Source organism: Pigmentiphaga litoralis, from assembly GCF_014651835.1.
Classification (GTDB): Bacteria; Pseudomonadota; Gammaproteobacteria; order Burkholderiales; family Burkholderiaceae_B; genus Pigmentiphaga; species Pigmentiphaga litoralis.
In genome coordinates this window covers 1,483,147-1,539,063 of record NZ_BMXQ01000001.1, presented here as the reverse complement: position 1 = coordinate 1,539,063, position 55,917 = coordinate 1,483,147, and the positions used below count along the sequence as shown (strand labels likewise).

Genomic DNA, 55,917 nt, shown 5'->3' with positions numbered 1-55,917 from the left:
ACGGTGGTCTGGTCGCCCTTTCTTTTGCGATTTCGGCGCTCGGTGCTTACGTCGCCTTGCTGGCCGCCAGCCGCATTCGGACGCCTGACAACCGCACGCACATCGGGTATGTGGTTGCGGCTGCAGTGGCGCTTGGCGGCGTCGGTATATGGGGAATGCACTTCATCGGCATGGCAGCGCAGATCATTCCGTCACGAGTGGCCTACGGTGCCGCCATGACAATGTTCAGTCTCATCGTCGCGATCGCCTTGTCGGGCGCCGCATTGTGGTTTGTCGGCCGGGCGCGTTTCACGCTGGCCCGTTGCGCGATCGCCGGCGTGGTCGCAGGACTGGGCGTGGTGGCCATGCATTACCTGGGCATGAACTCGATGCGCATGTCAGCAGTGTTTGACTGGAACGGCTGGCTGGTTGTCGCATCGATGGGGGTTGCCATTGTTGCCGCCACCGTGGCGCTGTGGCTTGCATTCAACCTTTACACCGAATGGCAGCGCATCGGCGCCGCGGTGTTGATGGCCCTGGCAGTGTGCGGCATGCACTACCTGGGTGTAGCGGCTGGCGCGATCGTCTGTGCCGCGCCGCGCGAGTTTGGCGGCCTGCAGTTTGATGGCGACGTCCTGCCTTACGCCGTCTTTCTGATCTCGCTGGTCAGCTTGATCGTGATGCGTGTCGAGATTTACCGCAGCAGCCGCGAGAGTCATCTGCAGATGGCGACAAAACTGGAAACAGTGCTGACGACGCGCCAGCAGATTTAATGGCGCAGTGTGCAAGCAGTTGTTTCAAGCGCATCTGTTAAGTCGTCTGCTGAATAGTTGATGAATCTGGAGAAGGTAATGCAAGCCGTTTCAAGGTTTCTAAATAATGAAGAGGGCGCGACCGCCATTGAATATGGATTGATCGCTGGTTTGGTGGCGTTGGGCATCATCCTTGCTTTAACGGCATTGGGTGGAAGCCTTGATGGATTATTCAGGCGCATATCAACCAACATTACGACGATTACTTGATTCAGTTAACGATTGGCACGTCACACGGTCCCCAAAACAGGCCCCGCTATGGTCAGCGCATTTCACCTTGGAAGTTTCGTTGTGCTTTGTACGTTGGTGCTGATTGGCGACCTCTCGGTTCGCAAGGTGTTCAACGTGCTGGTCGTCCTTGGCCTGGTCGTGCAGGGTAGTTTTTTGGCGTTGAGTGATGGCGGCATCGGTCGTCTTGCCACCGAGCTGGAACCGGCAGTCACCGGGCTTGTTGTCGGGTTCGTGTTGTTGTTGCCGTTGTACGCGTTCCGCGCGATGGGAGCGGGGGACGTCAAGTTTTTCGCGGTGGTGGGATGGTGGATGGGGCCCGCAGCGCTGTTGCCGGTATTTGTGATTGCCAGCCTGATGGCTGCGGGCCATGCGATGGCGCTGGGTTTTGCCAGCTCGATCTGGGGCGTCGCGGCGAAGGACGTCGGGGAACGACTCGCTGCTGTACTACCGATGCCGGCCGCTTGGCGTTTTGCGAGCGACACACCAAGACGCCGGCAACGGCGCGGAATTCCGTATGCCGCCTATATGGCGGTGGGGACGGTGGGGATGCTGGTCTGGCAATCGTGATTTGCCAGCAGCAATGAGTGGCACGTTCAAGGAGTGAACCATGCAAGAAATCATGAAGTTTCTGAAAGACGAAGAAGGCGCCACGGCCATCGAGTATGGCTTGATCGCCGGCCTGGTGGCAGTAGGGATCATCGTGGCTTTGACGGCCCTGGGTACTGACCTGTCGCTGCTCTTTGGTCGCATCTCGGCGAAGCTGACGGGTGCAACCGGCACCGCGCCGGCAACCGGGGGCGGGGCCACCGGCGGTTGAAGGTCCACAGGCGAGGAGCCGGCCTCGCCTGTGCCAACACGATTCATGCCGTGTGGGTGCCGAAACGTGGGTCGACAACATGAGGCTGCGACAGCCTGACCAGGCGTAGCAGGCACGTGGTGCTGTTTCGAATCCCTCGCAAGAGGCCGATTTTTGGATTGAGCAGGGGAAACAGGATGCGTGGTACCGGCAGAACCAGGCCTTGCAACGGCCGCCGTGTCGACGATGCACCACGGCGACAGTCCGGGGTTTATGCGATCGAATTCGCCATTGTTTTCCCGCTTTTCTTTTTGCTGTTTTACGGCGTGTTGACGTTCGGCCTGATCTTTACTGCCCAGCAGTCTTTGACACTGGCGGCCGAGGACGGCGCGCGCGCGACCCTGCGCTATCGCCTCGTGTCCGCACCAAGCACACCCTCGGTCATGATGTCCCAATTGAACGAGCGCCTGAAGCTCGCCTGTCAGGTTGCCGCCGATCGCGTGAGCTGGCTGCAGGGCGCCGGCGCTGTGCCGACGTGCGAAGCCGTCGTCAACGGCCGCTGCGCCAATGCCGACGGCACCGCTGGCGCGTCGCAGTGCGTCGCCCGCTTCACCGGCGGCGTCCCCAGCGCGAAGGTCTTCTGCGGCTATCAATCGACCGATCAATGTCAGGCCACCCTCACTGTGGCCTACAACTATCGCGCGAACCCGCTCGTCCCGACCGTGCCGGGACTGGGCCTTGTCGTGCCCGGCAACCTTCAAGGCGTCGCGACCGTGACGCTGGATCCGTCCGTCCTGCAACGCATGGGAACGGGAGCCTGATGATGCATGTCGACGCCACCCTGCACGCACCGGCCTGTCGCGCCGCCAGGTTCCGCCGCCAACGCGGCGTGGCCGCACTCGAGTTCTCGCTCGTCTGCCTGCTGTTCCTGTTCATATTCTTCGGCATTGCCAGTTACGGCGCCTTGCTCATGGTGCAGCAGACCCTGTCGCGCGCCGCCCAGGAAGGCGCACGAGCCATGTTGCAGGCATCGATCGCGCCCTCGCCGACCTCCACCGCGAGCGCAATGGGCTGTTCCGCGGCCAATGCATCGATGGTGTGGCTCAACCAGTTCCGCCAGACGCTCGGCCAGGGTCCGGTCGTATGCGCGCCCACCATCCAGCCGTGCACCTACAGCCCGGTGCTGACCTGCGGCACGGTCGAGGTCACCTATGCCAACTATCGCAACTTTCCGCTGATTCCTGAACTGGTCCCGCTGGGCGCATGGCTCGAAACACTCTTCGGGCCGGGCAGCAACTGGATTCCCCTGAACCTGTCGTCCCGCGGCACCGTGCAGATCGGCGCGACCGCGAGCTGAAACGTCTTCCTTAGCCATGCTGACCTATAAGGCCCTGAGTCGATGAACAATGTGACCAAGATCGTTGCGGCGCTGCTGGTCCTGGTGGCCCTGCTGCTGGGCGTCTACGCCCTGATGCTGGCCCGGACCCCTGACGCCCCGGCGCCGACAGAGGCCAGCAACCCGGTGTCGCAGACCCAGTTCCAGGTGGTGGTGGCCGACAAGCTGCTGCCCGCCGGCACGGTCATCGACCCTGCGTCGCTCAAGGTCGTGCCGCTGCCGATCAACCCGGCGGGCAGCTTCACGACTGTTGCCGCGCTGGCAGGCAAGATACCCAGGATCGATATCGGACCCGGCACGCCCGTGGTCGACGCGACGCTGGCCAAGGGCCTGACCCTGCAGCTGAAGGAAGGCGAACGCGCGGTGGCGGTGTCGGTCGACGAGGTCGTCGGCAGCGGCAATCGCGTTACCCCGGGCGACATGGTCGATGTGTTCTTCACGCTCAAGCAGGCGCAGGACATCAGCAAGACCCAGTCGCGGCTGCTGCTGTCCCGCTTGCGCGTGCTGACGTACGGCCAGGACTCGGTCGACGGTCCGCCCGCTTCCGAAGAAACGCTGCGCAACAGCGGCCCGGTCGTGCCGCGCACCGCCGTGCTGGCGGTGCCGACCGCCGATGTGAACCGCCTGTTGCTGGCGACGCAGAACGGCCGTCTGCAACTGGCCCTGCGTCATCCCACCGATCCCACCGTGCCCGATGTGGCCTTGTTCCCCGAAGTGCCGACGGTCCTGGCGGCCAAGGGAACGCTGACGCCCGAGCAGCGCGAGGCCCTCAGGAACGCCGACAACCTGGCCTACGCCGGCAACGAGTTGAGCGGCCTGGCAGGTGAAGGGCGTACCGCGCCCGCGCCGCGCGCCGTGCCGCAAGTGGCGGCGCCGCGTCCCGCCGCACCGCGTCCGGTGGCGGCGCCGACGCTGCCGCGCGTGCAGCCGAATACGGTGGAAGTGGTGCGCGGCACGCAGCGCGAAACGGTCGGTTTTTAAGTGGGCAGAGCATCGATGACGACAGGACCTTTCAGGATGGTGTTCCGTAAATGGCCGCTTGCGGCAGCGCTTGCCCTGTGTTTTATGGTGCCCGCCGGCGCGGCCGATGACGGCCCGCGGCAGGTGTCGGTCGCCGTGCGCGACCAGTACCAGCTCTCGATCCCGGGCGCCCTGGAACGCGTGGCCGTGGTCGATCCGGAAGTGGCCGATGTCATGCTGGAGCGGGCCACGGAAACGCGCCGCGGCAGCGTGGTCGTGGTCGGCAAGAAGCCGGGCACCACCATGGTGTCGGTCTGGCTGCGCGGTGTCGAAGCCCCGCAGGTCTATCTGGTTCGTGTGACCGGTGACCTGGCCACGCTGCTGCCCGATGAGGGCGTCAAAACGTCGATCTACGGTGACACGGCGGTCATGAGTGGCCGCGCCGATTCCTTGCTGTCGCATCGTCGCGCCGCCGCGGCGGCCGACAACGCCGTGGGCGCGCAGCAGGTCTTCGACAACTCGGTCGTTGATGCCGGCGGTGTCGTGCAGGTCGAGGTGAAAGTTGTCGAATTCAACAAACAGACCTTGAAGGAAGCGGGCTTCAATTTTTCGGCCAGCAACACGCGGGGTTCCTTCAACTTCGGATTGGCGAGCCAGATCGCGCCGACCGGGTCCATGTTCGACCTGGCGCTGGGACTGACACGCGGCAACTTCCTGCTCGATACCAATCTGCGCCTGCTCGAATCGAACGGCCTGGCGCGGGTGCTGGCCGAACCGACGCTGGTCGCGCTGTCGGGGCAGAGCGCCAAGTTCCTGGCCGGCGGCGAATTGCCGGTGCCGCAGGCAGGTGGCCTGGGCACGACGACGGTGGTCTACAAGCCTTTCGGTATCGGGCTGACCGTGACGCCGACGGTGCTGTCGAAGGACCGCATCGCGCTCAAGGTCGCGCCGGAAGCCAGCGATCTGGACTACACGAACGGCGTGAACATCAACGGCACGCAGATCCCCGCGATCATCACGCGGCGCGCCGATACGACGGTGGAATTGGGCGACGGTGAAAGCTATGTGATCGGCGGGCTGGTCTCGCGGACGACGTCGTCGAACCTGTCGAAGATGCCTTTGCTTGGCGACCTGCCGATCATTGGCGCCTTCTTCCGCAGCATGAACTATCAGCAGCGCGAAAAAGAGCTGCTGATCGTGGTTACGCCGCGCCTGGTGCGGCCGATCATGAAAGGCGTGGCGCTGCCCTTGCCGGGCGCGTCGCAGGACAAGCGCGACACCCCGGCAAACGCCTGGGGCAGTTATGTGTTGGGAATTGCCAGCGGCGACGAGCTGCCGGGCTTTTCCAAATAGGGCTACGAGGTCGCCCAGGAGCAAGAGTTATGAACGCGCGAACCAAGGAGTTGGCCAGTTTGCACGATGCCCGCCGTTTCCTGTTCTTCACGACGGATAACACCGCCGCCCAGCACCTGGCTGCCGCATTGGCCGATGACGGGATGATGGTGCAGGAAAACGCGGCATCGGATCGCCTGTCGGTCAGGCTGGCCGAACTCATTCCGCAGATGGTGTTCCTGGATTTCGGGATCGATGAATCGCAACCCGGCAAGATGGCGCAGGCCACCGAGCTGGCGCGCCAGCTCGCACGCGTCGCGCCGACGCTGCCGGTGGTCGCGGTCGGCTCGATCACCCGGCCCGAAGGCGCGATTGCCGCGCTGCGGGCCGGCGTCCGGGACTTCATCGACCTCGCCAACGAGAACGAAGTGCAGGATGTCGTGCGGCGGGTGCTGCAGTCCAACGGTGGAGGCCGCTCGCGCCGGCCGGGCCGCGGCCAGCTGATCGTCATTCTGGGTGTGCGGGCCGGCGTCGGGGCAAGCACCCTGGGTGCACATCTGTCGACGCTGGTGCAGATGCAGATGAGCGCCCCGCCGGCGGCGCCGGAAGCCGGCCGCAAGGCGGCCCCAGGCACCGGTTCCCAGAAAGCGGCGCTGCTGGATCTGGGCTGGCCGATTGCCGATGGCCAGCTGTACCTGAACGTGTCGGGCACCTTCCATTTTGCCGAAGCCGTGCGCAACCTGCGCCGTTTCGACGAGACGCTGGTGAACACGGCGCTGTCGCGCAGCCCGAGCGGTGTGACAGTGATTCCGCTGCCGCGCGACCTGGGCGAAATGCGCACCGTGTCGCATGCCGATTCGCTGGGCCTGCTCGAAAAATTGCGGGAGCACTTCGGGGTGCTGCTTGCCGATCTGGGCGGCTTTACCAATCCGGAGTTCGTTGCGAGCCTGGTACGCGCGGCCGATCAGACCTGGCTGGTGACCGATCAGGGCGTGGGGTCACTGGTGTCGCTGGCCGACACCCTGCGGGATCTGGACGGCCGCGATGTCGACCGCTCGCGGCTGCGCCTGGTGGTCAATCGCTACGACGAACGTTATGGCATGACCTCCGACCAGATCGCCGAGCGGTTCGGTGTCGACCTGCTGGCCTCCTTGCCCGACCGCACCCTCGCGCTGATGAGCAGCACCAACCAGGGCCGCCTGCTTCACGACGTGTCAGACCGCGACCCTTACGTGCGCGCGGTGCAGAACCTGGCGGACGCCTTGTCGGAACGGACGGAAAAAGCCGGGGCAAACAAGTGGTTGTCGCGCTGGCTGCCCGGCGTGCAAAAGCATCTGGCCTAGCCATGCGCATGCATCGGGTTTTAAGTTGACCGGGATAGAACAGAAATCATGGATATGACGGCTTCTATCGAATTTGCCGATGACGGCGTGGCGTTCGTCAACACGCAGCGCTTCCACGACGTGAAGGCCGCCGCCCACGAGCACCTTCTGAGCCGTATCGAAGAGCTGGGCGCGGAATTCGGCCGCTGGTCGCGCGCGGCCATCCAGCAGTTCGTCGACCTGGAGGTCGACAGCTTCGTGCGCCTGCGCCGCGTGCCGATCAATGAAAGCGAATTGCGCCAGGTGTCTGCTGCCCTGACCAAGGAACTTGCCGGTCTGGGCCCGCTGGAAGACCTGCTGGCTGACGCCGCCGTCGAAGACGTGTTGATCAACGGCTATGACAACGTGTTCGTGTCGCGGCGGGGCATCCTGGCCAAGGAAAGCCTGCGCTTCAGCGATAACAATCATCTGCTGCGCATCGTGCGCCGCATTCTTGCGCCGCTGGGTCGGCGGCTCGATGAGTCCAGCCCGATGGTCGATGCGCGCCTGCCCGACGGCGGCCGCCTGAATGTGGTCATCGAGCCGCTGGCGGTCGACGGCCCGATGGTGTCGATCCGGAAGTTCAGGAAGGACCCCCTCAAGCCCGCGGACCTGCTGACCCTGGGCACGTTCAACGAAGAGATCCATCGCCTGTTGAGTGTCGCGGTGCGCGAGCGGTGCAACATCCTGGTGTCCGGCGGCACCAGCTCGGGCAAGACGTCGCTGCTCAATGCACTGGCTTTTTTCGTGCCTGAAACGGAACGCGTCGTGACGGTGGAAGACACGGCCGAATTGTCCTTGAATCACCCGCATGTGGTGCGGCTGGAATCGCGCCAGGGCGGCTTCGAAGGCGCCGGCGCGGTGACGATTCGCGACCTGATCCGCAACAGCTTGCGGATGCGGCCCGATCGTGTGGTGGTCGGCGAAGTCCGGGGCCCGGAAGTCATGGACATGCTGCAGGCAATGAACACCGGCCACGAAGGATCGATGGCGACCATTCACGCCAATTCTCCGCGCGAGTGCCTGTACCGGATCGAGATGCTGGCGGGCTTTGCCGGCTTTCAGGGCAGCGAGGACAGCCTGCGCCGGCAGATCGCCAGCGCGCTCGACTTCGTGGTGCAGATCGGTCGCCTTTCCAACGGCCGCCGCCGGATCACCTCGATCTCGGAGGTGACAGGCATGGGCGATAACGTCATCGCCACCCAGGAACTGTTCCGCTACGAAAGCTTCGTGACGCCCGATGGCGAAGAGAAGGATCGGTGGATCTCGCTCGGCATCCATCCGCATACGCCCAAGCTGGCGAAATACCGGGATCAGTTACGGACGCCAACGCCGGAAGCACCACCGCCCGCTGCCGGGGGCAACGGCGGTTTCTGGTCGCGAGGTCGCTGATGAGCGTCGCGGTCCTGGGCATTCTGTGCATGGCGCTGCTGCTGATCGCGGCGGCGCTGTGGCTCTGGCAGTCGTCGTCGGCGCGCACGCGCCGCAACGCCGCCAGTGCGTTTGTTGAACAGCAGCTTGGCCGTTCGGTGGCATCGGTTGCGCCCACGCTGGCGCCCCCGCCCGAGATCCCCACGGGGCGTGCGCCCATGCGCGTGTCGGGGATAGGCGGCCATTGGGACAATCTGCTGCTGCGCGCCGGCATGACCGGCGACACCCGTTTCTATGCGCCCATGATCGCCTTGCTGGTGGTGCTGCCAGTGGTCGCACTGCTGTTCAGCGGCGTGCTGGGGGCTGTGATCACGGCTGGACTGGTTGTCGTTGGCACCTATTTCCGCCTGTGGTACGCCGCAAGCAAACGCAATGCGGCCATGGTGCGGCAACTGCCTGGACTGATCGACGGCCTGGTGCGCCTGATCACGATCGGCAACAGCCTGGGGTCGGCATTCCACACCGCGGTGCCTGGTGTCGATCGCCCCTTGTTCGATGTGCTGGAGCGCGCCAATCAGTTGAACCGCGCGGGCATGGAACTGGATGCATCGCTGTTCTATGTGGCGCGCCTGTATCGCTTTCGCGAGCTGGAACTGGTCGCGGCCGTGATCGGCGTCGCCTTGCGTTTCGGTGGCCGCAGCGACATGGTGCTGGAGCGGATGGCAGGCTTCATGCGCGACCTGCAGCAGGCCCGCGAGGAACTGCACGCCTTGTCGGCCGAGGTCAGGCTGTCGGCCTGGATCCTGGCGCTGTTGCCGATCTTCGTCGCCGGATTCATTGTGATTTTCAACAATGCGATGTTCATGGGCATGTGGGACGACTCGTCTGGCAAGAAGATGCTGCTCGGCGCGGTGTTCCTGCAGGTGGCCGGTTCGTTCTGGTTGTATCGCATGGCGAAGTCGGTATGAGGTTGAAACCATGACCAGGGACCCACGATGACCCCGCAACTTCTGACCGCAGCCGCGCTGATCGCCCTGGCTGCCGCATTGCTGCTGGCGGGCCTGTCGCTGCTGTCGCGCTCGTCCCGCCAGACGCGCAACCAGCGCACCGTCAACTCCGCGATTACCGCGCGCGAGCAACCCGAGCTGGCCGAGGCCATGGCGCGCGCCGCTGCGCCGGGCTCGCGTGATCGTATGCGCGCCATGTTCGACAGCACGGCGGAACTGGGCCGCAAGTGGGGCGAAGGGCGGATCGGCGCCCAACTGCTGGCGGCAGAGGATCGTTTGCTTGTCGACCGCTGCGGCTTCAAGGACCCCGTACGCGCGCGGTCGCAATTCATTTTTGCGCGCGCCGTGCTCGGCCTGGGTCTGCCGCTGGTGGTCTGGTTGTATCTGGAAGGCTCGCATTCCTTCCAGGTGATCGCGTTCGGTCTGTTCATCGGATTCGGTATTGGCTACATGTTGCCCAAGTGGGTGCTGCAAAAGGTGGCGGGTGCCCGCGTCAAGCGCGCGGCCGACGAATTGCCGCTGCTGATCGATCTGCTGCGGCTGCTGCAGGGCGTGGGCCTGTCCATCGACCAGAGCCTGCATGTGATCGTGACGGAATTCGGCAGGGTCATACCGGTGCTGGCCGGCGAGCTGGAGATCGCGACCAACCAACATGCCCGGGGACTGGGCCGCGAACAATCGCTGCAGCGCCTGGCCACCGGGTTCGACAACGAAGACCTGGCGGCCGTGGCGCGCTTGATCGTGCAGGTCGACAAGCACGGCGGCGCGGTGCAAGAGCCGCTCAAACAATTCAGCGAGCGGGTGCGAGAGCAGCGCCGCATGCTGCTGAAAGAACGGGTCGGCAAGCTGACGGTCAAGATGACCGGCGTGATGGTGCTGACCTTGTTGCCCGCGCTGATCATCGTCACCGCGGGCGCGGGATTCCTGGCCGTGTTTCGCGGCCTGGCTCGATTGGGAAGCTGATGACACACGACACCACATTGCGTTGCCGCAGGGGCCTGGCCACCTTGATCGCGGCGGGCGGCGCTCTGCTGATCGCCGGTTGCACGACGCCGAACGGCTTTGGCATGAGCCAGCGGCAGATCAATGAAGAAGCGGTCATGCGCCAGCAGGTCGCCAATCAGGATCCGGTGGCCGACAACCGGGGCATGTACTTGTCGATGATTCGCGAGATGCAGGGCAAGGGGCTGTACTTTGCCTCGCTCGCGCACGTGGATGCGTTCGAGCAGAAGTATGGCGTGGCGCCGGATGTCGAGCTGCTGCGCGCGCACGGCCTGCGCGAGTCCGGTCAGGCGGCGCAGGCAGAAGCGCTCTATCGCAAGCTGCAGGTCTCGTCGGTGGCTGCGGCCGCGTCGCAAGGACTGGGGCTGGTTGCCGGCGCGCGTGGCGATTTTGCCGGCGCGGTTGCCGCACTGCGCGATGCGGCGCGGCGCGATCCGACCAATGCGCTGATCGTCAGTGACCTCGGGTACGCACTGCTGCGCCAGGGCGACATGGCCTCGGCGCGCCTGTCGATCGCGCAAGCTGCCGAGCTTGCACCCACGAACCCGAAGATCGTTGGCAATCTGGCCTTGTACCTGCTGGTCGCAGGGGATGAGGGCAGGGCGGAGGCCGTCATGGACAAGGCGGAGATGCCCGTGGCCACACGTGCCGCCGTGCGCCGCCTGGCAACGAACCTGCGTGCGTCGGAGCCGGCGCGGGCCACGCCTGCGATGGCGATGGCGACTGCGGCGCCGTCGATGTCGCAGACGCCGGGTCCCGTCCGTGATGCGCGCATTCCGGCCGACGCCGGTACGAGCCCGACGCCGCGCGTCGCCGCCCCGGCATCCGTCGGGCCCGCGCCGTCGATGAACGGCGCCGATGCGGGGGGTACCCGCGCACCGGCACCAGCGCCCGACCGGTCATTGCCGCCTGAAGCACCGATGCAATCCCTGCTGGACCGTTTTTCCACGCCTTAGCCGACCGTGCCGACCCTGGACTGACGCACGCCTTATTTAGCCTTGATGACGAACGGAATGACGGCCATGACCTTGACCCGCAGCACACTGATGAACCGCCTGGCGCTCGCCCTGCCCGTGGCATTGACGCTTGCCGCGCCGCTGATGGCGCACGCGCAGAACGGGCCCGTCATGGGAACGATGATGCAGACCGACGGGCAGCAGGATGTCGATGCGGCGACCGCGCGCCAGCAGTCCGAAGCCGTCGCCGGCCGTGAACGCGCACTGCAGGAGCAGTCGGTGCAACGGCAAGCCGCGGAACAGGCCGCGCGGCAGCGCGCGCAGCAACTGGCACAGCAACAGGCACAGCAACCGGCGCCGACACCCTCCGCGGCGCCGACGGTCGTACGTCAGCTGCCAAACCCCGCTGCGCCGCAGGCGACCACGTCCGCTCCGCCGCAGCCCGCGGCGCCTGCGCAAGCGGCAGCCGCAGCGGCGCGGCCTGCCGCGGCCGTGGCGACAGCTGCGCCGGCTGCCCCTGCGCCTCAGCCCGCCATCACCGGCAAACCCAATGTGGGCGATGTCAGCCGCAGCGCCCTCGCCATGCAGGCCGAAGGCCGCTATGCCGGCCCGGCGCTCCCCACCCTGGGCGCCACCACGCGCGCCAGTTGGGATCGCTACGTCCAGAGCTTCCGGCAACCCATTCCCGAGTTCTACCCGACGAACTCGTCGCCCAAGAATTGAGATCGCCATGACCGCAACGCGCGCCTTCCTCAAGCTCCGTGCATCGCGCCCCCTTGCCAGGGGCGGCGACCGCCAGCGCGGCTCGGTGCTGGTGGCGACCGCGGGCGCGCTGCTGGTATCGGTGACCCTGCTGGCCTCGGCCGACCTGGGTTACCTGTTCTACATGAAGCGCGAGATGCAGAAGGTGGCGGACCTGTCTGCATTGGCCGGCGCGCAGCGCATCGACAAGCGCAATTGCGGACCGGCCATCGCCGCTGCGACCGGTAACGCAAACCTGAATATGAGTCGGTATTCGATGACGCTGCCGTCCAGCCAGAATCCGGTCATGTGCGGGCGTTGGGACCCCGCCGCGCCGGCCGCCAGCACCACGGTCGCCAGCGAGGCAACGCCCACCGAGCGCTACGACGGCAACTGGGTGCGCAGCTATTTCGGCACGCCCGTCACGGGCGCCGACTTCAATGCCGTGAAGGTCGCCTTCACGCAAGAAGTGCCCATGTTCTTTTCCTTCATGGGGACGCGTACCGTCAGCGTGCAGGCCATCGCGATCCGCGACGCGCCGCTTGCAACCTTCTCGGTCGGCTCAAAGATTTCCGCGATCAATCCGGCGCAGACGCCTCTGGGCGCCGTGCTCCGGCTCGTCGGCGCGAATGTCAGCGCGTCCGAACTGCTTGGCTACAACGGCCTGGCGCAGGTCAAGGTCACGCCCAGCGGCCTGCTGCAGGCATTGGGCATTCCGATCAGCGCCGACCTGGGCGTGGCGGAACTGAACACCTTGCTGGCCGGCCGCCAGGTGCAGCTCGGGACGCTGCTCAACGCCATCACCACCGTTGGGGGACAGAACGGCCTGGCAAGCGCCAACGTGGCGGTCACCAATGCCGTTCAGACGGCGTTGTCGGTGCCCTCGTTGATGGTCCAGCTTGGCTCGACCGATGCGGTGGGCGGCTTGTTTGCAAAGATCATTGCGCCGGGCGCCACTGTGGCGTCGGCCCTCAATGCGCAGGTCAGCGCGCTCGATCTGGTCACGGCGGCCGTCGGCGCCGCGTCGTCGCAACGCGGTGTCGCCACCACCATCAGTGTCGGCAGCATCGCCGGCATTACCGCGACCGCCAAGCTCGGCATCGTCGAGCCCCCGTCGATCGGTATTGGCGGGGTGGGCACCAAGGCCTATACGTCGCAGGTGCGCCTTTATACCCACGTCACCACCAACGGGAGCGGGCTGGCAAGCAGCCTGCTCAGCCTGCTGGGCACGACCATCGACCTTCCCATCGTGATCGATGTGGTGAGCGCCATGGGGACCCTGACCGACATGAACTGCGGCGCGTCGCCGCCCGCGGCCACGATCGCCGTGGATTCGTCGCTGCTCAAGGCCTGTGTGGGCAAGGTCAACGAATCCACGCTGTTCTCGACCAAGGATGTCTGTGACACCGGTCTGCAGGACCAGACGATCGCCAAGGTGCTAAACCTGAATCTGCTATCGGGTCAGGTGCACGTCAACCCGCTGACCACACCGACGACACCGGTCACGCTGTCGGTGGGTCAGACCCGATCCACCGGAGGCAACCCGCTGGCAATCGGCGACACGGTGTCGTCACTGATCAACCAGACCTTGGGTCTGATCCTTGCGCAACCTTCGTCGGCCGGCACCGGTGGATCGATCGCCGGAATGACGCCCGCCACGGCGGCCGACGTCGCCGACAGATACCTGACCCGATACGGCTACAACGCGACCACCATCGCGGCACGCATGATCGCCGACGGCGTGACCTGGGGCCGCCCGTGCCTGATCGGCGTGCTGACCTGCGCGATGCCGGACGTGTGGAAGGCGCAGGTCACGCCCCTGATCGGCAGCTGCGACAACACCTGCAAACGCAATGCCTTGATCGCCAGCCTGCAGACCACCGCGAGCAACGGCGTCATCCCCGGTCTGCTGACCGGCGTGGGTGACCTGGTGTCCGGACTGTTGGGCGGCACCGGCAGCACGACCCAGCAGAACTTGCTGCAGGCGCTGCTCAAACCCGCCATCGAACTGCTCAAGCCGACGCTCAACGCGGTGGGCAGTGCACTGTCAAATGTATTGCTCAACGTGCTCGGCATCGACCTTGGCGTGACCGACGTCAAGCTGATGTCGTTGAGCTGCAGCAACGCCCGGCTGGTCTATTGATGACCGCCGGTGCATGGACCAGGAGAACGCGCGCAGCATCATGAAAAACCACCGAGCGCAACAGGACGACCTGGACGTCTATGTATGGGAAGGCAGATCGGATATTGCCGAGCGGGTCGCGCGCGCCCTGGCTGCGTTGAATGTCGACGTGATCCGCGCGGACGCAATTGCCGTGTCGAGCGACATGTTGCAGGCCCGCACGTCGATCGCCGTGATTTCGGTCACCGTGATCGAGCGGCCGAGTTTCAATGCGCGCGACTGGCAGGCGCGCCATGGCATGCCCGTGATCTGGGTCGCGGCCGAGTCGCGGGGCAATGACCCGAGCGTCTATCCCCCGGAATATTCCAACATTCTGACGCCCGACTTCACGCCTGCGGAACTGCGTGCCCTGGTCTTCAAACTGGCCGGGGTCGTGCGGGAAAGCACGCGCCCGGCGCCCGCGGCCGACCCGCTGATCGCCTCATCTGCCTGCATGCAGTTGTTCCTGGCCGAGGTCGATGCGTTTGCCGACTGCGATTCAAACGTGCTGATTCGCGGCGAAACCGGTACCGGCAAGGAACGCGTCGCGCGGCTGCTGCACGAGCGCCACCGGCGCTATGGCCGCGGTCCTTTCGTTGCAGTCAACTGCGGCGCAATCCCCGATGGCCTGTTCGAGTCGCATTTCTTTGGCCATGCCAAGGGCGCCTTCACCGGCGCCGCGTTCGCGCACAAGGGCTATTTCGAGCAGGCCCACGAAGGCACCTTGTTCCTGGATGAAATCGGCGACCTGCCGCTGTACCAGCAGGTCAAGCTGCTGCGCGTGCTTGAACAGAACATGGTGACGCGCCTGGGGTCCACGAATGAGATCCCGGTCAATTTCCGCCTGGTGGCCGCCACCAACCGGCCCTTGCGCGACCTGGTGCGGCAGGAACTGTTCCGCGCCGACTTGTACTACCGGCTGGCCGTGATCGAACTGATGGTGCCAAGCCTGGAAGAGCGGGGCGCCATCGACAAGATCGCGATCTTCAAAGCCTTTCTGGGCCAGATTCTTCCGGACCAGGACGTGGACGTGCCGGACTGGCTGGCCACGATGATCGCGCAGACCCGGTTCACCGGAAACATCCGCGAATTGCGCAACATTGCCGAGCGCGTCGGCATTACCGTGCGGCAGTTCCGTGCCTGGGACCGGGCGCGCATCGGCCGCATTTTCTCGTCGCTGGAAGACCGCGCCGACCGCATGACGCCGGCCAGCGAGCGCAATCCGCAGGACATTGCCGAGCGCAACCGGATCGTCGTGGCCCTGGATGCCAATGGCTGGCGCCGGCAGGACACCGCTTCCTTCCTCGGCATCAGCCGCAAGGTGCTGTGGGAAAAGATGCGCAAGTATCAGATCGTCGGCCAGGAGGCCGAGGTCGCCGGAGAATTCGATTGAACCCAAACACTCGCGGCGCCTCGGGGCGCCGTCCATTACATGGTTAGTACGATGATCGCAAGCCTCAGACAATCACAAGCAAGGAAGGCTGGAATGACACTCAAAAGCCGCAGCATGATCCAACGCGTGGGCATCGCCGTGCTGATGTCGGGCATGTCGGCGGGAGCCGCGGCGCAGGGCATCATGTCCTCCGGGTCCACCGTCCGTCCCGTCGTCGCGCAAGGCGCGCCGGTATCGCAAAGCGCACCAACGCAACCCGACAACAGCCCGGCCGCCAACAGCACGATCGCCGAATTGCAGGGCCTGATCCAGGCCCGCGGCCTGAACGAGCTGCGCACCACCTACAACGGCAACTACGGCGCGAGCCTGTTGTTCCGCGCCGAAGACCTCGTGTACTACGTGGCCATGTTCCAGCAGAAGAACTTCTGGCGCGTGGTCAAGACGACGTCCGAGCAGCAGGCCGAGCAGCTGTATCGCAACTTCGTGGACCAGACCGTGCAGCTGGCCGATGTCGATATTCGCCGCATCAAGCTCGACGCCGAACGGGCCAGCACCGAAAAGCTGATATCGGTCAATGAAAGCCGCCTGACTGCGTTGCAGAATGACCTGAATGTGCAGCGTCAGCAGGAACAGCAGGTTGCCGCGCGCCAGGACCAGGCCCGTGCCGAAGCCGCCGCGCTGGCCAATGATCGCCAGCAGGCGCGCGAACAACTTACGACCCTGCAGCGGCAGATCCGCGCGCTGGAAGAGCAGCAAGCCAAGCTCGACGCCGTGGGCACGCAGGCGCCAGGCGATACGGCGCGCCGCGGCCGGTAGGGGCTTGCGCGCCCCTCGATGCGAAAAACGCACTGATTTGCGCGACAGCAGATTTTGTTGCTATACTTTCGTTTCTTTGCAGCGCCCGTAGCTCAGTTGGATAGAGTACTTGGCTACGAACCAAGGGGTCGTGGGTTCGAATCCTGCCGGGCGCACCAGAACAAAGTCGATGTGCAAACACCGGCTTGAAACGGTCTGAAAGCCAACGCTTTCAGGCCGTTTTGATTTAGCGTCCCGACCGAATCGGAACGCGTCAGTAAACGTATTAGCGTATGCGTTGGGCGGTTTGCAACCGGAAGCCCGGTCGACTAGGTGAATTTGAAGTCGCCGCAATATCCGTGTTATAAACACGCCTCGCTACACAGCGCCCGTAGCTCAGTTGGATAGAGTACTTGGCTACGAACCAAGGGGTCGTGGGTTCGAATCCTGCCGGGCGCACCAGAATTTGTTGTCAGCATTGTAGTTACTGCAATACCAAGCGTTGCGCCAGTCGCGGCAACGTTGACCGAGACGGGCGCCGATAAGGCGCCCGTTTTGTTTTCAGCCGCAAAGATGGGGCCCCATTTCTGCAATGGGGCTGCCCCCAGCCTGACATGAACCCAAGTCCGAGAACGCCATGAGCATCGATATCAAGACGAAAGCACAGATCGAAAAGATGCGCCTGGCCGGCCGGCTGGCGGCCGAGGTGCTGGACATGCTGCGTCCTTTGGTCGTGCCGGGGGTTTCGACCGCGGAGCTGGATGAGCGCGCCCACGACTACATCGTGACGCGGCTCAATGCCGTGCCCGGCAAGGCAGGGTATCGCGGCTTTGAGCGGACCTTGGGCACGTCCATCAACGGCGTCGTCTGGAACGGCGTGCCTAGCGAGACAGACGTACTGCGAGACGGTGATATCGTCGGCATCGAAGTCGCGCTGATCAAGAACAGCTGGTTCGGCGCCACGACGCGCACCTTCCTGGTTGGCAAGCCCGACGCGGCCGCCAAGCGGCTCGTGACGGCGACCGAGGCCGCCCTGGCGGCTGCGATTGCCATCGTGCGCGAAGGCGCGCGGCTGGGCGATATCGGTCACGCCATCGAACGCGTGGCCAAGGCGGCAGGCTTTTCGGTGGTGCGGGAGTATTGCGGCCACGGCATCGGCCGCGGATACCACGAAGAACCCGAGGTCGCCCATCATGGGCGGCTGGGCTCGGGCCTGTGGCTCAAAAAAGGCATGGTGTTCACGATCGAGCCGATGCTGAACGCAGGCGGGCCCGACGTCGAGAACGTGGGTGACGCGGTCGAAGTGGTGACGTCGGATGGCGAGCTGTCGGCGCAGGCCCAGCACACGGTGCTGGTGACCGAGACCGGCGCGGAAGTCCTGACGGCATGGGCCGATCGCGAGCGCGCTGCGGCGCGCACCGCCCGCTGATACGGTGTTGAGGGCTCAGTCATCCCTCCCTCATCCATCGCCGAGACGGGATGTCGGATGAATGACACACGAAGTCAAGTCAACGCTCGCGGGCATACGTAGAATATCTGTCGTACTGCCTTAGCCAGGAAGCGACGGTGCCCCCCGACAATCTCAAGACCCTGCTGGAACGCGCGGTGATCGATACCGACCTGCGCGAACGTGTGACCGTGATTCTGTCCGCCTCGTCGGCCCATGTGGCCGACCGGATGGCCATGCTTGCGACGGATCACGGACTGCCCCTGACGGCGGACGAATATCGCGTCGCCATTTCGTCCGTGTCGCGCGTAGTCATCGTGCCCGACGGCGGGCCGTGGATGCACTGACAGGTGTGACGGGCCGTCGTCCTGTGGTCGCCGTCCTGCGGTCATCGTCTTGCGGTCGGCGTCCTGCGGTCTTCGTCCGACTAGCGCGCAGGCACCAGCTCATAGCCGCGGTCGCGCATGCACGTCATGCTCTGGTCAGACCGGCGCATGGCCGCATCGACACCCGGCCCGACCTGGCCCCGGTTCGACGCCTCGAACGATCCGCGCGACATGTTCGATGCCTGCTGGCACGCAGCGCGATCAGCGTCGACGCGGCTAGCGCTCACGCCTTCCTTGCGCCACACGTAATCGTTCGACGCGCATCCCGCCGCGACGAGCAGCACGCCCGCCAGCACCATTCCTGACTTCATCATTCCAGCCTTGATCGTTTGGACGATTGCAGCGGCATGCCGCAATCTTTGCAGCCGCCATTATCGGCGGAACGGGCCCGTGCACGAAATGCCGGCGCGATGCGGCGCGCGCGCCGCGCTGGCTCGCGTGGGTCAGGGCGGTGCCGTCAGCTGGCCGCCTTGCGGTTCCTGGCGCGCGTTTCGGCCGCCTTCTTGGCCGCCGCGGAACGGCCCGCCGCACCCTTGGTCTCGGCGGCTTTTTTCGCCGCCGCCGACCGGTCGCCCGACGTGCGCTGGCTGGCCGCCTTCTTGGCCTGAGATGACAGCGCCTTGGTCGATGCGCCTTCCTTCGACTCGCGCTTCAATGCGGTCTTGGTCGCTTCGGATCGGGTCTTGGACGGCGCTTTCCTGGGCGCCTTGCCGGCTTCCAGATCCTTTTCGGCGTGCTTGCGCGTCGACGCCTTCGACGATTTCTCGGCAGGCGGATCCAGCTTCACACCGGCCCGACGCGCTTCCGACAGTCCGATCGCCACGGCCTGCCTGCTCGAGCGCACGCCATGACTGCCGGCACGTACCTTGTCGATCTGTTCCTTCACGAACTCACCGGCCTGGGTCGAGGCGGACTTCCCGGCGCGTTTGTCTTCCTTGGCTTTCTTGAGGGTGCGGGCTTCGGGCATGAGGGGCTCCAGTAAGAAGATGCGATCGGGTATCGATGCGCGTCGACATCCCAAAACAGCAACTTCTGTGCCCTTGCGCCCGGGTTCTATAATCGCGGCTTCCTTCTGCTGGAGCGCCCCATGGCCCTCTCTTTGCACACTGCGTCCGTTCCGGTTTTCGTCCAGATGCTGGACAGCCTTGCCGCCATCCTTGCCAAGGCCGACGCCTACGCAACCAGCCGGAATATCGAACCGGCGGCGCTGCTTCAGGCGCGCCTGTTCCCCGACATGCTGCCTCTGGTTCGCCAGGTGCAGATCGCGTGCGACTTCGCACGGGGCGTGTGCGCCCGGCTGGCGGGTGTCGAGGTGCCCTCGGTCCCGGATGCACATTCGTCATTTGCAGAACTGCGCGGCCTGCTGGCATCAACGCGCGACTTCATCCAGTCGCTGGACGCAGCGGCCATCGACGCGGGCACTGAGCGCGAGATCGTGCTGCGGCCCAACACGCCCAAGGCGCGCCAGTTCCTGGGGACGGCGTATCTGCTCAGCTATGGAATGCCGCAGTTCTTCTTCCATGTCACGACGGCCTATGACATCCTGCGGCACAACGGCCTGGATGTCGGCAAGCGCGACTTCATGGGCGCCTACTGAATGCCTGCCATCGACGAGTCCGCCGTCAACATGATCGTCCAGCGCACCATGGCGCTGGCCACGCGCATCCAGGCAGGCGCCATCCAGGGGACCGCGGTCGAACGTGACACCGACAAGGTGGTGCAGGATGCGCTCGCCCATTTCCGTAGCTGGAAACACGCGGATCCGGAAGATACCCGGGCGCTGCTGGTGGATATCCTTCGCACCATGAGCCATCGCGTGCCCGTGTCGCAACCGCAGTTTGCCGAAGTCATGGTGACAGTGGCGGATCGGATCGCGGTCGGGAAGGTTGCGCCCGACGACGACCCTGACACCGATCGCTAGGCGGGGGACTTGGTAGAATCGGCGGGCACGCGCCACCGGTTGGTGCGTGCGGTGCCTGCCACATGCCCATCCGTCGGGCTGTGCCTTTTCCCAGTCGCGCGGACGATTGTTGTCCGGAACGCGCGCCGGCTTCGGCCGGTCTTTGCGGTGTCACCAGCCATGCCCAGATTGTCATTCCGTTCATTTGCCGCCGCCGCGCTGGGCGCGAGCCTGTTCTGCGCGTCATCGCTGACGGCAGCTGCCGACGGCGAGCCGCAGGTCTATCCCCCCGACAGCATGGGCGCGCGGCTCGCGGCCTGTACCGCCTGTCACGGCGCCCAGGGCAAGGCCGGCCCGGATGGCTACTACCCACGCATCGCCGGCAAGCCCGCCGACTATCTCTATAACCAGCTGCGGCATTTTCGCGATGGACGGCGGCAGTATCCGCCCATGCAGGGCCTGCTGGAAAACCTGTCCGACGATTACCTGAAGTCGATCGCTGGCTGGTTTGCCGACCAGCATCCGCCCTACGAAGCCTCGGCACGCAGCCGGGCGTCGGCGGCTGCGCTGGAACGTGGCAAGACCCTGGCGATGACGGGTGACCCCTCGCGCAAGGTCCCTGCCTGCGCCGCCTGCCACGGCAGTGCGCTGACTGGTGTGCTGCCGGCGATACCCGGGTTGCTGGGCGTGCCGCACGATTACATCAGTTCCCAGTTCGGCGCATGGACCAACGGCCTGCGCAAGGCGTCGGCCCCGGACTGCATGGCCGACATCGCGCGCCGCATGACGCCGGACGACATCAGCGCCGTGGCCGCGTGGCTGTCGCAGCAGCCACCGGGCGAAGGACTTCCTGCGGCGTCCTTGCCAGCGCCGCTGCCATTGGAATGCGGAAGCCAGGCGACCACCGGAGGTGCGTCATGATCGGGCGTGGCGAAACCAAGGGCGCGTCTGCAGGGCGGACCGGGCGGGGCACTGGCCGTCGGCTGGCGTGGATCGGCGGCGGGGTGCTGATCGCCGTGGGGGTGGGCTTCGCGGCGCTGATGTTCATGGGACATCGCGAGGACGAGAGCCAGGCGACCCGCACGGTCGCGTCGACGGTGACCGATGCCGCGCGGATCGAGCAGGGTCGTTACCTGGCGCTGGTCGGCAATTGCATGGGTTGCCATACGGCTGTCGGGGGGACCCCGTACGCAGGCGGCCGGGCCTTGCCCACGCCTTTCGGTACCTTTTACGGTCCGAACCTGACGTCCGATGCCGACACCGGCTTGGGCAAATGGTCAGCCGACGATTTCTGGCGCGCGCTGCACAACGGCAAGGGCCCCGACGGGCAGTTGCTCTATCCGGCCTTTCCGTACGCCACCTATACGCAGGTCAGTCGCGACGATGCCGATGCGCTGTTCGCGTATTTGCGGTCGCTGGCCCCGGTCAGGCAGCCGAACCGCGACCATGAACTGGCTTTTCCGTACAACCAGCGCGAGCTGGTCGCCGTCTGGCGCGCCTTGTACTTCCGACCGGGCAGTGATGCGGCCAAGGCGGAACGGGGCGAGGGCGGGAACAAGGAGGTTGCAGGCGGGGCCGCCACGGATGCGCAACTGCTGCGCGGCCGGTATCTGGTCGATGGTATCGGCCACTGCGCCGAGTGCCATACGCCGCGCAACCGGCTTGGCGCCCTGCAACGGGATGCCAGCCTGTCCGGCGCCCTCATCCCGGGCCAGAGCTGGTATGCGCCGCCACTGTCGGGCGACGCCGTCACGGGGCTGGGCAAGTGGTCCGCCGAAGACATCGCCGAGTTGCTGCAGACGGGAATCTCGCGCCGCGGGTCAGCTGCGGGACCCATGGCGGAAGCTGTGCATGTCGGCCTTCAATACGTGCGCGATGATGATGCCAAGGCCATGGCGGCCTACCTGAAATCCTTGGCGGCCCAGGGCGTGGATGCACGCGCCGTGGGTACTGCACCGTCATCCACGGTCATGGAAACCGGCCGCGGCATCTATGAAGCCCAGTGCACGCAGTGTCACAAGGCGTCCGGCGAAGGCGTGTATCCGGCGTGGCCGCCTCTGGCAGGCAATCTGTCGGTCACGGCGCCGGATGCGGTCAATGCCATCAAGCTGGTGCTGCGCGGCGGGTTTTCACCCTCTACTGCTGGCCATCCGCAACCCCATGGCATGCCGCCCTTTGGCCAGGCGTTGAAGGACCAGGACGTCGCAGCGGTGGTGTCCTATATTCGGAACAGCTGGGGAAATGCCGCGGGGGGCGTGTCGCTGAGCGACGTGCGCCGGGTGCGCGAAGCACGCTGAAGCGCGACGGGAAAGGCTGGCAGAGCCTGCCGATAAGGGACGGCAGGCCGGTACGCCTGACAGCCAGCAGGCTGCGCGCCGGGCAGGGCCGGCGCGTCTGCCGTCTTACATTTGTGGAGCGGGGCCGTCCCAGTAGGGTTCGGCCTGTTCCAGCGCTTCGCTGGCGCTCAGGGGCTCGTAGACAAAGAATTCCAGCCGCTTGGCCTCGCCTGTTGCCTCGGTTTTCTCGAGTTCGCGACGCACATACACCGTGCCGTCGTTGATGGCGACGATGCGGTCTTCGTCCGAATCAGGAACCGGTTCGCCGTGCCGGGTACCACCGATAAAAGTCTTGCGCACAGGAAGCTCCTTTAAAGTCATTGCTGCAGTGTAGCAATCCTGGATTTCAGGTTTGCGGCATTGCGCATCCCCTGGTCCTCGAAATTGGTATTGAGCACCACGTGGGTGTCACGCATCGTCTTGGACAACCTGGCGATCCGGCGCGCAAGCTCGTCAAGTTCCTCGGGGCTGTACTCGTACATGAACCGGCCGGAAGAGGCCGAGGTCTGCGTGTTCCACGCCGCGGCGTTGCGTCCGTGCAGACGCACCACGGCCAGTTCCGGATGCGTCGTTTCCCACACAGCCGGAGCGGTATTCGGTACGCCGACGGGGCTGTCGACCACGACATGCGCCGCGCCAAGCTCCCGTTCCCAGGCCAGGGTCTGCGCTGCCGCTTCCCCCTCGAACCAGCTGGCGTCGCGAAATTCCACGGCCAGCGTGTGTTCCTGCGCCAGAAAGGCGCAGCGCTCGACATGGCGGATGCTGCGGGTGTTGCGGCGAACCCAGGGCGGGAACTGGAAGTGCAGGGCGCCCAGCTTGCCGGCCATGCGCAGGGGTTCGACCGCGATGGTGAACCGGCGCCACAGCTCGGCGCGGATTTCTTCCGGGACATCGCGGTAATACACAGCGGCAGTGTCGCCCTCTGGCAGCGCGCGCCGCAGATCGCTGGGAAAGGCATCACGCGGCGTCGGGTGCCCGGTGAACAGCCGGAAGGCTTTCACGTTGAACAAGAAATGGTCAGGCGTGCGCTGTGTCCACCGGTGCGTCGTGGCGGGGTCCGGCAGGCGGTAGTAACTTGCGTCGACCTCGACGAACGAAAAACGGGACGCGTAGTGGCGCAGCCGGCGTTCGGGCGTGGTGGCATCGGGCGGATAGAATCGACCGCACGCCAGCAGGGTCGGGTCGGTCCACGACGCGGTTCCTACGTGGATGTCACAGGGCATGGTGGGACGTTTCTGGCCAGTAAGACTGTATGAATATACAGTATCATGCCCTTCATGATCTGAAGATGAGTGCCATGGAAGCTTCTCCCATTCCCCCTTCTGCCTTGCCTGAACGCCGTGGACCGGACGCCTTGGCGTCCCCGTCCGCGCCGGACTACCTGGCCGACCTGAATGCGCAGCAGCGTGAAGCGGTCGAATATGGCGTCGGCACCGCGGTGCCGTCGCCTGCCTTGCTCGTCATCGCGGGGGCCGGGTCGGGCAAGACCAATACGCTGGCGCACCGGGTGGCGCATCTGGTGCTCAATGGCGCCGACCCCCATCGCATTCTGTTGCTCACGTTTTCGCGCCGGGCGGCGGTCGAAATGGAACGTCGGGTGGGGCGGGTATTGCAGAAGGTGCTCAAGCTGCGCAGTGGCGTCGCTCCAGCCTTGCCCTGGGCGGGCACCTTCCACGGCGTCGGCGCCCGCCTGCTGCGCGAATACGCCGGTCGCATCGGCCTGGCCGAATCCTTCACGATCCACGACCGGGGCGACTCCGAAGACATGATCGGGATCGTGCGTCATGAACTCGGCTTTTCGTCGGCGCAAACCCGGTTTCCGCTCAAGGGCACCTGCCTGGCCATCTATTCGCGGGTCGTCAACAGCCAGGCGCCGCTGACGCAGGTGCTGCAAAGCGCCTTTCCGTGGTGCTCGGCCTGGGAAGCGCAGCTCAGGCAGCTGTTTGGCGCCTATGTGCAGGCCAAGCAGGACCAGCACGTGCTCGACTACGACGACCTGCTGCTGTATTGGTCCGAAATGATGACCGACCCCGGGCTGGCCGCCGAGGTGGGTGGATCGTTCGACCATGTGCTGGTCGACGAATACCAGGACACCAACCGGCTGCAGGCAGCCATCCTGCTTGCCATGAAGCCGACGGGGCAGGGGCTCACGGTGGTCGGTGACGACGCGCAGTCCATCTATTCCTTTCGCGCGGCCACCATCCGCAACATCCTGGACTTCCCGGCCCAGTTTGCCGAACCGGCCCATGTCGTTACCCTCGAACGCAACTACCGGTCGACCCAGCCCATCCTGGATGCCTCCAACGCGGTGATCCAGCAGTCCACGGAACGTTACGCCAAACAGCTCTGGACGGATCGCGCCTCGTCGCAGCGGCCACTGCTGGTCACCGTCACCGACGATGCCGGCCAGGCCCGGTGGATCGCCGACAAGGTGCTCGAAAACCGCGAGGCAGGCATCAAGCTCACGGCCCAGGCAGTCCTGTTCCGGACGTCCAGCCACAGCGCCATGCTGGAACTGGAGCTGACGCGGCGGAACATCCCCTTCGTCAAGTTTGGCGGGCTCAAGTTTCTGGAAGCGTCCCACATCAAGGATGTGCTGTCGGTATTGCGGTGGGCGCAGAACCCCCGCGGCCGGCTGTCCGGCTTTCGGGTCGCGCAATTGATCCCGGGCATCGGGCCGGTGTCGGCGGGCAGGGTGCTCGACGCGATGGCAGGCGCACCGGACCCCCTCGCGGCCATGCAGGCGTTCCAGCCGGGGGCCGCGGCGCAGGAAGACTGGCGGGCGTTCAGCCAGACCTACGAAGCAATCGCCGGCGCAGGCGCCAGCTGGCCGGCGGATCTGGAACTGGCCATCCAGTGGTACACCCCCCACCTTGAACGGCTGCATGAAGACGCGGCGGTGCGCCGGGGCGACCTCGACCAGCTGGCACGCATCGCCGCCAGCTACCCATCGCGTGAAAAATTTCTGACGGAACTGACGCTGGACCCCCCGGACGCCACGAGCGCAGAATCCGGCGCGCCGCTGCAGGACGAGGACTACATGATCCTTTCCACCATTCATTCCGCCAAAGGGCAGGAATGGAAGGTCGTTTACGTGCTGAACGTGGTGGACGGCTGCATTCCGTCCGACATGAGCACCGGCACCAAGGAAGACATCGAAGAAGAACGCCGTCTGCTGTACGTGGCCATGACGCGGGCCAAGGAACAGTTGCAGCTGATCGTGCCCCAACGCTTCTATGTCACGCAGCAGACCGGCATGGGCGATCGGCACGTCTACGGGTCCCGCACCCGCTTCATACCGGATACGCTGCTCAAGCTGTTCGAACGGATGCCCAAGCCGCCGCAGCCGGCCGGCCTGGCCGAACGGGGACTGACGCCCGAAGCGGCCAAAATCGATATCGCAAGCCGGCTGCGGGGAGCCTGGAAATAGCCGCAAGGCCATCGGCTAAGGGGTGACGCCAGCGGGTCAACGCAAGGGGTTGACGGCAAATTACTTTAAGTGTCAAATAGTTTTGTCGACGAGCTTAGTCGACGTTCTGTCCAGGGTTAGGACGCAGCGCAGCGGCAGGTGGACCAATCCGGTCCCTGGCCAACGGAGGGGCGATGAATATCGTATGTATCGGTGGTGGCCCGGCAGGCTTGTACTTCGCCTTGCTGATGAAGCAGCGCAATCCCGGTCATCAGGTGGTCGTGATCGAACGCAATCGTCCCTATGACACCTTCGGGTGGGGCGTGGTGTTCTCCGACCAGACGCTGGGCAACCTCGTCAATGCCGATGAGACCACCGCGCGCAGCATCCTGCAGTCCTTCAATCACTGGGACGACATCGACGTCCACTTCAAGGGCCATACGATCACGTCGGGCGGCCACGGCTTCTGCGGCATTGGCCGCAAGCGGCTCCTGAACATCCTGCAGGCGCGCTGCGAAGCGCTTGGCGTGCAGTTGGTGTTCGAGACCGACGTGCTCGATGACCAGGAAATCGCGGCGCGCTATGACGCCGACCTGGTGGTCGCCAGCGACGGTCTGAACAGCCGCGTGCGCACCCGTTATCAGGATACCTTCCAGCCCGATATCGAAAGCCGCTACTGTCGCTTCGTGTGGCTGGGCACCAAGAAGCTGTTTCCCGCCTTCACGTTCGCGTTCGAAGAAACCGAGCATGGCTGGTTCCAGGCGCACGCCTATCAGTACGACGGCGACACCTCGACCTTCATCATCGAAACGCCTGACGACGTCTGGCAGCGTGCCGGGCTCGACACCATGAGCCAGGCCGACGCCATCGCGTTCTGCGAGAAGCTGTTTGCCAAGTATCTCGATGGCCAGCCGCTGCTCAGCAACTCGCCGCACTTGCGCGGTTCTGCCAACTGGATCCGCTTCCCGCGCATCGTGTGCGGGTCCTGGGTGCACTGGAACACCTTCGGTGACAAGAAGGTCCCGGTCGTCCTGATGGGCGACGCCGCGCACACCGCGCACTTCTCCATCGGCTCCGGCACCAAGCTCGCGCTTGAAGACGCCATCGAACTTGCTCAGTGTTTCGATCGGCAGGGCGACGGCAATCTCGAAAACATCCTGGCCAATTACGAAGCCAGCCGTTCCATCGAAGTGCTCAAGATCCAGAGCGCGGCGCGCAATTCCATGGAATGGTTCGAACACGTCGACCGGTACGTCGGCCTCGATCCCGAACAGTTTGCGTATTCGATGCTGACCCGCAGCCAGCGGCTGTCGCACGACAACCTGCGCGTGCGCGACCCGGCCTATGTGGCGCGCTACGAGCAGTGGATTGCCGACCGCGCCTATCGTCAGGCGGGTCTGCCCAAACCGGCGGGCGAGGTCGCTCCGCCGCCGATGCTTACGCCGTTCAAGCTGCGCGACACCGTGCTGCCGAACCGTATCGTCGTGTCGCCCATGGCGCAGTATTCCGCCAAGGACGGCGTGCCGGGCGACTACCACCTGGTGCACCTGGGCAGTCGCGCCATGGGCGGCGCGGGGCTGGTCTTTGCGGAAATGACCTGCGTATCGGCCGACGCGCGCATTACTCCTGGATGTCCGGGGTTGTACACGCCGGAACATACGGCGGCATGGAAGCGGATTGTCGACTTCGTGCATGCCAATACGCAGGCCAAGATGGCCGTGCAGCTGGGCCACGCTGGTGCGAAGGGATCGACGCGGGTTGCCTGGGAAGGGACCGACAAGCCGCTCGTGACGGGTAACTGGCCGCTTGTGTCGGCGTCCGAAACGCAGTACCTGGAAGGCGTGTCGCAGGTCGCGTTTGCGGCCAACCGCGGGGATCTCGCCCGGATCAAGGCTGACTTCGTCCGGTCCACCATCGCCGCCGCCGAAGCCGGGTTCGACTGGCTCGAATTGCACTGCGCGCACGGGTACCTGCTGTCCAGCTTCATTTCACCGCTGACCAATCAGCGCGATGACGAATACGGCGGCTCGCTGGAAAACCGCTGCCGCTATCCGCTGGAAGTGTTCGCCGCCATCCGCGACGTCTGGCCGGCCGACAAGCCGATCAGTGTGCGGATCTCGGCGCATGACTGGGCCGACGGCGGCATCACGCCCGACGACGCAGTCGCCATCGCCCGCCTGTTCAAGGAGGCCGGCGCCGACATGCTCGATTGCTCGTCGGGGCAGGTCACCAAGCTTGAAAAGCCGGTGTACGGCCGGATGTTCCAGACGCCGTTTTCTGACCGCATCCGCAATGAGGTCGGCATTCCGACCATCGCCGTGGGGGCCATCTTCGAAGCTGACCACGTCAACAGCATCATTGCCGCCGGCCGAGCCGATCTGTGCGCGTTGGCGCGTCCGCATCTGGCCGATCCGGCCTGGACGCAGCATGAAGCGGCCAAGCTCGGCCACTTCGACAACGTGGGCTGGCCCAAGCAGTACTACGCCGGCAAGCAACAGCTCGAGCGCAACCTGGAACGCGAAAAGCAGGTCGCCGCCCAGAGCGCCGGCCTGACCCCGCAGCAGATCGCTGCGCGGTTGCTGGCCGAGTGACCGCGCCGATGACGACGTCAACGGCTTCCGCGCCAGTGTCGGGTCAGGCCCCGGACTCGGCCCCGGCCCCGGCCGCGGCTGCAGGTTGGGCCCCCGCCCCGGGTACCCACACGGCCGCAAGGCTCCCGCTCGCCGGCCGGCATGCCGTCGTGACGGGCGGGGCGCGCGGGATCGGCGCTTCCATTGCGCGGACGCTTGTCGCGCAAGGCGCATCCGTCACGATCGCCGGCCGGCATGCCGATGCATTGCAGGCCGCCGTGGCAGAACTGGAAGCAAGTCGACCCGCGGCGCCTGCGAACGGCACCCAGCGCGCGGCCACCGTCGGCTACGTCGTGATGGATGTCGCGAATTCCGTATCCGTGCAGGCTGGCTTTGCCGACGCGCGCACCCGCGCCGGTGTCATCGACATCCTGGTGAATAACGCGGGGCAGGCCGAATCCGCCCCGTTGGCGCGCACCGACGATGCCTTGTGGCACCAGATGCTCAACGTCAACCTGTCGGGCTCGTTCTTCTGCATGCGGGCCGCCTTGCCCGGCATGGTCGACGCCGGGTGGGGTCGCATCGTCAACATCGCCAGCACGGCGGGTCTCACTGGTTATGGCTATACGTCGGCCTACTGCGCCTCGAAGCACGGCGTGATCGGGCTGACGCGGTCCGTGGCCCTCGAGGTCGCAACCAAGGGCGTGACAGTCAATGCGGTGTGCCCGGGCTTTACCGAGACCGACCTGCTGGCCGACGCGGTCGACAACATTGTCGCCAAGACGGGCCGTGACGCGGCGCAGGTGCAGCGCGAACTGGCGTCGCTCAATCCGCAGAAACGGCTGGTCAAGCCGGACGAAGTGGCCAACGCCGTGCTGTGGCTGTGCATGCCAGGCTCGGACGCCATCAATGGACAGTCGCTGGCCGTGGCCGGCGGCGAAGTGATGTAGGAACCCCTCCAGATGACGCGCAAGACCGACGAGCCCGCGCTCGCCACCTCCAGCCGTTCGACCGCCAACGCCTCGGGCAGAAGCGCGTCGGCGGCAAGCACGTCCGCAACGGCGGCTGCGCGCGGTCAAGCCACGGCGCCTGAAGCCGCCCCGGTGCTCGACCTTGAAACCCGGATCACCGGCGGGCACCATCAATCGCTGGTGCTGTGGTTGCGCATGCTTTCGTGCACCAACCGCGTCGAAAACGAAATCCGGTCGCGGTTGCGGGCCGAGTTCGGCATCACCTTGCCGCGTTTCGACCTGATGGCGCAGCTGGAGCGGCAGCCGGAAGGGCTGCGTATGGGCGAGCTGTCCAAACGCATGATGGTGACCGGCGGCAACGTCACCGGCATTACCGACCAGCTGGTGGCCGAGAACCTGGTGGTCCGCGAGCCTGCGCCCGATGATCGCCGCGCCTTCATCGTGAAGCTGACGCCCGCTGGACGCCGCGCGTTCGCGCGCATGGCGCAGGTGCACGAAGAGTGGATTGCCGAGCTGTTCTCGGGGCTGCCGCCCGACGCAAAAACGCAGTTGATCGACCTGCTGTCGACATTGAAGGGCAGCCTGACAGCGCCGCCGGCAGCATGAGCACCCCCGAAGACGGCTGTACCTGTTTCACGCAAGCCCGACCCACTATCTGATTCAACGACTTTTTTGCACGCCGCGAGCAGGCGAGCGTACGGAGCTGACCATGCGTTACCTACCGGGTGAAAACCGCCGGCTGCACGGCGCGCCAACGACCTTGGCCGACTATGCCGCGAAGCATGTGTTGTTCGAAGTGGCTGACGGTATCGCCACCCTGACGTTGAACCGTCCCGAACGCAAGAATCCGCTGACCTTCGACTCGTACGCCGAATTGCGCGACCTGTTCCTGGCGCTGGCCTACGCCGAAGACGTGCACGCGGTGGTGATCCACGGGGCAGGGGACAACTTCTGCTCGGGTGGTGACGTGCACGAGATCATCGGGCCGTTGACCAAGCTGGACATGCCGTCCTTGCTCGCCTTTACCCGGATGACCGGCGACGTGGTCAAGGCCATGCGCGCCTGCCCGCAACCGATCATTGCCGCCGTCGATGGCGTGTGTGCCGGGGCGGGTGCGATCCTGGCGCTGGCGTCCGACATGCGGCTGGCCACGGCGCGCAGCAAGACGGCCTTCCTGTTCACCCGTGTGGGCCTGGCAGGCTGCGACATGGGCGCGTGTGCCTTGTTGCCGCGCGTGATCGGGCAGGGCCGTGCCTCCGAGCTGCTGTATACGGGCCGGTCGTTCAGCGGCGACGAAGGCGAGCGCTGGGGCTTCTTCAACCGCCTGTGCGAGCCGGACGTGTTGCGCGGCGATGCGCTGCGGCTGGCCAAGGATCTTGTCGCCGGGCCCACGTTTGCGCACGGCATGACCAAACGCATGCTGCAACAGGAATGGAACATGGGCGTGTCGGAAGCCATCGAAGCCGAAGCCCAGGCCCAGGCCATCTGCATGGCGACCAACGACTTCCATCGGGCTTACCACGCGTTTGTGGGCAAGCAGCGCCCGGTTTTTGAGGGCGACTGACCCCATGGCCGACACCACCTACCTCGATTGGCCGTTCTTTGAAGACCGGCACCGCGCCCTTGCAACGCAGCTGGACGCGTGGGCGACCGAGCACATTGCCGAGGTCCATGGCCGCGATGTCGACGCGGCCTGCCGTGCGCTGGTGCGCCAGTTGGGCGAGGCGGGCTGGCTGGGCCACGCGGTGGGCGGCCAGGCCCACGGCGGTCACCAGGACGTGATCGACACCCGCGCCATCTGCCTGATCCGTGAAGTGCTGGCCCGTCATGCGGGGCTGGCGGACTTTGCCTTTGCCATGCAGGGCCTCGGGTCGGGGGCGATCAGCCTGTTCGGCACCGATGCCCAGAAGTCCGAGTGGCTGACCCGGGTGGCAAGCGGAAACGCGATTGCGGCCTTTGCCTTGTCGGAGCCGGACGCAGGATCGGACGTGGCGGCGATGTCTTGCGCGGCAACGCTCGATGGCGACCACTATGTGCTGAACGGCGAGAAAACCTGGATTTCGAATGGCGGAATCGCCGACTTCTACGTGGTGTTTGCGCGTACCGGCGACGCACCAGGTTCGCGGGGTCTGTCGGCCTTTCTGGTGCCTGCGGACACGCCCGGCCTGACCATTGCCGAGCGCATCGAGGTCATCGCGCCGCATCCGCTGGCTCGCCTGCGTTTCGACCGGTGCCGCGTTCCGGTGTCCCAGCGTATCGGTGCATCGGGGCAGGGCTTCAAGATCGCCATGTCGACGCTGGACGTATTCCGCACGTCGGTGGCGGCTGCGGCCCTGGGGTTTGCCCGCCGCGCGCTCGACGAAGGCCTGCAGCGCGCGACGCAGCGCCGCATGTTCAATCAGACCCTGGCGGACTTCCAGTTGACGCAGGCCAAGCTGGCCGACATGGCAACCGGGATCGACGCGGCCGCGTTGTTGACCTATCGCGCGGCCTGGATGCGTGATCGCGGGCAAAAAGTCACGAAGGAAGCCGCCATGGCCAAGATGACCGCCACCGAAACGGCGCAGCGCGTGATCGATGGCGCCGTGCAATTGTTCGGCGGGCTGGGCGTTGTCAGCGACCATCCGGTCGAGCGCCTGTATCGCGAGATCCGGGCCTTGCGCATCTACGAGGGCGCGACCGAAGTGCAGCAACTGATCATCGCGCGTGAATTGCTGCGCGCATTGCCTACGCCTGCGGCGTGAACGCAGCCGCGCCCGCAGCTTGAACGCAAGCGCGGCGGGACCGGATCGGGTCCCGCCGCAGACGCCACCTTTTCATCAGGATTCCCATGAGCACCCCTTCCAGCCACATCGAAGTTCTTCAGCCTGAAGGCTGGCCCCGTCCCAAAGGCTATGCCAACGGCATGGCCGCGTCAGGCCGCATGGTGTTCGTCAGCGGCATGATCGGCTGGGATGCCGATGGCGTGTTCCAGACGGACGACTTTGTTGGCCAGGTGGCGCAGGCGCTGCGCAACATCGTTGCCACGCTGGCCGAGGCCAAGGCTGGCCCCGAACATATTGTCCGGATGACCTGGTACGTCAAGGACAAGAAGACCTACGTCGCCGCCTACCCGGAGATCGGCAAGGCGTATCGCGAGATCATCGGCCGGCACTTTCCGACCATGACGGCCGTGCAGGTGGCCGACCTGATCGAAGACCGTGCGCAGGTCGAGATCGAAGTCACCGCCATGGTGCCCGAGCAAGCGTGAGCATCAAGGCGTAACGAGTCGCCGATGTGTTCGCAGTTGGATACAGCCTCGGCGTCGCCTGACGGAGTGCACGGCAGGGCAGCCGGTATAGTCGAGTGATCGCTAAGACTGGAGACTGCCATGACCCGGGACCGCATCGTGATGCACGGCGACTACGACCTTGCTCCCAGCGCCGAACTGCTGCCTGACAACACCTTTGGCGCGCAGTTGTTGCTGTCGCGGTACCGCGGCGTGGACGAGACGCGCACCCAGCGCTTCGCGTCGTTCGGCGCCTTCCCGACCGAACGTGAAGCGATAGACCACGCCATCGCGTATGGTGTCGATATGATCGACGGCCGCAAGGGCGGCCTGGAGATCTGACGGCGCATGCCGCGACAAGGAATGTGTCACTACAAGGAATGCTCATGACCACGCCCGCGCACGACCTCAAACCTGGTTATTACTGGTACTACATCGAATCCGATCCCCCATCGATCATTCACATCCGCGAGACGGGCGAAGCCAGCCTCATGGGTTCGGACTACGACGTGCCTGCCGAAGACGTTGCCAGCATGATCCAGCGCGGCGAACAGTTCATATGGATCGAACCGCCGCTGGGTCGATAGTCCCGGCAAGCGACGGCCAACGGGAGTCACACCCTGACCGGTTGTTCGTCGCGTTGCTCCACCACCGTTGCCCGCGCCATTTCTCGCAGCTTGACCTTCGAGATCTTGCCGACGCTGATGCGCGGAAAGTCGTCCACGAAATAGACGGCGCGTGGAACCTTGAACTTGGCCAGGTCCTTGCGGCACGTTTCGATAATGCGCGCCTCCAGGCCGGCGTGGACCGCAACGTGGGGCCGCGGAATCACATAGGCCACCGCAACTTCGCCCATCGACGCGTCCGGCCGGCTGACCACCGCCACCTGCGCCACGCCCTCGACGCCCGCAATGACGCGTTCCACCTCTGCCGCGGACACGCCTTCGCCGCCGACCTTGATCAGGTCCTTGTTGCGGTCGCTGAATTGGATGCTGCCGTCGTCGTGCAGGATCACGCTGTCGCCCGTGCGAAAGTAGCCTTCTTCGTCGAAGGCATCGCGCGTGGCTTGCGGGTTGCGGAAGTATTCCGCAAAGATCGACACGCCTGGCACACCGTTGACCAGCAGCGACCCGGTCTCGCCAGGCCGGCATGCATCGCCGCGGTCGTTTTCGATACGGATCCCGTAGCCGACCGACGGACGGCCGATGGACCCGGGCCGTTGCGGCGCCCACAGGTCGCCCACGATGCCCTGGGCCACCATTTCAGTCATGCCCCAGGCGCCTTGCACTTTCACGCCAAACGCCGCTTCATGTTGCGGCAAGGACAGCGCGTTGCACCACTGGCGAAAGGCATGGCCGGACGGCACCGGCTGCCCGGCCAGGACGTTGCCGCTGAAGATGACATGCGATCCCACGGTGGACCGGTAGTGCATGGCCGTCGGCCAATAGTGCGTTGCCGAGAATTTGGGTTGCAGCACGACGGTTGCACCGGCCCACAGTGTCGGCAGTACGGACCACGACAGGCCGACCACATGGAACAGCGGCAGGAAGACCTGCACGATGTCGTCGGCGCGAAAGCCTTGCTGCGTCGCGCCCAGCCGGGCCGCCCACAGCGCATTGGCATGCGTCCACAAGACGCCTTTGGGACGTGACGTGGTGCCGCTGGTGAACAGGATAGACAGTGCTTGTGACGCGTCCGGTGCGCGCAGGGGAGCCGGCTCGGCAACGCGCAGCGCGTCGAAGCTGTCGGCGGCCGCCGGCGCCGTCCCGGGTTCGCACGGCAGCCCCGCATCGCTGGACGTGACGGCCAGCCAGGCAAGGTTCGGGCAGTGAATGGCCAGCTTGGCGGCAAAGCGTGGTTGCGTCACCGCGCCCACCGCTTCGGTCAGCTCCGCCATATAGGTCAGTTCCGGGCCCGCCGCCATGGCATTGGTCGGCACGCAAATGGCGCCGATGTGCGCGCAGGCAAAGTAGGTAATCAACAGTTCCGGGCAGTTTTCCAGATGCATCAGCACCCGTTGCCCTGGCTGGACGCCGCGCGCGCGCAAGCCGGCGCCAACCCGTGCGACCTCGTCGGCAAACTGCGCATAGGTCCAGGTGCGGGCATCGGCGGCATCGAACGGCGCCCAGTGCAGGAACGGGTGCGCGCCGCGTTGCAGGGCGCGGTGTTGCAGCAGGGTCGCGGCATCAAGGCGGGCGAACTGCAGAAGGGTATCGGAAAGCGTCATCGTGTCATCCGTCCATGGAATCGGGTAATCCTGGGCAAGGCAGGGCATTCGCGGTCAAGCCAGACCGACGCGCTGCACCCGCCAGGGGCGGCGTCCAGGCGCCCGCCTCGAGCCAGTGCTCGAGCATCCACAGGCGGTCCACGCCCCAGATCAGCTGATCGTCGACCCGAAAGGTCGGTACGCCAAACACACCGAGCGCCACCGCATCATCCACCGCAGTCCGTAACGCGCCGTTGACGGCCTCGTCATGCAACGCGTCGTGGACCTCGGCCGCTGCCACGCCGACCGACTCGGCCACACGAAGCAGCACCCCGACATCGCCGATGTCCTGGCTTTCGGCCCAGTGCGCCGCGCAAAGCCGTCGCGCATACCGGGCTGCCAGAGCCGGATCGCGCGCCTTCAGGGCCATGAACAAACGCAGGGACTTGATAGGGGACACGGCGCCGCCCAGGCCATGCTCGACGAGGGGCACGCCAAGCAGCGACGCCAGGCGGTGTTTGTCGTCACGCGAGTACTCGCCCTTGAGCGGCGTCAGTGGCACGGGCTTGAGCCCCATGATCTGCAACACCGTCACGCTCAGCAGCACGGGCCGCCAGTCGACGGTCCGGCCATGCCGCGCGGCCAGCGCTTCGATCTGGGTGGACGCCAGATAGCCGTAAGGCGAAATGGGATCAAAGAAGAAGTCGATGGGGGAACCGGTCATGCCGTGCGTCACATTTCCAGCTTGACGTTGGCAGCCTTGGCAATGCCGCTCCAGCGGGCCAGGTCGTTGACGATCTGCTGCGAAAACTCGGCCGACGTATTGCTGACCGGCTCCAGCCCGAAAGACACGAACTTGGTGCGCACTTCGGGCATCGCGACCACGCGAGCGACTTCATCCTGCAGACGCTTGACGATGGCAGGCGGCGTGCCGGCGGGAAGCAGCAGCCCCTGCCACAGGCGCATATCCATGTTCTGCATGCCCAGTTGCTGGAAGGTGGGCACGCCCGGCAACGATGGGTCTTCCTTGGCCGACGTGACGGCCAGCGCGCGCAGCTTGCCGCTCTGCAGCCCGGCCGTGATCGCCACCGGATCCGCAAAGGTCGCGAGCACGTCGTTGCCCATGACCGCGTTGACGGCGTCGGTGCTGCCCTTGTACGAGATGTTCTGAAACGCCGTGCCGGCCTGCAGGTTCAGTTGCTCCGCGGCCAGCTGGAAGGGCGCGGCGGCGGAGGAATAGTTGGCTTTGCCGGGATTGGCCTTGGCGTAGTTGATGAGCTCGGGCACGGTGCGGGCCGGGCCGTTCGCATTGACAGCCAGCACCAGGGGCAGGGTGCCGATCAACGAGACCGGAACGAAATCCTTGACGGTGTCGTAGCGCATGTTGGAGTACACGGCCGGGTTGACGACCATCGACCCGGTCGCGCCCAGCAGCACCGTGTAGCCATCGGGCGCCGACCTGGCCACGTGTTCGCTGGCAATCATCGATAGCGCACCGGGACGGTTCTCGACCACGACGCGCTGGTTCAGGCCTTCGGACATCTTGGCGGCCACCAGGCGCGCGATGATGTCGCTGCCGCCGCCGGCCGTAAAGCCGACAACGAGACGGATGGGTTTGCTGGGATAGTCGTCCGCACGGGCGCCGAAGGCGGCGGTGGCCAGGGCAGCGGCGGCGAAAGCGGTGGCAATGCGCGTCAGGGTCATGCGGGTCTCCAATCGTGGTCATGTCATCGCATGACTTCGTCACGAATAGTAGGGGAGGCCCCGGCACAACTGAAGCGCGAAAAAACGATGGCTTCACAACGGGAATCGATCAATCACCGATTGCCGTTCATCTTTGAGCGCGCTCATAAAGCGGCGCAGAACGGATGCTACTCCGATCTGCGCCGCTTTGACATCACCGCGTCAAGCCGCTTCTTTCGCGGCCGGATGCGCCTGCTTGCGATACAGGAATTCGACCACCGCCGCCTTGCACGCGTGGTAGTCCGGCTCATTGGCCAGCGCCACCCGGTCACGCGGGCGGGCCAGTTTCACTTCCTGGATTTCGCCGATCGTGGCGGCCGGGCCGTTGGTCAGCATGACGATGCGGTCCGAGAGCAGCACCGCTTCATCGACATCGTGCGTCACCATGATCACCGTGCTCTGCGTCTTGGCGACAATCTTCAGCAGCTCATCCTGCAAATGGGCACGGGTCAGCGCATCCAGCGCGCCGAAGGGCTCGTCCATCAACAGCACCTTGGGTTCGATGGCCAGCGCCCGGGCGATGCCCACGCGCTGCTTCATGCCGCCAGAAATTTCATGCGGGTGCTTGTGTTCCGCATGCGTCAGGCCGACCAGCTCCAGCGCGGCCCGAACCCGATCGCGGATCTGGGTACGGTTTTCCTTGTCACCGAACACGCGTTCCACGCCCAGCTCCACGTTCTGCGCGCAGGTCAGCCATGGCAGCAGCGAATGGTTCTGGAACACCACGCCGCGATCGGGACCGGGGCCGTTGATCTCGCGTTCGGCGCACAGCAGCACGCCAGAGGTAGGCAGCGTCAGACCGGCGATCAGGTTCAGCAAGGTCGACTTGCCGCAACCCGAGTGCCCGATCAGGGTGATGAACTCGCCGCGCGCCACCGTCAGGTTGACCTCGCGCAACGCCACGAACGGACCTTTCCTGGTCTTGAAGACCTGGCCGACGTTTTCGATACGAACGAACTTTTCCATGTCGATTCCTTGCTCAGTCAGCCGAATAGGTGAAACGTTTGGCAAGCTGCATCAGTGCGACTTCAAGCAGCAGGCCGACGATGCCGATCACGAAGATCGCGATGATGATGTGTTCGACCTTCAGGTTGTTCCACTCGTCCCACACCCAGAAGCCGATCCCCGTGCCGCCGGTCAGCATTTCCGCGGCAACGATCACCAGCCACGCCGTGCTGATCGACAGGCGCACGCCAGTCAGCATGTAAGGCAGGACGGCGGGCAGCAGCACCTTCTTGATGATCTTCCATTCGGACAGGTTCAGCACGCGGGCCACGTTCATGTAGTCCTGCGGCACCCGCGACACGCCCACGGCCGTGTTGATGATCATGGGCCAGATCGAGCAGATGAAGATGGCCCAGATCGCCGCCAGATTGGCGGCCTTGAACAGCAGCAGACCCAGCGGCAGCCATGCCAGTGGCGAGACGGGACGCAGCAGGCTGATCACGGGCGAGAACATGGCGTTCAGGGTCTTGAAGCGGCCGATCGCAAAGCCGACCGGAATGCCGACCACGGCAGCCAGGCCAAAGCCGATCGCCACGCGTTGCAAGGACGCCAGCACGTTCCAGCCGATGCCCATGTCGTTCGGGCCGGCCACATAGAAGGGATCCGAAAACAGCACGACCGCCGCTTTCCAGGTCACGGCAGGGGTGGGAATCTCCGGCACGAAGGTCGTGATCACCTGCCAGACCAGGATGAACAGCACGAAGCCCGCAACCGGACCGGCCAGCGTCCTGACCAGCGACTGGAAGCGTTCCGCGAACACGCCGGGGCCGGCCGCCCTGGCAGGCGCCGCGGGAGAAGCCGCAGGAACAGGTGCCTTCGCGGCAGGCGCCTCGGCCGTGCGCGACGCGATCTCCGGATGCAGATCGATGACGGTGGCGGGGCCCGCCTTGGAGGTGGCCGGCGTGGCGGCGGGGGCAACCGGCAGGGGTTTGGCAATGGCTGTCATGGAATTCTCCTAGTGGCGCAGGGGCGGCGCTTACGCCTTGACTTTGAAGCTGTCCGCGTACGCGGCGGGATGGGTGCCATCCCAGGTCACACCATCGATCAGCTTGGTCGACCGCATGTCGCTCTTGGGCAGCGGCGTACCCGTGGCGGCAGCGGCCTGCTTGTAGATGTCGATGCGGTTGATCTGCTTGGCGACGGCCAGGTAATCCGGATGGTCCTTGAGCAGGCCCCAGCGCTTGTGCTGCGTCAGGAACCACATGCCGTCGGACAGGTAGGGATAGTTGGCGGCGCCGTCGGCAAAGAACGTCATGGCGTCGGGATCGTCCCAGGTCTTGCCCAGGCCGTTGGTGTAGCGGCCCAGCATGCGGTCCAGGATCACGTCGGTATCAGTGTTCACATACGACCGCGCGGCAATCGTCTCGGCCGTCTTGCGGCGGTTCGACACCGACGCATCGATGAACTTGCCGGCTTCCAGCACGGCCGCCGTCACGGCGCGGGCAGTGTTGGGATACTTGGCCACGAATTCCGCGGTGCAGCCCAGCACCTTTTCGGGGTGGCCCTTCCAGATGTTCTGCGTGGTCTCGGCGGTGTAGCCGATCTTGTCCATGATGGCGCGCGCGTTCCACGGCTCGCCGACACAGTAGCCATCCATCGCACCCACGCGCATGTTGGCGACCATCTGCGGCGGCGGCACGGTAATGACCTTGGCATCCTTCATCGGATTGATGCCGTAGGTGGCCAGCCAGTAGTACAGCCACATGGCGTGCGTGCCGGTAGGGAACGTCTGCGCAAAGGTGTATTCACGCTTTTCCGTCTGCATCAGCTTGGCTAGCGACGGGCCGTCTTTCGCGCCTTTTTCCAGCAGCTTGTTGGAAAGCGTGATGGCCTGTCCGTTCTGGTTCAGGTTCATCAGCACGGCCATTTCCTTCTTGGGACCGCCAGCGCCCAGGTGCATGCCGTACACCAGGCCATACAGGACGTGCGCCAGGTCCAGTTCATTGTTGACGAGCTTGTCGCGCACGCCGGGCCACGAGGCTTCTTTCGATGGCGTGATCTTGATGCCGTACTTCTTGTCGATGCCGAGCACCGACGCCATGACGACCGACGCGCAGTCCGTCAGCGGGATGAAGCCGATCTTGACCTCGGCCTTTTCAGCCGCGTCCGATCCGGCGGCCCAGGCGCCGGCACGTACCAGCGGATCGACGAGGCTCATGATGCCCACGCCCGCGGCGGCCTTGAAGGTCGTCGTGATCAGCTGGCGGCGCTGCGCGTTGGATACCGCGGGGCCTTCGGAAGAGGCAACGACAGGCATCGACGGCTTCGAGGTAAAGGGCTTCATCCATTGCTCCAGGCAAAAAAAAACGTCCCGCACGAAAGCGATGCAGTGCATCGTCTCGTTGCGGAACGTCATTGTTCCTACCGCCATGCCGCGGCAAGCAACGACCGTCATTGGCCGTCAATTACCGTTAAGCAAAGCCTGTGCCAACCATGAAACGCGGTTGTGGAGTCGTTGAAAAAGCTTGTCAGATCAAGGGCTTGCCTTCGCGCCTGCCGGTGGAGGGCAAGGTGCCTGCCGGCACGATCCAAGGGCACGCCGCCACCCCAATCTTGTGCGCTGCACTAGAACCGTGCGGCAAGGCGCGCGGAACCGTGGTGGCAGGTGCCTAGCCGCGCCCGTGCGGCGCCAAGAAATCGAGCAGCGGGCCGGCGGGCACCACCGCGCTGGGATTCACATTGGCGTGGCTCATGTAGTAGTGGCGCTTGATGTGGTCGAAGTTGACCGTGCCGGCCACGCCTGGCATCTGGTACAGCTCGCGGGCAAACCCCCATAGGTTGGGGTAGTCGATCAGCCGGCGCAGGTTGCACTTGAAGTGCCCCACGTAGACCGCATCGAAGCGCACCAGTGTCGTGAAAAGCCGCCAGTCTGCTTCCGTCAGGCGATCGCCCATCAGATAACGCCGCGTGCGCAATCGTTCTTCGAGCCAGTCCAGCGTCTCGAACAGCGGGAACACGGCGTCTTCGTAGGCAGATTGCGTGGTGGCAAAGCCGGTCTTGTAGACGCCATTGTTCAGGGTGTCGTACACCCGCGCGTTGACCGCGTCGATATCGGCGCGCAAATCGGCCGGGTAGTAATCGCCGGGCAGGGCGCCCAGTCCGTCGAACGCCGCGTTGAACATGCGGATGATGTCGGCCGACTCGTTGCTGACAATGCTCTTGGTGAACGTGTCCCACAGCACGGGCACCGTGGCGCGTGTCGTGACATCAGGATCCGCCAGGGCATACAGGTCATGCACGAAGCTCGCCTGGTTGACGTTGTCGGGCACCACGCCGGGCGCAGGCTCGAATGACCATCCCTGCTTGCCCATCAGCCAGTGCGTGACCGACACCGGAATCATCGGCTGCAGGCCTTTGAGCTCACGAAAGATCAGGGTGCGGTGCGCCCATGGGCAGGCCAGGCTGACATACAGGTGATACCGCCCGGCCTCGGCCGCAAAGCCGCCGTTGCCGCTCGGGCCGGGCGCGCCGTCGGCCGTGATCCAGTTGCGAAAGACCGCATCCTTGCGCAGAAAGCGCCCGCCCGCATCGGCGGGCGGCTCGTTTTCCTGCCAGACCCCATTGATCAGAAGACCCATTGTTTTTCCGCCTGTGCAGGTTCGTCGACCGGGCCGTGGACGAAGTGCCGCGGCAAGTGGATGGTAAAGACCGTGTGGCCCGTGGTGTCGCTGCACACGCTCATTTCGCCGTGGTGGCTGCGAACCAGTTCCTTGGCAATGTACAGACCCAGGCCCAGGCCCTTGCCGCCATCGCGCCGGAACTTGGTGAAGTTGAAGGGCTGGAAGATATTGGCCTGGACCTCGGCTGGAATCGTGCCGGCGTTGCGGATCGCGATCTTGACGACGCTGGTGTCGGTGCCGTCCACCTTGACCGAGACACCTTCGTCGGCCGCGCCATGCTGAAGCGCGTTGCCGACCAGGTTGGACACCACCTGCGAGAGGCGGTCGGCGTCCCACTCGCCAAACGTGTCGCCGGTGTAGGCCAGTTCCACCCGGCGTTCCCCTTCAGGCAATTCGAATTCTTCGACGATGTGTTCGAGCAGCACGGTCAGGTCGACGCGTTCCGGGCTCAATTCCAGCCGTCCGGAGCGCACCCGCGCAATGTCCAGCAACTGGTCCACCATGCGCGACATGCGCCCGCCGCTATTGCGGATGCGGGCCGCGGCGGTCTTGACGCGCGGCTCGGCCGACACCTGCAGCAGCACCTCGGCCGTGTTGACGATGGCCGACAGCGGATTGCGCAGGTCGTGGCCCAGCACCGCCACGAACATCTCGTTGGTGCGCAGCAGCTGCGTCATGGTGTCGAGCTGTTCGGCCAATTGAAGTTTCTGGTGCTGCAACTGGACGAACACTTCGATCTTGCTGCGCAGAATGTGCGGATCGAAGGGCTTGTACAGAAAGTCGACCGCGCCGGCTTCATAACCGCGGAAGGTGCGGTGCGTGTTCCGGTCGGTCGCGGTCAGGAAGATGATCGGGACGTGGCGGGTGCGCGGGCTGCCGCGCATGAATTCGGCCAGCTCGAAGCCGTCCATGCCAGGCATCTGCACATCGACCAGGGCCAGCGCGACATCGTTGTCGAGCAGCAGCTCAAGCGCTTCCGCGCCGGAATACGCGCGCAGCAGTTCCAGATCGGGGCGCGCAACAAGGGCTTCGAGCGCAACGATATTCTGTTCGATATCGTCGACGACGAGGATCTTGACGGTGCGGGACATCGTTTTCTCCATTAGCTCGCGGTCTGGTGTCCGACCGTTTCGGTCGAACGCCAGCCGCCCAGCCGGCGCGCCATGGCCGGCAACGTCAAGATTTCGTCAGCCGCGTCGCGCTCGATCGCGCTGCGCGGCATGGCTTCGGCAAATGCCGTTGCCGGATCCTGCACCCAGGTCAGCCCGCCGGCTGCGCGGATGGCAGCCAGACCGGCGGCGCCGTCCGCATTGGCGCCGGTCAGCAGCAACCCCAGCGCCCGGTCACCCACGCCCCAGGCGACCGACTCGAACAGCACATCGATGGACGGGCGCGAATAGTTGACAGGATCATCCATGGACAATGAAAACGCGCCATCGGTTTCCACCTGAAGATGATAATCCGGCGGCGCGAAATAAATGTGGCCGCCGCGGACCGGCTCCTTGTCGATCGCCTCGCTCACTGGCAGCGCGCAGCGCTCGCTGAAGATCTGCGTCAGCAGGCTTTCGCGGTCGGCGACGATGTGCAGCACCACGATCACCGCGGGCGCAAAGTCGGGGGGCAGGGCGGGCAGCAGCAGGCCCAGCGCTTCGACCCCGCCGGCGGACGCGCCGACCACCACGGTCGTGATTCGCGAAGGAATGCCGTCGTTGCCGGGGCCCGCGTCAGGGGCGCCCTTGCCGGGAATGCCGCGTTCGATAGGCGTCATGGTCATCTTTTCTGGAAAATCCGGTCGTGGGGCTCGAAGTCCTCGAAGTCTTGCGCGCAGGCGCCAAAGCGCAGGCTTTCCTTGCTGCCCAGCCCCAGGAATCCCCGGCGGATCAACGCGTCCTTGAACAGCGTCACGGCGCGATCCTGCAACTCGTGGTTGAAGTAGATCAACACATTGCGGCAAGACACCATGTGCACTTCCGAAAACACGCTGTCGGTGGCCAGGCTGTGGTTGGCAAAGACCATCTGCGACTTCAGGCTGCGCGCGAACGAGGCCGCTCCATACGCCGCGTGGTAGTAGTCCGACAGCGAACGCTTGCCGCCCGCCGCCAGGTAGTTCTTGCTGAAGCCCGCGATCCGGTCGGTCGGGTAGATGCCCGCCTCGGCAAGGCGCAGGGCTTCGGGATTGATGTCGGTGGCGTAGAACAAGGTGCGATTGGCCAGGCCTTCTTCTTCCATCAGGATCGCCAGCGACCACAATTCTTCCCCCGAACTGCAGCCCGCCACCCAGATCTTGACCGACGGATAGGTGTGCAGGATAGGCACGACCTTTTCGCGGATCGCCTTGAAATAGCTCGGATCGCGAAACATCTCGCTGACCTGCACGGTCAGGAACTGCAGCATCTGCGGGAAGACGTCGGGGTCGTGCAGCACCCGATCCTGCAGTTGCGACAGCGATCGGCAGCGGAAATATGTCAGGGCCTGCGCCATGCGCCGTCGCAGCGACGATGCCGAATAGTTCCGGAAGTCGTGCTGGTACTTGTGATAGATCGCCTCGAGCAGCAGCCTGAGCTCGAGGTCGAAATCGGCGTGGTTCATCGGCATGGCATCGACGGCCCCGGGCGCTTATTGCGGAAGCCAGACGCGGCACAGCGACAGCAACTTGTCGACGTCCAGCGGCTTCGAGATGTAGTCGTTGGCGCCCGCGTCCAGGCATCGCTGGCGGTCTGCCGGCATCGCCTTCGCAGTCAGCGCAATGATGGGCAGCTTCTTGAATTCGCTGCGCTTGCGGATTTCCTGCATGGCCGCGATACCGTCCATCTCGGGCATCATGATGTCCATCAGCACCAGGTCGATGTGCGGATGGCGGGCCAGCACATTCAGCGCCTCGCGGCCGTTGCGGGCGATCTCCAGATGCGCGCCCAGCGGCTCGATCACCTGCGACAGCGCAAAGATATTGCGCACATCATCTTCGGCCAGCAGGATACGGCGGCCTTCAAAGGCGGAATCGCGCTTGCGCGCCTCCTTCAGCATGCGCTGCTGCTCGACCGGCAGGTCGGATTCGACGCTGTGCAGGAACAGGGTGACTTCGTCCAGCAGCCGCTCGGGCGACCGCGCGCCCTTGATGATGATGGACTTTGAATATCGGCGCAGGCGCTGCTCTTCGTCCGAAGTAAGCGATCGCCCGGTGTAGACGATGACCGGCGGGAAGCTGTGCTCCGGGTTGTCGCCCACCTTCTCGAGCAGGTCGTAACCCGAGCCGTCGGGCAGCACCAGGTCCATCACCATGCAGTCATAGGTCCTGGTGCGCAGGCGTTCCAGCGCGTCGGCCACCGTGCCCACTCCTTCCAGTTCGACGTCCTGCGTCTGCAGCAGCAACTGGATGTTCTCGCGCAGCGCCGGGTCGTCTTCCACGACCAGGATGCGGCGCATGCGCTGGCGCAGCTTGGCTTCGAGCGACAGGATGGCCTGCGCCAGTTCATCGCGTGCCGACGGCTTGAAGGTGTAGCCGATGGCGCCCAGGAGCAGGGCGGTCTCGGTATGGTCGGCCACCGACACGACGTGGATGGGCAGATGACGCGTTGCGGGATCGCGCTTGAGGCGTTCCAGCACCAGCAGACCGGAGTTATCCGGCAGGCCCATGTCGAGCAGGATGCCGCTGGGGCGCAGCGTCTGCGCCAGGCGAATGCCTTCGGCCGCCGTATTGGCATGCACGCAATCGAAGTCCAGTTCATGCGCCAGGTCATACAGAATGCGCGCAAAGTCCGGATCGTCTTCGATCACCAGGATCAGGCGCGACCCGCGCGTCAGGTTGTTGCGGTCGTCGGCAATGTCTTCCGGCGCCATGACCACGGGCAGCGGTTCCGACGCCTTCGTGATGGGGCGGGGCTGCGACGCGGGCGTGTGCACACCCACCGATGATGTGGTGGTCGTGCGGGCGCGGGCGGACGGCGCCGGCGAACTGGCAGGCGCCGAGGGGGCGGACGACGCCGCCTTGGGCTCGGCCGGGTTCGACGCTTCGGCGCGTATCGCGACCGTAAGCGAGAATGTGCTGCCTTCGCCCGGTGTGCTGGTGACCGTGATCTCGCCGCCCAGCAGGTGCGCAAATTCCCGCGAGATCGACAGGCCCAGGCCGCTGCCGCCATACTTGCGGCTGGTGGTGCCGTCGGCCTGGCGGAAGGCTTCGAAGATGACTTCCTGCTGCGCTGTCGGAATGCCGATGCCCGTATCGATCACTTCGAAGCGCACGTTGTCGGCATCGACCGCTGATGCGCGCAGCACCACTTCACCCGCATCCGTGAACTTGAAGGCGTTGGACAGCAGGTTCTTCAGGATCTGCTGCAGGCGCTGGTTGTCGGTGACCAGGACTTCCGGCGCATTCTCGGCTTGCTCGATCCGCAGGCCGACCTTCTTTTGCGTGGCGACCGGCTGGAAGGATTGCTGCAGCGACGACAGCACCGTGCGCAGGGCAATCGGTTCCGGCGTGATCTCGATGTGGCCCGCCTCGACCTTCGACAGATCCAGAATGTCGTTGATCAATACCAGCAGATCGGTGTTGGACGAATAGATCGTGCTGGCATAACGCACCTGCTCGCTGGTCAGGTTGCCGTCCTTGTTATCGGCCAGCAGCTTGGACAAAATCAGCGAACTGTTCAGCGGCGTGCGCAGCTCGTGCGACATGTTGGCCAGGAATTCGGACTTGTACTGGTTGGCGCGTTCCAGCGTTTCGGCATTTTCGGCCAGGCGCTTTTGCGCTTCGATCAGGTGCCGCTTCTGGCGCTCCAGGCTCTGCGTGTGTTCTTCCAGTTGCACATTGGTCTGTTCCAGCTCGGCCTGTTGCGTTTCCAGGCGTGCCTGCGAATCCATCAGCGCGCGGCTGCGTTCTTCCAGTTCCTCGTTCGACACGCGCAGTTCTTCTTGCTGGACCTGCAGTTCCTCGCTCTGGCGCTGCGTTTCTTCCAGCAGTTCTTCCTGCCGCGTGCGGTACACCGCCGATCGCAGCGCCGCGCCGATGCTCTCCGCCGACGACTCCACCACTTCCAGTTCGTCGTTCAGATCAAGCTTGGCGGACATGAAGCCCAGTTCGACGGCGCCCACCACGCGGCCATCGGCCGTCAGCGGTGCAATCAGTACTCGCGACGGGGTGGCTTCGCCCAGGGCGCTGCCCACCTTCAGGTAGCCGGCCGGCAGGTTGTCCACGACGGCCGCCTTGCGGTCGGCCACGACCTGGCCCAGCAGGCCTTCGCCGACCCGCACCGTGGCCGGCGCGGCATTGTCCTCGGGCAGCGCCCATGCACCGGCGCGGCGCAGCACCTGTCCTTCCAGCACGTACAGCGCGCCCACCTTGGCATCCAGATACTTGGACATGGTGCCGAGCACCTTGCCGGCGATGTCCCGGGCGGTCAGTTCCCCCTGCATGTCCTGGCTGAACAGCATGCGCCCCTGCTGGATCCACGCCAGACGGCGCAGCGTGGCGCTCGACGTGATGTACAGGTGGGCGACAAACGCCAGCGACCACGCCGTCAGCGCGCCCATGACCCGATTGATGGCCGGGTTCCAGCCATTGGTCAGCGTCACGTTCGGCGAAATGAAGTACCCGATCAACAGCAGCACCGAGGCCGACGCCGCAACGTAGAAGGGCGTGTAGCGGTCGCTAGACAGCAGGCACACGATCACCGGCGCCAGATAGAAGATCCAGACCGCGATCCCCAACGGCGTCGCCGCGTCGGCGGCGAACACCGCGCCCAGCATGGCCAGGATGATGAAATACAGATGCAGCGGCTTCAGGTGACGCGTGGGATTCATTGGCAGTAATGACGCAGCGGAAATGACAGCAGCAGTGGATATGCCGCACACGCGTCAACCCTGAAGCAACTCTAGACAGTTGCCCAAGCCGGCGGCGCGGTTACGGGACGCTACGCATTGTATCGGTCCAATCCTCAGCCGGGGCGACCCTGGCCCAGGAGCACGTAACCGAACGCAATTACTGTTTCCGCCGCAGCTACATCTGCAGGTTACGTATTAATGCGCTTCGCCGGCTTCGGTGAATATGCGGCGGCTTGCGGCCAGGAGTTCGGCGCGCGGCGCGCCAAGCTGGATGGCCAGGCTGACTTGCAACGGCACATATTTGGTCGCTGACACCAGAACGGGGTGATCGCCTGTCTGGCCGGGCCAGACAATGGCCAGACAATGCGCATGATGCGGCGCGCTGCCGTTGTATTTGCTGACGACGGCGCCAGTTCGCATTTCCACGGCTGTGCCTGCGCGATGATCGATTTCAAACTGCGGCAGCCCGCCGAGAAACTGGATATACGGATGCAGCTCGGCCATGATGTCTCCCTGTGATTTCGATAATCCATGCTACTACTGCCTAGCCATTGATATCTATTGCATGCCCGTACGATGTGTGTCGGAATACCCTGCAGTCGCCATCCCTTGTCGCGCAGCGGCATTAACGTCATCCGCAGGAATGTGTTGGCATGAATTTGCGCCAGATGGAAGTGTTCAGAGCCGTGATGCTGACCGGCGCGGTCGGCCGCGCGGCAGAGTTCCTGCACGTCTCGCAACCGGCCGTGAGCAAGGTGCTTGCCAGTGCCGAAGAGCGCACCGGCCTGCGGCTGTTCGATCGCGTGAAAGGCCGGCTGATTCCAACGGAAGACGCCAAGCGCCTGTACGCCGAAGTCGCGCACCTGTGGGAAAAGGTCGAGAAGATACGCATGCTGTCGCACGATCTGGCCAATCCGGTCAGCCGGCGCCTGTCGGTCGTGACGTCGCCCAGCCTGGGGGTCAGTCTGCTGCCGCGCCTGATCGCGGACCTGCAGGCGCAGGAACCCGACCTCATGACCCGCGTCGATTTCCATGTGGGCGGCGACCTCGACCAAAGCGTGCTGGACCAGAACGCCGACCTGGCCGTGACCTCCTTGCCGATCGATCATCCCAACGTCTCGACGCTGGCGCGCTACGAATGCGCGCTGGTGTGCGTCATGCACCCGGATCATCCGCTGGCGGCCAGGCGGGTGATCGTGCCTGCCGATCTTATCGGCCACAAGCTGATCGAATTCCCGCACACCTTGTTCTATGGCCTGAGCCAGGCCCAGGTGTATGAGAAAGCACTGGACCGGCTGGATGTCAGCGTGGAAGTGCATGCCAGCCATAGCGCCTGTTGGTTCGCTTCCGCAGGCACCGGCGTGGCGGTGGTGGACGCCCTGACAGTGGCCGGAAATGCGTTTCCGGGCCTCGTCATCAAACCCTACAAGGTCGGCGCCAAGGTCAGGGTGCAGATCGTCCACAGCATGTTCTGTCCCCCCTCACGCGCTGGCATGAGCTTTGTCGCCGCGTTCGACAAGCGCTGGAAGACCATGGTCAAGGGCAACAAGGCAGGCTGACCGGCGCGCTACGACGCAGCGTGCTGCCCGGGGGCGGTGCGCTGGTCTGGCGGATGCTCCGGCGCCTCGTGCTGTTTGCTGCCGAAGGTCAGCGCATATTGGCGGGTAAATGCCGCGCCGAAAAAGAAGATCTGCGCCGAATAATAAATCCATAGAATCAGCGCGATCACCGACCCGGCCGCGCCATACGACGACGCAATCGACCCCTGCCCCAGATAAATGCCGATCAGCACTTTGCCCACGGTAAACAGCGCCGCCGTCACCAAAGCGCCGGAAATCACGTCCGACCAGGCGATGCGAGTGCTGGGCAGCATTTTGAATACCACCGAAAACAGCGTCACCACGACGCCGAATGCAAACACATTCGATATCACGCGAGCCGTCACGGCATAAGCCGACCCCTGCCACATATCGCCCCAATAATTCTGCAGCGCCGCCAGGCCTGCATCCACCACCAGCGACATCAGCAGGAACAGCGCCAGCACCAGCACCAGGCCGAAGGACAGCACCCGCGTGCGCATCAGGCCCCATGCGCCGGATTTCTTGCCGGGTTCCACATCCCACAATTCATCCAGGCTTTCCTTCAATTCATTGAAGGCGGTGGTGGACGAGAATATCAACAGGCCCGCCGAAATCATCGCGGCAATCAGGCCATTGTCGGAATGCTTGGCGCTGGCCAATACCGTCTGGATGACTTCGGCCCCTTGCGTTCCCAGCAGTCCCCGCATTTCGTTGACCAGTTGCGAGCGCACCGCCTCGTCACCAAAAAAGAAACCGGCCACCGCGATGACCAGCAGCAGCGTCGGCGCCAACGAGAACACCATATAGAGCGCCAGCGCCGCGCCCTTGCTGGACGCGCGATGCGTGGACCACCGTTCCGCGGAATCCAGGAACAGTTTGACGGCGACGTTCTGGCGGATCGTCTCGATCCAGGGGGGCAGTTTCATGGGGCAGTCAGAGCGTGGGGGTGTTGTTATTTTCGGCGGTGCGGGGTGATGCGTCAGCAGCAAAAACAATCCGACGCAATTGGCGATTGCCAGCAGCAGGGCTTTTTGATTCAATCGATTCACCAGTCCTTACCCCGGATTGGGTGGACCGTCCTACCCGGACTGCGCGCCACATCCCCCGACGCCCCACCCCTGGAGTCCCCGCCATGACCTTCCCACCTTCGGCCGCGCCGTCCGCGCCGCAGCCCGCGCTGCAGCCGGTCACGCTGCTCGTGACCCGCACCATCCTTCCCGAACGGTATGAACAGTTCCGCATCTGGATGCAGGAAGGCGAGGACCTGGCCGCGTCGTTTCCGGGATACCTGGGCTCCGGCGTGCTGGCGCCGCCGCCGGGCGGCAATGAATTCCAGATGGTCTATCGGTTTGCGGACGATCGCCAGCTGGCGGCGTGGGCCAATTCGCCCGAACGCCAGGCCTGGCTGCGGCGCGGGGAAGGGCTGGTGCGTACCAGCCGCGTGCGCCGCGCCATGGGGCTCGAAACCTGGTTTGGCGCCGGCCAGCGTCCGCCGCGCTGGAAGCAGGCCATCACGATCTGGATCGGGTACTTTCCCGTGTCCCTGATCTTTGCCGTCTTCCTTGCCGAACCGCTTGGCGCATTGCCGCTCTTCTGGCGGGTGCTGGTGAGCACGGCGCTGCTGACGCCTGTCATGGTCTTTGGCCTGATTCCTCTGGTGTCCAAAGTGCTGCGTAACTGGCTCGACCCCGACACGTCAAGAGCCGATTCCTCGGAAAACAACGGCATACGCGCCAGCTGAGCCCAGTAAGGGATCGCACTAGTCCTTGTTTAGGCCATTTGGAGTAAAACGGTCCTACGAGCTTCGTGGTACGACCTTATCCTGGCGTACCCGTAGTCGCCATCTTCATGATCAAGGACCACCATGAAAGTACTGACTGGGATAGTGGGCGCGGCAATGGTGCTGGCGGGGGCGTCGGCGCAGGCAGATCAGGCCGGATCCATTGTCGTGGGAGCAGGTTGGTATAGGCTGAGCCCGCAAGAAAAAAGCGAGCCGCTGCGCATCACATCGCCTTCGGCGATCGCGGGCGAGGTGCCCAATACCGGATCCAGCGTCGGCAACGCCAACACGCTGGGGCTGACGGTCGAATACTTCATCACTAACCAGATCGCCGTCGAAGCCGTGTTCGGCATTCCGCCGCGCTACCACTTGCAGGGCGCCAAGGCGCTCGAACCGGTGGGCGAGCTCGGTTCGGCCAAACAGTACAGTCCGTCGGTGCTGCTGCGGTATCACTTCGGTGAACCGTCGCAACGGCTTCGTCCGTTCGTGGGCGTCGGCGTGAGCCGCGTCTGGTATGGCAACGTGACGCTGACCGACCGGTTCCAGGGCGTGCTGTCCAGCCGCTACACGGGCGGCGCCACGTCGGCTGGCCGCACCGAAGCCGACATCGACAGCAAGTTCGTGCCGGTCTTCAACATCGGCGCGGGCTACAAGATCACCGAGCGCTGGGGCGTGGGCGTGTCGATGTCCTACCTGCCGCTGCGGACCACGATCAACCTCAAGACCACCTTGCCGACCGGCGCGGTGATCGAGAGCGAAACCAAGACCAAGCTGAACCCGATCGTGACCGTGGTCGGCGTCACCTACTCGTTCTGAGGCGGGCAAGCGCGTCGTCGGCCCGGATTTTGCTATTCTTCCCCTCAGCTCACACGGGGAGAGGGTCGATGCGCTTGACGCGCGCTTGTGGTGCAACAACGAACGTCCGTGGGGCGTGGTCCGGCATACGACGCCTTGTCCTGGTGGCCAGCCTGGCCGCTGTCGCTGTCGCCGGGGTGGCCTGTTCGTCGGGCGACCCCGATCACCGCACGCCGCTCAATAGCCCCCACACCGCAGACGCGCAGCGCGCCAATGCGATGTACACCGCATTCACGCAGCGCTCTCCCAAGTATCTCGATCCCACCAGCTCGTACTCGGTGGACGAGACGCCCTACACCTACAACATCTACGAAACGCTGTACGGCTACCACTATCTGAAGCGGCCGTATCAGCTGGTGCCGCGCGCCGCCCGTGACGTGGTGGAACCCACCTATCTGGATGCCCAGGGCAAGCCCTTGCCGGCCGACGTGCCCGGTGACCAGGTGGCGCAGAGTGTCTATGACATTCCGATCAAGCCGGGCATCCGCTTCCAGCCGCATCCGGCTTTTGCCGTCGACGCGCAGGGCAAGGATGTCTACCGGCACCTGACCGCGGCCGACCTGGAAGACAAATACGGCGTGCCGGACTTTCCGCAGACCGGCACGCGTGAGATGACGGCAGACGATTATGTCTATGGCATCCGCCGGCTTGCCACCACCCGCGTCACCTCGCCCATCTACGCACACATGACCGACTATATCGTCGGCCTGAAAGAATATGGCGACCGGCTGCGCGCGATCGACAAGGACCTGCGCAAGGGCCTGGACCCCACCAACCGCGACCTGCCGTGGCTGGACCTGCGCAAGTACGCATTCGAAGGCGCCGAGGCGCTCGATCCGCATACGCTGCGGATCCGCGTGAAGGGCAAGTATCCGCAGTTCAAGTACTGGCTTGCGATGACCTTCTTTTCGCCCATTCCGTGGGAGGCGGACCAGTTCTACAACCAGCCCGGCATGGCGGCCAAGAACCTGACCCTGAATTACTGGCCGGTCGGCACCGGCCCGTACATGCTGACGGAATACAAGGAAAACCGCCGGCACGTGCTGTCGCGCAACCCCAACTACCGGGGCGAGCCGTATCCGTGCGAAGGGTCGGAGGACGACCGCGCGCAGGGCCTGCTGGCCGATTGCGGCAAGCCCACGCCGTTCATCGATCGCATCGTGTTCAACATCGAGAAGGAAGGCGTGCCGCTGCAGGGCAAGTTCATGCAGGGCTATTACGACGTGCCGCAGGCAGATCGCGGTGAATACGGCGTGGCCTATCTGGTGGCGATTGGCGATTCGAAAGAGAAGGCGGCGCTGTTTGCCGACCGCGCCATCCGGCTGCCGACCACGGTCGAAACCCAGAACTGGTACATGGGCTTCAACTGGAAAGACCCGGTGGTCGGCAAGGGCGAAACGCCCGAGCAGCAGGCACGCAACCGCAAGCTGCGCCAGGCCATCAGCATTGCCGTGGATTGGGAAGAATACGTCACCATCTTCGAGAACAGCCAGGCGCAGGTGGCGCATGGCCCCTTGCCGCCCGGGCTGCTCGGGTACCGCGAGGCGCCCGAAGGGGCCAACCCCGTCGTGTATGACATCGACGGCAAGAGCGTCAAGCGCAAGTCGCTGGACGTGGCCAAACAGCTGCTGGCGGAAGCGGGCTACCCGGCCGGCCGCAACGCGGTCACCGGCCAGCCGCTGGTCCTGAATTACGACGCCATGGGCGGGGTATCGCCGGCTGCCCGGTCGCAGTTCGACTGGATGGTGCGCCAGTACGCCAAGCTGGGCATCCAGCTCGAGATCCGGACCACCGACTACAACCGCTTCCAGGACAAGATGCTGCGCGGCGTGGCCCAGATCTACCTGTGGGGCTGGAACGCCGACTATCCCGATGCCGAAAACTTCCTGTTCCTGCTGTACGGACCCAATGGCAAGGCGACGTCGGGCGGCGAAAACGCGTCCAACTACGCCAATCCCGAGTTCGACAAGCTGTTCGAGCAGATGAAGTTTCTGGACGACGGCCCCGAGAAGGAGAAGATCATCGAACGCATGACCGCCATCGTGCAGCAGGACGCACCCTGGATGTTCGGCTACTTCCCGAAGTCGGGCGGCGCCTACCACCAGTGGGTGGGCAACGGGAAGCCGACGCAGATGATCCGCAACAACCTTCAATACATCAAGCTCGACCCCGAGTTGCGCGCGCGCAAGATCGATGAATGGAACCGGCCGGTCTGGTGGCCGCTGATTTTGGTCGTGGCCGTCCTGGCGCTGATGATCGTGCCGGCCGTGCGCATGCTGCGCCGCCGGGAAGGCGCCACCGCCTTGCACACGGGCGAGGAGGGCCAGCCATGACCGCATACATTATTCGCCGCGTGCTGTACGGCGCGCTGATCCTGGTCGGCGTCAATCTGTTCACGTTTCTGTTGTTCTTTGCGGTCAATACGCCCGACGACATGGCGCGATTGTCGATCGGCGGCCGGCGCGTCAGCGCCGACGCCATCGAAAAGTGGAAGGTCGAGCGCGGCTACGACAAGCCGATGCTGATCAACCGCCAGGCCGAAGGCGTCAAGAAGGTGACCGACACCATCTTCTTTGAACGGTCGGTCAAGCTGTTCGCGCTGGACTTCGGCGCGTCCGATGCGGGACGCGATATCGGCTACGAGGTGCGGCAGCGGGCCGGGCCCAGCCTGGCGCTGGCCTTGCCGACCTTCATATTGGGCCTGATCGCCAGCGTCGCGTTCTCGTTGATGCTGGTGTTCTTCAGAGGTACCTACCTGGACTTCTGGGGGGTGGTGCTGTGCGTGGCGATGCTGTCGATATCGTCGCTGTTCTACATCATCGCGGGGCAGTTCCTGTTTTCCAAGACGCTGCGACTGGTGCCGCTGTCGGGGTACGCAGCGGGGCTGGACGCGCTGCGTTTCCTGGCCTTGCCAGTGCTGGTGGCGCTGATTGCCCGGCTGGGCCCGGAAGCCCGGTTCTATCGCGCGTTGTTCCTTGAAGAAGTCGGCAAGGACTACGTGCGTACCGCCCGCGCCAAGGGCCTGTCGGAACGGCTGGTGCTGTTCCGCCACGTGCTGCGCAACGCCATGCTGCCTATCCTGACGAGCACCATTGCCACCATTCCGCTGCTGTTCATGGGCAGCCTGATCGCCGAGTCGTTCTTTGGCATTCCTGGCCTGGGCAGCTTCACGATGGATGCGATCAACGCGCAGGACTTTGCCATCGTCCGGGCCATGGTGTTCATCGGTTCGGTTCTGTACATCATCGGCCTGATCCTTGCCGATATTTCCTACACGCTCGCGGACCCCCGCGTGCGGTTCGAGTAAACGGCATGCCCAAGATCGTTCTGCTGTGGACCGACATCGCCCTGTTCCTGCTGTTGCTGGCAGTGGCCTTTTACGCGTGGCGGGCCTATCGCTCGCCCAATTTGCGCGCCACGTGGGGCAAGGTGGCGCAGGATACGCCCGCCATGTGTGCGGCGGTGGTGCTCGGCGCATTCGTCCTAATCGGCGTGCTGGATTCCCTGCATTACCGCCCGCTGCTGCAGGCCGTCAAGGTCGAGGGCGCGAAAGGCGGCACGTCAGCGCGTGCCTACGCCCCGGTCACCAAGTCGGTGCTCGACGTGTTGCTCGAAAAGCCGGTGGCCGGGCGCGAAAAAACCTATTCGGCGCCGCTGGCCGTGCGCCAGTTCAACAAGGAATCGGTGCTGGTCGACGGCCAGCCGGTGCGCGACTTTCCGCGTTTGCGATTTGGCGGCGCGCACCTGAAAGACCCTGATTCGCAGTGGCTGGGCGATGTGCTGCGGCGCGGGCTGACCGGCCTGGTCAGCGGCGCGTTGGTGGCCTTCGTGGCGTGCCTGCTGGTGGGCGCCGCCATTTCCCATGTGCGCGGCCTGACGCCGCGCGCCACGTGGGACGCCATTGCCGAGCGCCGCACGCCCGTGCCCTGGCGAGCCATGATGATCACCTTCGGCATGCTGTGTCTGCTGACTGGCGTGGCCGCCTCGCTGTCGACCGGCTATCACGTCATGGGCACCGACAGCACGGGCAACGACGTGCTGGTGCAGACCATCAAGAGCTTCCGGACAGCGCTCATCATCGGCAGCCTGACCACGCTGGCGACCCTGCCGCTGGCCTTGTCGCTGGGCATCATGGCGGGCTACTTCAAGGGCTGGGTCGACGACCTGATCCAGTACGTCTACACCACGCTCACGTCGATTCCTGGCGTGCTGCTGATCGCGGCCTGCGTGTTGATGGTGCAAGTCTTCATCGACAACAATCCGGAAATGTTCGCGACCGGGGCCGAACGCGCCGACCTGCGCCTGTTCCTGCTGTGCATCATCCTGGGCGTCACGGGCTGGGCCGGGCTGTGCCGCCTGCTGCGGGCCGAGACGCTCAAGCTGCGCGAACTGGATTATGTCCAGGCCGCGCGGGCTTTCGGCGTGTCCAACACGCGTATCATGATCCGGCACCTGCTGCCCAACGTGATGCACATCGTGCTGATTACCGTGGTGCTCGAATTCTCGACCCTGGTCCTGTATGAGGCTGTGTTGTCCTACCTTGGCGTGGGCGTCGATCCATCGATGAATTCCTTCGGGTCGATGATCAACCTGGCGCGGCTCGAGATGTCACGCGACCCCATGATCTGGTGGAACCTGCTGTCCGCCTTCGTCTTCATGCTGGCGCTTGTGCTGTCGGCCAACCTGTTTGCGGATGCCGTCCGCGAAGCCTTCGATCCCCGCGCGCGCGCC

At 64.7% G+C, this 55,917-nt stretch carries 55 protein-coding genes and 2 tRNA genes (2 of these 57 cut by a window edge); 40 read left to right on the top strand and 17 right to left on the bottom strand.

Annotation, left to right across the window (positions count from 1 at the left end; all coding sequences use genetic code 11):
* The 21 genes from IE116_RS06840 to IE116_RS06740 form a co-directional block, all read left to right on the top strand.
* On the top strand, positions 1-752 hold the 3' portion of the coding sequence (locus IE116_RS06840; RefSeq protein WP_189614482.1) for an MHYT domain-containing protein. 34 nt of this gene lie to the left of the window's left edge; only the last 752 of its 786 coding nucleotides appear in the window; its start codon lies off the left edge, out of view; it ends in the stop codon at positions 750-752.
* Positions 753-812: 60 nt separating this feature from the next.
* Positions 813-1,001, top strand: a complete 189-nt coding sequence (locus tag IE116_RS06835) for a Flp family type IVb pilin (RefSeq protein WP_229828027.1) — start codon at positions 813-815, stop codon at positions 999-1,001.
* Between the two features lie 48 nt (positions 1,002-1,049).
* Positions 1,050-1,589 carry an A24 family peptidase gene (locus IE116_RS06830; protein ID WP_189610943.1) on the top strand — a complete coding sequence of 180 codons (540 nt, stop codon included), beginning with the start codon at positions 1,050-1,052 and terminating at the stop codon, positions 1,587-1,589.
* 40 nt (positions 1,590-1,629) lie between these two features.
* Entirely contained in the window at positions 1,630-1,839 is a 210-nt protein-coding gene (locus IE116_RS06825; RefSeq protein ID WP_189610941.1) for a Flp family type IVb pilin, read from the top strand.
* A gap of 176 nt (positions 1,840-2,015) precedes the next feature.
* On the top strand, positions 2,016-2,639 hold the full coding sequence (locus IE116_RS06820; protein ID WP_189610940.1) for a TadE/TadG family type IV pilus assembly protein: 624 nt from the start codon (positions 2,016-2,018) through the stop codon (positions 2,637-2,639).
* Positions 2,639-3,175 (top strand): TadE/TadG family type IV pilus assembly protein, encoded by a 537-nt coding sequence (locus tag IE116_RS06815; RefSeq protein ID WP_189610939.1) that lies wholly within the window; start codon positions 2,639-2,641, stop codon positions 3,173-3,175. Before IE116_RS06820 ends, IE116_RS06815 begins: the two co-directional genes overlap by 1 nt.
* Before the next feature lie 42 nt (positions 3,176-3,217).
* The gene (gene cpaB / locus IE116_RS06810) at positions 3,218-4,195 is read left to right on the top strand and encodes a Flp pilus assembly protein CpaB (protein ID WP_189610937.1); all 978 of its coding nucleotides are present in this window, start codon (positions 3,218-3,220) and stop codon (positions 4,193-4,195) included.
* A gap of 15 nt (positions 4,196-4,210) precedes the next feature.
* Positions 4,211-5,527: a type II and III secretion system protein family protein gene (locus tag IE116_RS06805; RefSeq protein WP_189610935.1), complete on the top strand. Its 1,317-nt coding sequence runs from the start codon at positions 4,211-4,213 to the stop codon at positions 5,525-5,527.
* Positions 5,528-5,556: 29 nt separating this feature from the next.
* A complete protein-coding gene (locus IE116_RS06800) occupies positions 5,557-6,849 on the top strand; it encodes a P-loop NTPase family protein (RefSeq protein ID WP_189610933.1) in 1,293 nt (430 codons plus the stop codon).
* Between the two features lie 48 nt (positions 6,850-6,897).
* Entirely contained in the window at positions 6,898-8,259 is a 1,362-nt protein-coding gene (locus IE116_RS06795) for a TadA family conjugal transfer-associated ATPase (RefSeq protein WP_189610932.1), read from the top strand.
* Positions 8,259-9,206, top strand: a complete 948-nt coding sequence (locus IE116_RS06790; RefSeq protein ID WP_189610930.1) for a type II secretion system F family protein — start codon at positions 8,259-8,261, stop codon at positions 9,204-9,206. The genes IE116_RS06795 and IE116_RS06790 overlap by 1 nt, the downstream gene beginning before the upstream one ends.
* A 27-nt stretch (positions 9,207-9,233) precedes the next feature.
* Entirely contained in the window at positions 9,234-10,208 is a 975-nt protein-coding gene (locus tag IE116_RS06785; protein WP_189610927.1) for a type II secretion system F family protein, read from the top strand.
* Entirely contained in the window at positions 10,208-11,203 is a 996-nt protein-coding gene (locus IE116_RS06780; RefSeq protein WP_189610925.1) for a tetratricopeptide repeat protein, read from the top strand. Before IE116_RS06785 ends, IE116_RS06780 begins: the two co-directional genes overlap by 1 nt.
* Positions 11,204-11,269: 66 nt before the next feature.
* Positions 11,270-11,926, top strand: a complete 657-nt coding sequence (locus tag IE116_RS06775; RefSeq protein ID WP_189610924.1) for a DUF3613 domain-containing protein — start codon at positions 11,270-11,272, stop codon at positions 11,924-11,926.
* Between the two features lie 7 nt (positions 11,927-11,933).
* Positions 11,934-14,087, top strand: coding sequence for a TadG family pilus assembly protein (locus IE116_RS06770; protein WP_189610922.1), 2,154 nt, complete (start codon positions 11,934-11,936; stop codon positions 14,085-14,087).
* 40 nt (positions 14,088-14,127) lie between these two features.
* On the top strand, positions 14,128-15,498 hold the full coding sequence (locus IE116_RS06765) for a sigma 54-interacting transcriptional regulator (RefSeq protein ID WP_189610920.1): 1,371 nt from the start codon (positions 14,128-14,130) through the stop codon (positions 15,496-15,498).
* Between the two features lie 93 nt (positions 15,499-15,591).
* Complete coding sequence (locus IE116_RS06760; protein ID WP_189610918.1) at positions 15,592-16,314, top strand: DUF2968 domain-containing protein; 723 nt, start codon at positions 15,592-15,594, stop codon at positions 16,312-16,314.
* 81 nt (positions 16,315-16,395) lie between these two features.
* Positions 16,396-16,472: transfer RNA gene (locus tag IE116_RS06755), tRNA-Arg, on the top strand.
* A 206-nt stretch (positions 16,473-16,678) separates the two neighbouring features.
* A tRNA-Arg gene (locus IE116_RS06750) sits at positions 16,679-16,755 on the top strand.
* 175 nt (positions 16,756-16,930) lie between these two features.
* On the top strand, positions 16,931-17,722 hold the full coding sequence (gene map / locus IE116_RS06745; protein ID WP_189610917.1) for a type I methionyl aminopeptidase: 792 nt from the start codon (positions 16,931-16,933) through the stop codon (positions 17,720-17,722).
* A gap of 137 nt (positions 17,723-17,859) precedes the next feature.
* Positions 17,860-18,087 (top strand): Nif11-like leader peptide family natural product precursor, encoded by a 228-nt coding sequence (locus IE116_RS06740; protein WP_189610915.1) that lies wholly within the window; start codon positions 17,860-17,862, stop codon positions 18,085-18,087.
* An 80-nt stretch (positions 18,088-18,167) separates the two neighbouring features.
* On the opposite strand, the gene IE116_RS06735 is transcribed toward IE116_RS06740, so the two are convergent.
* On the bottom strand, positions 18,168-18,440 hold the full coding sequence (locus tag IE116_RS06735; protein ID WP_189610913.1) for a hypothetical protein: 273 nt from the start codon (positions 18,438-18,440) through the stop codon (positions 18,168-18,170).
* 143 nt (positions 18,441-18,583) lie between these two features.
* Positions 18,584-19,093, bottom strand: a complete 510-nt coding sequence (locus IE116_RS06730) for a DUF6496 domain-containing protein (protein WP_189610911.1) — start codon at positions 19,091-19,093, stop codon at positions 18,584-18,586.
* Between the two features lie 120 nt (positions 19,094-19,213).
* Between IE116_RS06730 and IE116_RS06725 the strand changes: the two genes are divergently transcribed.
* The 4 genes from IE116_RS06725 to IE116_RS06710 all read left to right on the top strand — a co-directional run bounded on the left by IE116_RS06725 (position 19,214) and on the right by IE116_RS06710 (position 22,323).
* Positions 19,214-19,723, top strand: a complete 510-nt coding sequence (locus tag IE116_RS06725) for a DUF1993 domain-containing protein (protein WP_189610909.1) — start codon at positions 19,214-19,216, stop codon at positions 19,721-19,723.
* Positions 19,724-20,047 carry a hypothetical protein gene (locus tag IE116_RS06720; RefSeq protein ID WP_189610908.1) on the top strand — a complete coding sequence of 108 codons (324 nt, stop codon included), beginning with the start codon at positions 19,724-19,726 and terminating at the stop codon, positions 20,045-20,047.
* 159 nt (positions 20,048-20,206) lie between these two features.
* Positions 20,207-20,947 (top strand): c-type cytochrome, encoded by a 741-nt coding sequence (locus IE116_RS06715; protein WP_189610906.1) that lies wholly within the window; start codon positions 20,207-20,209, stop codon positions 20,945-20,947.
* Positions 20,944-22,323 carry a cytochrome c gene (locus IE116_RS06710; protein WP_189610903.1) on the top strand — a complete coding sequence of 460 codons (1,380 nt, stop codon included), beginning with the start codon at positions 20,944-20,946 and terminating at the stop codon, positions 22,321-22,323. Before IE116_RS06715 ends, IE116_RS06710 begins: the two co-directional genes overlap by 4 nt.
* Positions 22,324-22,428: 105 nt before the next feature.
* On the opposite strand, the gene IE116_RS06705 is transcribed toward IE116_RS06710, so the two are convergent.
* Positions 22,429-22,662, bottom strand: a complete 234-nt coding sequence (locus IE116_RS06705) for a hypothetical protein (protein WP_189610901.1) — start codon at positions 22,660-22,662, stop codon at positions 22,429-22,431.
* Positions 22,663-22,679: 17 nt separating this feature from the next.
* A complete protein-coding gene (locus IE116_RS06700) occupies positions 22,680-23,585 on the bottom strand; it encodes a DUF72 domain-containing protein (protein WP_189610899.1) in 906 nt (301 codons plus the stop codon).
* A gap of 74 nt (positions 23,586-23,659) precedes the next feature.
* Between IE116_RS06700 and IE116_RS06695 the strand changes: the two genes are divergently transcribed.
* From IE116_RS06695 to IE116_RS06655, 9 genes are all read left to right on the top strand, one after another.
* Positions 23,660-25,792 (top strand): ATP-dependent helicase, encoded by a 2,133-nt coding sequence (locus IE116_RS06695; RefSeq protein WP_189610896.1) that lies wholly within the window; start codon positions 23,660-23,662, stop codon positions 25,790-25,792.
* A 173-nt stretch (positions 25,793-25,965) separates the two neighbouring features.
* Positions 25,966-28,362 (top strand): bifunctional salicylyl-CoA 5-hydroxylase/oxidoreductase, encoded by a 2,397-nt coding sequence (locus IE116_RS06690; RefSeq protein WP_189610895.1) that lies wholly within the window; start codon positions 25,966-25,968, stop codon positions 28,360-28,362.
* Positions 28,363-28,370: 8 nt separating this feature from the next.
* Positions 28,371-29,291: an SDR family NAD(P)-dependent oxidoreductase gene (locus tag IE116_RS06685; protein WP_189610893.1), complete on the top strand. Its 921-nt coding sequence runs from the start codon at positions 28,371-28,373 to the stop codon at positions 29,289-29,291.
* A 12-nt stretch (positions 29,292-29,303) separates the two neighbouring features.
* Positions 29,304-29,918 (top strand): MarR family winged helix-turn-helix transcriptional regulator, encoded by a 615-nt coding sequence (locus tag IE116_RS06680; protein WP_189610891.1) that lies wholly within the window; start codon positions 29,304-29,306, stop codon positions 29,916-29,918.
* A 103-nt stretch (positions 29,919-30,021) separates the two neighbouring features.
* On the top strand, positions 30,022-30,876 hold the full coding sequence (locus tag IE116_RS06675; protein ID WP_189610889.1) for an enoyl-CoA hydratase family protein: 855 nt from the start codon (positions 30,022-30,024) through the stop codon (positions 30,874-30,876).
* A gap of 4 nt (positions 30,877-30,880) precedes the next feature.
* Positions 30,881-32,056 (top strand): acyl-CoA dehydrogenase family protein, encoded by a 1,176-nt coding sequence (locus tag IE116_RS06670; protein ID WP_189610887.1) that lies wholly within the window; start codon positions 30,881-30,883, stop codon positions 32,054-32,056.
* A gap of 107 nt (positions 32,057-32,163) precedes the next feature.
* A complete protein-coding gene (locus IE116_RS06665) occupies positions 32,164-32,562 on the top strand; it encodes a RidA family protein (protein ID WP_189614480.1) in 399 nt (132 codons plus the stop codon).
* A 120-nt stretch (positions 32,563-32,682) separates the two neighbouring features.
* Entirely contained in the window at positions 32,683-32,922 is a 240-nt protein-coding gene (locus IE116_RS06660; RefSeq protein ID WP_189610886.1) for a hypothetical protein, read from the top strand.
* 44 nt (positions 32,923-32,966) lie between these two features.
* A complete protein-coding gene (locus IE116_RS06655; RefSeq protein ID WP_189614764.1) occupies positions 32,967-33,167 on the top strand; it encodes a hypothetical protein in 201 nt (66 codons plus the stop codon).
* A 26-nt stretch (positions 33,168-33,193) separates the two neighbouring features.
* Here IE116_RS06655 and IE116_RS06650 read toward each other — a convergent pair whose 3' ends face one another.
* The 12 genes from IE116_RS06650 to IE116_RS06595 form a co-directional block, all read right to left on the bottom strand.
* A complete protein-coding gene (locus IE116_RS06650) occupies positions 33,194-34,807 on the bottom strand; it encodes a class I adenylate-forming enzyme family protein (protein WP_189610883.1) in 1,614 nt (537 codons plus the stop codon).
* A 4-nt stretch (positions 34,808-34,811) separates the two neighbouring features.
* Positions 34,812-35,510 carry a 2-hydroxychromene-2-carboxylate isomerase gene (locus IE116_RS06645; protein WP_189610881.1) on the bottom strand — a complete coding sequence of 233 codons (699 nt, stop codon included), beginning with the start codon at positions 35,508-35,510 and terminating at the stop codon, positions 34,812-34,814.
* An 8-nt stretch (positions 35,511-35,518) separates the two neighbouring features.
* Entirely contained in the window at positions 35,519-36,490 is a 972-nt protein-coding gene (locus IE116_RS06640; protein WP_189610880.1) for a Bug family tripartite tricarboxylate transporter substrate binding protein, read from the bottom strand.
* 201 nt (positions 36,491-36,691) lie between these two features.
* A complete protein-coding gene (locus tag IE116_RS06635; protein WP_189610878.1) occupies positions 36,692-37,495 on the bottom strand; it encodes an ABC transporter ATP-binding protein in 804 nt (267 codons plus the stop codon).
* 13 nt (positions 37,496-37,508) lie between these two features.
* Positions 37,509-38,480, bottom strand: coding sequence for a nitrate ABC transporter permease (ntrB, locus tag IE116_RS06630; RefSeq protein ID WP_229828026.1), 972 nt, complete (start codon positions 38,478-38,480; stop codon positions 37,509-37,511).
* A 30-nt stretch (positions 38,481-38,510) separates the two neighbouring features.
* Positions 38,511-39,791 carry a CmpA/NrtA family ABC transporter substrate-binding protein gene (locus IE116_RS06625; RefSeq protein WP_189614478.1) on the bottom strand — a complete coding sequence of 427 codons (1,281 nt, stop codon included), beginning with the start codon at positions 39,789-39,791 and terminating at the stop codon, positions 38,511-38,513.
* 352 nt (positions 39,792-40,143) lie between these two features.
* Positions 40,144-41,112, bottom strand: coding sequence for a glutathione S-transferase family protein (locus IE116_RS06620; protein WP_189610876.1), 969 nt, complete (start codon positions 41,110-41,112; stop codon positions 40,144-40,146).
* Positions 41,100-42,245, bottom strand: coding sequence for an ATP-binding response regulator (locus IE116_RS06615; protein WP_189610874.1), 1,146 nt, complete (start codon positions 42,243-42,245; stop codon positions 41,100-41,102). Before IE116_RS06615 ends, IE116_RS06620 begins: the two co-directional genes overlap by 13 nt.
* A gap of 11 nt (positions 42,246-42,256) precedes the next feature.
* On the bottom strand, positions 42,257-42,922 hold the full coding sequence (locus IE116_RS06610; RefSeq protein WP_189610872.1) for a chemotaxis protein CheB: 666 nt from the start codon (positions 42,920-42,922) through the stop codon (positions 42,257-42,259).
* Positions 42,923-42,924: 2 nt separating this feature from the next.
* Positions 42,925-43,749, bottom strand: a complete 825-nt coding sequence (locus IE116_RS06605) for a CheR family methyltransferase (RefSeq protein WP_373302954.1) — start codon at positions 43,747-43,749, stop codon at positions 42,925-42,927.
* A 21-nt stretch (positions 43,750-43,770) separates the two neighbouring features.
* Positions 43,771-46,950: a hybrid sensor histidine kinase/response regulator gene (locus IE116_RS06600; RefSeq protein WP_189610868.1), complete on the bottom strand. Its 3,180-nt coding sequence runs from the start codon at positions 46,948-46,950 to the stop codon at positions 43,771-43,773.
* A 216-nt stretch (positions 46,951-47,166) separates the two neighbouring features.
* On the bottom strand, positions 47,167-47,475 hold the full coding sequence (locus IE116_RS06595; RefSeq protein WP_189610866.1) for a hypothetical protein: 309 nt from the start codon (positions 47,473-47,475) through the stop codon (positions 47,167-47,169).
* A 149-nt stretch (positions 47,476-47,624) separates the two neighbouring features.
* On the opposite strand from IE116_RS06595, the gene IE116_RS06590 reads away from it, so the two are divergent.
* Positions 47,625-48,530, top strand: a complete 906-nt coding sequence (locus IE116_RS06590) for a LysR family transcriptional regulator (protein ID WP_189610864.1) — start codon at positions 47,625-47,627, stop codon at positions 48,528-48,530.
* A gap of 8 nt (positions 48,531-48,538) precedes the next feature.
* Here IE116_RS06590 and IE116_RS06585 read toward each other — a convergent pair whose 3' ends face one another.
* A complete protein-coding gene (locus IE116_RS06585; protein WP_189610862.1) occupies positions 48,539-49,477 on the bottom strand; it encodes a YihY/virulence factor BrkB family protein in 939 nt (312 codons plus the stop codon).
* 206 nt (positions 49,478-49,683) lie between these two features.
* Between IE116_RS06585 and IE116_RS06580 the strand changes: the two genes are divergently transcribed.
* From IE116_RS06580 to IE116_RS06560, 5 genes are all read left to right on the top strand, one after another.
* On the top strand, positions 49,684-50,292 hold the full coding sequence (locus IE116_RS06580) for an antibiotic biosynthesis monooxygenase (protein WP_189610860.1): 609 nt from the start codon (positions 49,684-49,686) through the stop codon (positions 50,290-50,292).
* A gap of 123 nt (positions 50,293-50,415) precedes the next feature.
* A complete protein-coding gene (locus IE116_RS06575; protein WP_189610858.1) occupies positions 50,416-51,147 on the top strand; it encodes an OmpW/AlkL family protein in 732 nt (243 codons plus the stop codon).
* A gap of 68 nt (positions 51,148-51,215) precedes the next feature.
* The gene (locus IE116_RS06570; RefSeq protein ID WP_189610856.1) at positions 51,216-53,519 is read left to right on the top strand and encodes an ABC transporter substrate-binding protein; all 2,304 of its coding nucleotides are present in this window, start codon (positions 51,216-51,218) and stop codon (positions 53,517-53,519) included.
* Positions 53,516-54,493: an ABC transporter permease gene (locus IE116_RS06565; protein WP_189610854.1), complete on the top strand. Its 978-nt coding sequence runs from the start codon at positions 53,516-53,518 to the stop codon at positions 54,491-54,493. The genes IE116_RS06570 and IE116_RS06565 overlap by 4 nt, the downstream gene beginning before the upstream one ends.
* A 5-nt stretch (positions 54,494-54,498) precedes the next feature.
* A protein-coding gene (locus IE116_RS06560) for an ABC transporter permease (RefSeq protein ID WP_189610852.1) crosses the window boundary here: on the top strand, positions 54,499-55,917 show its 5' portion. It continues 51 nt past the right edge of the window; the window shows 1,419 of its 1,470 coding nt (coding positions 1-1,419); the start codon lies at positions 54,499-54,501; its stop codon lies beyond the right edge, outside the window.

Excerpts from the sequence above, each read along its gene's own strand:
- IE116_RS06735 (WP_189610913.1), bottom strand. The coding sequence starts at position 18,440 with ATGATGAAGTCAGGAATGGTGCTGGCGGGCGTGCTGCTCGTCGCGGCG.
- IE116_RS06805 (WP_189610935.1), top strand. The coding sequence starts at position 4,211 with ATGACGACAGGACCTTTCAGGATGGTGTTCCGTAAATGGCCGCTTGCG.
- IE116_RS06695 (WP_189610896.1), top strand. The coding sequence starts at position 23,660 with ATGGAAGCTTCTCCCATTCCCCCTTCTGCCTTGCCTGAACGCCGTGGA.
- IE116_RS06825 (WP_189610941.1), top strand. The coding sequence starts at position 1,630 with ATGCAAGAAATCATGAAGTTTCTGAAAGACGAAGAAGGCGCCACGGCC.
- IE116_RS06645 (WP_189610881.1), bottom strand. The coding sequence starts at position 35,510 with ATGACCGGTTCCCCCATCGACTTCTTCTTTGATCCCATTTCGCCTTAC.
- IE116_RS06710 (WP_189610903.1), top strand. The coding sequence starts at position 20,944 with ATGATCGGGCGTGGCGAAACCAAGGGCGCGTCTGCAGGGCGGACCGGG.
- IE116_RS06570 (WP_189610856.1), top strand. The coding sequence starts at position 51,216 with ATGCGCTTGACGCGCGCTTGTGGTGCAACAACGAACGTCCGTGGGGCG.
- IE116_RS06800 (WP_189610933.1), top strand. The coding sequence starts at position 5,557 with ATGAACGCGCGAACCAAGGAGTTGGCCAGTTTGCACGATGCCCGCCGT.
- IE116_RS06700 (WP_189610899.1), bottom strand. The coding sequence starts at position 23,585 with ATGCCCTGTGACATCCACGTAGGAACCGCGTCGTGGACCGACCCGACC.
- IE116_RS06795 (WP_189610932.1), top strand. The coding sequence starts at position 6,898 with ATGGATATGACGGCTTCTATCGAATTTGCCGATGACGGCGTGGCGTTC.
- IE116_RS06830 (WP_189610943.1), top strand. The coding sequence starts at position 1,050 with ATGGTCAGCGCATTTCACCTTGGAAGTTTCGTTGTGCTTTGTACGTTG.
- IE116_RS06790 (WP_189610930.1), top strand. The coding sequence starts at position 8,259 with ATGAGCGTCGCGGTCCTGGGCATTCTGTGCATGGCGCTGCTGCTGATC.
- IE116_RS06620 (WP_189610876.1), bottom strand. The coding sequence starts at position 41,112 with ATGGGTCTTCTGATCAATGGGGTCTGGCAGGAAAACGAGCCGCCCGCC.
- IE116_RS06690 (WP_189610895.1), top strand. The coding sequence starts at position 25,966 with ATGAATATCGTATGTATCGGTGGTGGCCCGGCAGGCTTGTACTTCGCC.
- IE116_RS06595 (WP_189610866.1), bottom strand. The coding sequence starts at position 47,475 with ATGGCCGAGCTGCATCCGTATATCCAGTTTCTCGGCGGGCTGCCGCAG.
- IE116_RS06650 (WP_189610883.1), bottom strand. The coding sequence starts at position 34,807 with ATGACGCTTTCCGATACCCTTCTGCAGTTCGCCCGCCTTGATGCCGCG.
- IE116_RS06670 (WP_189610887.1), top strand. The coding sequence starts at position 30,881 with ATGGCCGACACCACCTACCTCGATTGGCCGTTCTTTGAAGACCGGCAC.
- IE116_RS06680 (WP_189610891.1), top strand. The coding sequence starts at position 29,304 with ATGACGCGCAAGACCGACGAGCCCGCGCTCGCCACCTCCAGCCGTTCG.
- IE116_RS06785 (WP_189610927.1), top strand. The coding sequence starts at position 9,234 with ATGACCCCGCAACTTCTGACCGCAGCCGCGCTGATCGCCCTGGCTGCC.
- IE116_RS06675 (WP_189610889.1), top strand. The coding sequence starts at position 30,022 with ATGCGTTACCTACCGGGTGAAAACCGCCGGCTGCACGGCGCGCCAACG.
- IE116_RS06835 (WP_229828027.1), top strand. The coding sequence starts at position 813 with ATGAATCTGGAGAAGGTAATGCAAGCCGTTTCAAGGTTTCTAAATAAT.
- map (WP_189610917.1), top strand. The coding sequence starts at position 16,931 with ATGAGCATCGATATCAAGACGAAAGCACAGATCGAAAAGATGCGCCTG.
- IE116_RS06730 (WP_189610911.1), bottom strand. The coding sequence starts at position 19,093 with ATGCCCGAAGCCCGCACCCTCAAGAAAGCCAAGGAAGACAAACGCGCC.
- IE116_RS06590 (WP_189610864.1), top strand. The coding sequence starts at position 47,625 with ATGAATTTGCGCCAGATGGAAGTGTTCAGAGCCGTGATGCTGACCGGC.
- IE116_RS06615 (WP_189610874.1), bottom strand. The coding sequence starts at position 42,245 with ATGTCCCGCACCGTCAAGATCCTCGTCGTCGACGATATCGAACAGAAT.
- IE116_RS06635 (WP_189610878.1), bottom strand. The coding sequence starts at position 37,495 with ATGGAAAAGTTCGTTCGTATCGAAAACGTCGGCCAGGTCTTCAAGACC.
- IE116_RS06820 (WP_189610940.1), top strand. The coding sequence starts at position 2,016 with ATGCGTGGTACCGGCAGAACCAGGCCTTGCAACGGCCGCCGTGTCGAC.
- IE116_RS06725 (WP_189610909.1), top strand. The coding sequence starts at position 19,214 with ATGGCCCTCTCTTTGCACACTGCGTCCGTTCCGGTTTTCGTCCAGATG.
- IE116_RS06815 (WP_189610939.1), top strand. The coding sequence starts at position 2,639 with ATGATGCATGTCGACGCCACCCTGCACGCACCGGCCTGTCGCGCCGCC.
- IE116_RS06610 (WP_189610872.1), bottom strand. The coding sequence starts at position 42,922 with ATGACGCCTATCGAACGCGGCATTCCCGGCAAGGGCGCCCCTGACGCG.
- IE116_RS06605 (WP_373302954.1), bottom strand. The coding sequence starts at position 43,749 with ATGCCGATGAACCACGCCGATTTCGACCTCGAGCTCAGGCTGCTGCTC.
- IE116_RS06625 (WP_189614478.1), bottom strand. The coding sequence starts at position 39,791 with ATGCCTGTCGTTGCCTCTTCCGAAGGCCCCGCGGTATCCAACGCGCAG.
- IE116_RS06640 (WP_189610880.1), bottom strand. The coding sequence starts at position 36,490 with ATGACCCTGACGCGCATTGCCACCGCTTTCGCCGCCGCTGCCCTGGCC.
- IE116_RS06770 (WP_189610922.1), top strand. The coding sequence starts at position 11,934 with ATGACCGCAACGCGCGCCTTCCTCAAGCTCCGTGCATCGCGCCCCCTT.
- IE116_RS06685 (WP_189610893.1), top strand. The coding sequence starts at position 28,371 with ATGACGACGTCAACGGCTTCCGCGCCAGTGTCGGGTCAGGCCCCGGAC.
- IE116_RS06600 (WP_189610868.1), bottom strand. The coding sequence starts at position 46,950 with ATGAATCCCACGCGTCACCTGAAGCCGCTGCATCTGTATTTCATCATC.
- IE116_RS06585 (WP_189610862.1), bottom strand. The coding sequence starts at position 49,477 with ATGAAACTGCCCCCCTGGATCGAGACGATCCGCCAGAACGTCGCCGTC.
- IE116_RS06715 (WP_189610906.1), top strand. The coding sequence starts at position 20,207 with ATGCCCAGATTGTCATTCCGTTCATTTGCCGCCGCCGCGCTGGGCGCG.
- IE116_RS06655 (WP_189614764.1), top strand. The coding sequence starts at position 32,967 with ATGACCACGCCCGCGCACGACCTCAAACCTGGTTATTACTGGTACTAC.
- IE116_RS06660 (WP_189610886.1), top strand. The coding sequence starts at position 32,683 with ATGACCCGGGACCGCATCGTGATGCACGGCGACTACGACCTTGCTCCC.
- IE116_RS06575 (WP_189610858.1), top strand. The coding sequence starts at position 50,416 with ATGAAAGTACTGACTGGGATAGTGGGCGCGGCAATGGTGCTGGCGGGG.
- IE116_RS06760 (WP_189610918.1), top strand. The coding sequence starts at position 15,592 with ATGACACTCAAAAGCCGCAGCATGATCCAACGCGTGGGCATCGCCGTG.
- IE116_RS06580 (WP_189610860.1), top strand. The coding sequence starts at position 49,684 with ATGACCTTCCCACCTTCGGCCGCGCCGTCCGCGCCGCAGCCCGCGCTG.
- IE116_RS06565 (WP_189610854.1), top strand. The coding sequence starts at position 53,516 with ATGACCGCATACATTATTCGCCGCGTGCTGTACGGCGCGCTGATCCTG.
- IE116_RS06765 (WP_189610920.1), top strand. The coding sequence starts at position 14,128 with ATGAAAAACCACCGAGCGCAACAGGACGACCTGGACGTCTATGTATGG.
- ntrB (WP_229828026.1), bottom strand. The coding sequence starts at position 38,480 with ATGACAGCCATTGCCAAACCCCTGCCGGTTGCCCCCGCCGCCACGCCG.
- IE116_RS06780 (WP_189610925.1), top strand. The coding sequence starts at position 10,208 with ATGACACACGACACCACATTGCGTTGCCGCAGGGGCCTGGCCACCTTG.
- IE116_RS06720 (WP_189610908.1), top strand. The coding sequence starts at position 19,724 with ATGCCTGCCATCGACGAGTCCGCCGTCAACATGATCGTCCAGCGCACC.
- IE116_RS06775 (WP_189610924.1), top strand. The coding sequence starts at position 11,270 with ATGACCTTGACCCGCAGCACACTGATGAACCGCCTGGCGCTCGCCCTG.
- cpaB (WP_189610937.1), top strand. The coding sequence starts at position 3,218 with ATGAACAATGTGACCAAGATCGTTGCGGCGCTGCTGGTCCTGGTGGCC.